44 protein-coding genes (1 of these 44 cut by a window edge) are annotated in these 46,378 nt (G+C 69.7%); 20 read left to right on the top strand and 24 right to left on the bottom strand.

Annotated elements, in window-relative coordinates:
- Both ACFPMG_RS09340 and ACFPMG_RS09335 read left to right on the top strand, forming a co-directional pair.
- Nucleotides 1-586, top strand: a 586-nt coding sequence (locus ACFPMG_RS09340; protein ID WP_376994883.1) for a methyl-accepting chemotaxis protein, incomplete at its 5' end; no start/stop codon positions are given.
- Between the two features lie 101 nt (nt 587-687).
- Nucleotides 688-1,050 carry a hypothetical protein gene (locus ACFPMG_RS09335; RefSeq protein WP_376994882.1) on the top strand — a complete coding sequence of 121 codons (363 nt, stop codon included), beginning with the start codon at nt 688-690 and terminating at the stop codon, nt 1,048-1,050.
- A gap of 194 nt (nt 1,051-1,244) precedes the next feature.
- Here ACFPMG_RS09335 and ACFPMG_RS09330 read toward each other — a convergent pair whose 3' ends face one another.
- Both ACFPMG_RS09330 and ACFPMG_RS09325 read right to left on the bottom strand, forming a co-directional pair.
- Complete coding sequence (locus ACFPMG_RS09330) at nt 1,245-1,802, bottom strand: hypothetical protein (protein ID WP_376994881.1); 558 nt, start codon at nt 1,800-1,802, stop codon at nt 1,245-1,247.
- 67 nt (nt 1,803-1,869) lie between these two features.
- On the bottom strand, nt 1,870-2,865 hold the full coding sequence (locus ACFPMG_RS09325; protein ID WP_376994880.1) for a cation diffusion facilitator family transporter: 996 nt from the start codon (nt 2,863-2,865) through the stop codon (nt 1,870-1,872).
- Between the two features lie 187 nt (nt 2,866-3,052).
- Between ACFPMG_RS09325 and ACFPMG_RS09320 the strand changes: the two genes are divergently transcribed.
- The 5 genes from ACFPMG_RS09320 to accC all read left to right on the top strand — a co-directional run bounded on the left by ACFPMG_RS09320 (nt 3,053) and on the right by accC (nt 7,107).
- On the top strand, nt 3,053-4,516 hold the full coding sequence (locus ACFPMG_RS09320; protein WP_376994879.1) for a dynamin family protein: 1,464 nt from the start codon (nt 3,053-3,055) through the stop codon (nt 4,514-4,516).
- Nucleotides 4,513-4,695 carry a hypothetical protein gene (locus ACFPMG_RS09315; protein ID WP_376994878.1) on the top strand — a complete coding sequence of 61 codons (183 nt, stop codon included), beginning with the start codon at nt 4,513-4,515 and terminating at the stop codon, nt 4,693-4,695. The genes ACFPMG_RS09320 and ACFPMG_RS09315 overlap by 4 nt, the downstream gene beginning before the upstream one ends.
- A gap of 125 nt (nt 4,696-4,820) precedes the next feature.
- Nucleotides 4,821-5,270 (top strand): type II 3-dehydroquinate dehydratase, encoded by a 450-nt coding sequence (gene aroQ, locus ACFPMG_RS09310; RefSeq protein WP_014241158.1) that lies wholly within the window; start codon nt 4,821-4,823, stop codon nt 5,268-5,270.
- A gap of 23 nt (nt 5,271-5,293) precedes the next feature.
- Nucleotides 5,294-5,743 carry an acetyl-CoA carboxylase biotin carboxyl carrier protein gene (accB, locus tag ACFPMG_RS09305; protein WP_376994877.1) on the top strand — a complete coding sequence of 150 codons (450 nt, stop codon included), beginning with the start codon at nt 5,294-5,296 and terminating at the stop codon, nt 5,741-5,743.
- Between the two features lie 20 nt (nt 5,744-5,763).
- Entirely contained in the window at nt 5,764-7,107 is a 1,344-nt protein-coding gene (gene accC, locus ACFPMG_RS09300; RefSeq protein WP_014241156.1) for an acetyl-CoA carboxylase biotin carboxylase subunit, read from the top strand.
- Nucleotides 7,108-7,384: 277 nt separating this feature from the next.
- Here accC and ACFPMG_RS09295 read toward each other — a convergent pair whose 3' ends face one another.
- The gene (locus ACFPMG_RS09295) at nt 7,385-8,038 is read right to left on the bottom strand and encodes a ribonuclease T2 family protein (RefSeq protein ID WP_376994876.1); all 654 of its coding nucleotides are present in this window, start codon (nt 8,036-8,038) and stop codon (nt 7,385-7,387) included.
- 125 nt (nt 8,039-8,163) lie between these two features.
- On the opposite strand from ACFPMG_RS09295, the gene aat reads away from it, so the two are divergent.
- Nucleotides 8,164-8,805, top strand: coding sequence for a leucyl/phenylalanyl-tRNA--protein transferase (gene aat / locus ACFPMG_RS09290; RefSeq protein ID WP_376994875.1), 642 nt, complete (start codon nt 8,164-8,166; stop codon nt 8,803-8,805).
- Between the two features lie 21 nt (nt 8,806-8,826).
- On the opposite strand, the gene ACFPMG_RS09285 is transcribed toward aat, so the two are convergent.
- The 8 genes from ACFPMG_RS09285 to ACFPMG_RS09250 form a co-directional block, all read right to left on the bottom strand.
- Complete coding sequence (locus tag ACFPMG_RS09285; protein WP_376994874.1) at nt 8,827-9,294, bottom strand: DUF2155 domain-containing protein; 468 nt, start codon at nt 9,292-9,294, stop codon at nt 8,827-8,829.
- Between the two features lie 104 nt (nt 9,295-9,398).
- Nucleotides 9,399-9,668, bottom strand: a complete 270-nt coding sequence (locus ACFPMG_RS09280) for a hypothetical protein (RefSeq protein ID WP_376994873.1) — start codon at nt 9,666-9,668, stop codon at nt 9,399-9,401.
- Nucleotides 9,669-9,836: 168 nt separating this feature from the next.
- Nucleotides 9,837-10,322 (bottom strand): outer membrane lipid asymmetry maintenance protein MlaD, encoded by a 486-nt coding sequence (gene mlaD, locus ACFPMG_RS09275; protein ID WP_014241151.1) that lies wholly within the window; start codon nt 10,320-10,322, stop codon nt 9,837-9,839.
- 30 nt (nt 10,323-10,352) lie between these two features.
- Nucleotides 10,353-10,745, bottom strand: coding sequence for an NADH:ubiquinone oxidoreductase subunit NDUFA12 (locus ACFPMG_RS09270; RefSeq protein ID WP_038526645.1), 393 nt, complete (start codon nt 10,743-10,745; stop codon nt 10,353-10,355).
- A 129-nt stretch (nt 10,746-10,874) separates the two neighbouring features.
- Nucleotides 10,875-11,546 (bottom strand): LysE family translocator, encoded by a 672-nt coding sequence (locus ACFPMG_RS09265; protein ID WP_376994872.1) that lies wholly within the window; start codon nt 11,544-11,546, stop codon nt 10,875-10,877.
- A gap of 13 nt (nt 11,547-11,559) precedes the next feature.
- Nucleotides 11,560-12,468: a lipid A biosynthesis lauroyl acyltransferase gene (locus tag ACFPMG_RS09260; protein WP_376994871.1), complete on the bottom strand. Its 909-nt coding sequence runs from the start codon at nt 12,466-12,468 to the stop codon at nt 11,560-11,562.
- A complete protein-coding gene (lpxK, locus tag ACFPMG_RS09255) occupies nt 12,461-13,471 on the bottom strand; it encodes a tetraacyldisaccharide 4'-kinase (RefSeq protein WP_376994870.1) in 1,011 nt (336 codons plus the stop codon). The genes ACFPMG_RS09260 and lpxK overlap by 8 nt, the downstream gene beginning before the upstream one ends.
- Nucleotides 13,468-14,751 carry a 3-deoxy-D-manno-octulosonic acid transferase gene (locus ACFPMG_RS09250; protein WP_376994869.1) on the bottom strand — a complete coding sequence of 428 codons (1,284 nt, stop codon included), beginning with the start codon at nt 14,749-14,751 and terminating at the stop codon, nt 13,468-13,470. Before ACFPMG_RS09250 ends, lpxK begins: the two co-directional genes overlap by 4 nt.
- A 286-nt stretch (nt 14,752-15,037) precedes the next feature.
- On the opposite strand from ACFPMG_RS09250, the gene ACFPMG_RS09245 reads away from it, so the two are divergent.
- Nucleotides 15,038-16,393: a methyl-accepting chemotaxis protein gene (locus ACFPMG_RS09245; RefSeq protein WP_376994868.1), complete on the top strand. Its 1,356-nt coding sequence runs from the start codon at nt 15,038-15,040 to the stop codon at nt 16,391-16,393.
- Nucleotides 16,394-16,442: 49 nt separating this feature from the next.
- On the opposite strand, the gene ACFPMG_RS09240 is transcribed toward ACFPMG_RS09245, so the two are convergent.
- Nucleotides 16,443-17,441: a glycosyltransferase family 4 protein gene (locus ACFPMG_RS09240; RefSeq protein ID WP_376994867.1), complete on the bottom strand. Its 999-nt coding sequence runs from the start codon at nt 17,439-17,441 to the stop codon at nt 16,443-16,445.
- Nucleotides 17,438-18,289 (bottom strand): UDP-2,3-diacylglucosamine diphosphatase, encoded by an 852-nt coding sequence (locus ACFPMG_RS09235; RefSeq protein ID WP_376994866.1) that lies wholly within the window; start codon nt 18,287-18,289, stop codon nt 17,438-17,440. The genes ACFPMG_RS09240 and ACFPMG_RS09235 overlap by 4 nt, the downstream gene beginning before the upstream one ends.
- A gap of 195 nt (nt 18,290-18,484) precedes the next feature.
- On the opposite strand from ACFPMG_RS09235, the gene ACFPMG_RS09230 reads away from it, so the two are divergent.
- From ACFPMG_RS09230 to ACFPMG_RS09220, 3 genes are all read left to right on the top strand, one after another.
- Entirely contained in the window at nt 18,485-19,438 is a 954-nt protein-coding gene (locus tag ACFPMG_RS09230) for a diacylglycerol/lipid kinase family protein (RefSeq protein WP_376994864.1), read from the top strand.
- A 109-nt stretch (nt 19,439-19,547) separates the two neighbouring features.
- Nucleotides 19,548-21,158 (top strand): hypothetical protein, encoded by a 1,611-nt coding sequence (locus ACFPMG_RS09225; RefSeq protein WP_376994862.1) that lies wholly within the window; start codon nt 19,548-19,550, stop codon nt 21,156-21,158.
- 109 nt (nt 21,159-21,267) lie between these two features.
- Nucleotides 21,268-21,735 carry an anti-virulence regulator CigR family protein gene (locus tag ACFPMG_RS09220; RefSeq protein ID WP_376994861.1) on the top strand — a complete coding sequence of 156 codons (468 nt, stop codon included), beginning with the start codon at nt 21,268-21,270 and terminating at the stop codon, nt 21,733-21,735.
- Between the two features lie 55 nt (nt 21,736-21,790).
- On the opposite strand, the gene ACFPMG_RS09215 is transcribed toward ACFPMG_RS09220, so the two are convergent.
- The 6 genes from ACFPMG_RS09215 to ACFPMG_RS09190 form a co-directional block, all read right to left on the bottom strand.
- On the bottom strand, nt 21,791-23,146 hold the full coding sequence (locus ACFPMG_RS09215; protein ID WP_376994860.1) for a TldD/PmbA family protein: 1,356 nt from the start codon (nt 23,144-23,146) through the stop codon (nt 21,791-21,793).
- 161 nt (nt 23,147-23,307) lie between these two features.
- Nucleotides 23,308-23,757 (bottom strand): DoxX family protein, encoded by a 450-nt coding sequence (locus ACFPMG_RS09210; RefSeq protein WP_137103336.1) that lies wholly within the window; start codon nt 23,755-23,757, stop codon nt 23,308-23,310.
- A 133-nt stretch (nt 23,758-23,890) separates the two neighbouring features.
- Nucleotides 23,891-25,003, bottom strand: a complete 1,113-nt coding sequence (locus ACFPMG_RS09205) for a DUF3616 domain-containing protein (RefSeq protein ID WP_376994859.1) — start codon at nt 25,001-25,003, stop codon at nt 23,891-23,893.
- Between the two features lie 41 nt (nt 25,004-25,044).
- Nucleotides 25,045-26,556 (bottom strand): UbiD family decarboxylase, encoded by a 1,512-nt coding sequence (locus tag ACFPMG_RS09200; RefSeq protein ID WP_114859023.1) that lies wholly within the window; start codon nt 26,554-26,556, stop codon nt 25,045-25,047.
- Between the two features lie 108 nt (nt 26,557-26,664).
- Nucleotides 26,665-27,453, bottom strand: coding sequence for a HEAT repeat domain-containing protein (locus ACFPMG_RS09195; protein ID WP_376994858.1), 789 nt, complete (start codon nt 27,451-27,453; stop codon nt 26,665-26,667).
- A 3-nt stretch (nt 27,454-27,456) separates the two neighbouring features.
- Nucleotides 27,457-28,116 (bottom strand): class I SAM-dependent methyltransferase, encoded by a 660-nt coding sequence (locus tag ACFPMG_RS09190; RefSeq protein ID WP_035675222.1) that lies wholly within the window; start codon nt 28,114-28,116, stop codon nt 27,457-27,459.
- A gap of 249 nt (nt 28,117-28,365) precedes the next feature.
- Between ACFPMG_RS09190 and ACFPMG_RS09185 the strand changes: the two genes are divergently transcribed.
- Nucleotides 28,366-29,094, top strand: a complete 729-nt coding sequence (locus tag ACFPMG_RS09185; protein ID WP_376994857.1) for a CHAP domain-containing protein — start codon at nt 28,366-28,368, stop codon at nt 29,092-29,094.
- A 25-nt stretch (nt 29,095-29,119) separates the two neighbouring features.
- Here the strand turns inward: ACFPMG_RS09185 and ubiA are convergent, their stop codons facing one another.
- Entirely contained in the window at nt 29,120-30,046 is a 927-nt protein-coding gene (ubiA, locus tag ACFPMG_RS09180; RefSeq protein ID WP_376994856.1) for a 4-hydroxybenzoate octaprenyltransferase, read from the bottom strand.
- 133 nt (nt 30,047-30,179) lie between these two features.
- On the opposite strand from ubiA, the gene ACFPMG_RS09175 reads away from it, so the two are divergent.
- Nucleotides 30,180-30,974: a 16S rRNA (uracil(1498)-N(3))-methyltransferase gene (locus ACFPMG_RS09175; RefSeq protein ID WP_376994855.1), complete on the top strand. Its 795-nt coding sequence runs from the start codon at nt 30,180-30,182 to the stop codon at nt 30,972-30,974.
- 81 nt (nt 30,975-31,055) lie between these two features.
- A complete protein-coding gene (locus ACFPMG_RS09170; RefSeq protein ID WP_376994854.1) occupies nt 31,056-32,420 on the top strand; it encodes a glutamate--cysteine ligase in 1,365 nt (454 codons plus the stop codon).
- 66 nt (nt 32,421-32,486) lie between these two features.
- Here ACFPMG_RS09170 and ACFPMG_RS09165 read toward each other — a convergent pair whose 3' ends face one another.
- Together ACFPMG_RS09165 and ACFPMG_RS09160 are read right to left on the bottom strand one after the other, a co-directional pair.
- Nucleotides 32,487-33,641, bottom strand: a complete 1,155-nt coding sequence (locus ACFPMG_RS09165) for a pyridoxal phosphate-dependent aminotransferase (RefSeq protein WP_376994853.1) — start codon at nt 33,639-33,641, stop codon at nt 32,487-32,489.
- A 19-nt stretch (nt 33,642-33,660) separates the two neighbouring features.
- On the bottom strand, nt 33,661-35,094 hold the full coding sequence (locus ACFPMG_RS09160) for a gamma-glutamyltransferase (RefSeq protein WP_376994852.1): 1,434 nt from the start codon (nt 35,092-35,094) through the stop codon (nt 33,661-33,663).
- Here ACFPMG_RS09160 and ACFPMG_RS09155 point away from each other — a divergent pair.
- The 3 genes from ACFPMG_RS09155 (at nt 35,063) to ACFPMG_RS09145 (ending at nt 37,925) form a co-directional block, all read left to right on the top strand.
- The gene (locus tag ACFPMG_RS09155) at nt 35,063-36,415 is read left to right on the top strand and encodes a M48 family metalloprotease (RefSeq protein ID WP_376994851.1); all 1,353 of its coding nucleotides are present in this window, start codon (nt 35,063-35,065) and stop codon (nt 36,413-36,415) included. The two genes, ACFPMG_RS09160 and ACFPMG_RS09155, sit on opposite strands and share 32 nt — an antisense overlap.
- Nucleotides 36,416-36,537: 122 nt before the next feature.
- Entirely contained in the window at nt 36,538-37,293 is a 756-nt protein-coding gene (locus ACFPMG_RS09150; RefSeq protein ID WP_109067780.1) for a DsbA family protein, read from the top strand.
- A 17-nt stretch (nt 37,294-37,310) separates the two neighbouring features.
- Nucleotides 37,311-37,925, top strand: a complete 615-nt coding sequence (locus ACFPMG_RS09145) for an HAD family hydrolase (protein WP_376994849.1) — start codon at nt 37,311-37,313, stop codon at nt 37,923-37,925.
- Between the two features lie 12 nt (nt 37,926-37,937).
- On the opposite strand, the gene greB is transcribed toward ACFPMG_RS09145, so the two are convergent.
- Both greB and ACFPMG_RS09135 read right to left on the bottom strand, forming a co-directional pair.
- On the bottom strand, nt 37,938-38,501 hold the full coding sequence (gene greB, locus ACFPMG_RS09140; protein WP_376994848.1) for a transcription elongation factor GreB: 564 nt from the start codon (nt 38,499-38,501) through the stop codon (nt 37,938-37,940).
- 82 nt (nt 38,502-38,583) lie between these two features.
- Entirely contained in the window at nt 38,584-41,760 is a 3,177-nt protein-coding gene (locus ACFPMG_RS09135) for an Rne/Rng family ribonuclease (RefSeq protein WP_376994847.1), read from the bottom strand.
- Nucleotides 41,761-42,343: 583 nt separating this feature from the next.
- Between ACFPMG_RS09135 and ACFPMG_RS09130 the strand changes: the two genes are divergently transcribed.
- Both ACFPMG_RS09130 and ACFPMG_RS09125 read left to right on the top strand, forming a co-directional pair.
- The gene (locus tag ACFPMG_RS09130) at nt 42,344-43,657 is read left to right on the top strand and encodes an N-acetylmuramoyl-L-alanine amidase family protein (protein ID WP_376994846.1); all 1,314 of its coding nucleotides are present in this window, start codon (nt 42,344-42,346) and stop codon (nt 43,655-43,657) included.
- Between the two features lie 260 nt (nt 43,658-43,917).
- Nucleotides 43,918-46,378: the 5' portion of a penicillin-binding protein 1A gene (locus ACFPMG_RS09125; protein WP_376994844.1), read on the top strand. It continues 47 nt past the right edge of the window; 2,461 of the gene's 2,508 nt are visible here — the first part of the coding sequence; it begins with the start codon at nt 43,918-43,920; the stop codon falls past the right edge of the window.

The following is a 46,378-nucleotide window of genomic DNA, read 5'->3' as shown; positions in this document are numbered from 1 at the left end:
CGGGCGCGGCTTCGCCGTGGTGGCCCAGGAGGTGCGCAACCTTGCCCAGCGCTCCGCCCAGGCGTCCAAGGAGATCAAGGGCCTGATCCTGGACAGCGACAGCCAGGTGAAGGACGGGGTGGAGCTTGTCAAGAAGGCCGGCGACGCGCTGGAGGGCATCGTGTCGGGCGTCCAGCAGGTCGCCGGGCTGATCGCCGAGATGGCCTCCGCCTCCTCGGAGCAGGCGGCGGCGCTCGACGAGATCAACGCCACCGTCTCGCAGATGGACGAGATGACCCAGAAGAACGCCGCGCTCGTCGAGGAAACCACCGCCGCCGCCCAGTCGCTCGCCAACCAGGCGACGGACCTGCGCTCGCTGGTCAGCTTCTTCAAGCTGGACGCTGCGGCGTTCGCGGCGGCTCCGGCCGTCCATCATGGCGGGGCATCCCAGGCTCTGCGGCGCAGCATCGCCCCGACCAAGCCGGCCCCCGCCAAGCCGGTCGCGCGCAAGGCAGCGCCGGCGGCCCGTCCGGTGGCGGCGGGCAAGACGGCCTCGGCGACTCTGCAGCGCGCCTCCGCCGACGAGGATGATTGGAAGGAGTTCTGATCGGAGCACGCTAAAAAGCATGCGATGGAAAGGGCGGCGCGGACGTTTGTCAGGGTAGGCCATCACACCGGCCTCATCCATCAACCGGGAGTGACGAACCCATGACCGCGCGCCGCCTCATCCCCGTAAGTCTCGTGGCGCCTCTGTTCCTTGCCGGCGCCCTGTGGACGGTGCCGGCAGGCGCCGACGACACGCCGCCTCCGCCCGGCACCGCGCCATCGACTCCGGGCACGCCCAGCACGCCGGGCGAGCAAGCCCGCCAGGGGGTTGAACTGCTGATGAAGGCTCTGGAGGGCTGGGTGCGGCAGGTGCCGATGTTCGCTCCCCCCGAAGTCACGCCGGAGGGCGACATCGTCATCCGGCGGCTCGACCGGTCCCGTCCGGCACTGCCCAATCCGCCGCCGGTCGAACGGGCGCTGCCGAAGTCCGAGCCGCCTGTGCCGAACGCCCCGACCGACCTCTAGAGCGATGGCAAAGCCCGATACAGACCGTCACGCAGCGCTCCGGCGCGGATTGCCAAGCGTGGCGTAGCCCCCGAACAGCCTTAACGCTTCCTTAATTCATAGTTAATAGCGCGTTAACGACCGTTTGCCGGCCGAACAGAGGCCGTAAGGGCTGGACTGCGTGACGCCCTGTATCGGCCTTCGCGGGCCGCCGCTCAGCCGGGGTACCAGGGACCTCCCGGGCGGGCGAAACCCTCGACCTGATCGCGCAGCTTCTGGATTTGCGACGGGGTGAGAGCAACGCCGAGCCGTGCGGCGAAGGCGGCGGCGAGGGCGCCGCGCGTCGGGCGCTCCCCCCGCTCCGACAGGCTGCGGTACAGCTCGAACGCCGCGGCGTAGCGCCGCAACGCGTCCGGGCGGCGGCGCAACTGGGCCGCCTGCGGGGTGGTGACGGACTCCAGATGGGCTTCCAGGCGGTGCAGGGCGTCCGCCGCCGACAGGGCCGGCAGGGGAACGGGCGGCTCGGGTTGCGGCTCGGGCCGGCCGATGGCCGCCTTGGCGCGGTGCCGCCGCTGGCGCAGCCGGTCTTCGTTGCGCAGCCGCTCCGCATAGGCGGGGTCGCTGCGCCGCCGCTCGGTGCGGGCGCGGTTGGCGCGGGCGTTGCGCTCCTCCCGGTCCGCGCGGCTCTGCGGATCGCTGAGCAGGAAGGAGAGTTCCTCCGCGGTCAGGCGCAGGGAATCGGTGTCGGTGTCAGCGTCGTTTTCGGCAGTCATGCCGAAAGCAACGTTTCAGGCACCGATTCCGATCCAGCCGACCACAGAAGGTCACAGAAGAGGCGCCTCAGGCCGCGTGGTGCATCTCCCGGCCGTCCGGGCAGGGGCCGGTTTCGACCTGGACCGTGGCATGGCCGATGCCGAAGCGTCCGCGCAGGGTCTCGACCAGATCGCGCAGCACTGAGTCGCGGTCGGTTCCCGGAGGCACCACGGCGTGCATGGTCAGCAGCGGCCGTTCCGCCGTCAGGGACCAGACATGGACGTGGTGGATGTCAGTGACCGCCGGTACCGCCTCGTGCAGGGCGCGGCGCAATTCGTCCACGTCGATGCCGACCGGCGTGCCCTCCACCAGGATGTGGGCGCTCTGCCGCACCACCTCCCAGGCGCCGCGCAGGATCAGCAGGGCGACCAGCACCGACAGGATCGGGTCGATGGGTGTCCAGCCGGTCGCCAGGATGATGCCGGCCGCCGCGACCGCCGCCACCGAGCCGAGCAGGTCGCCCAGCACATGCAGGGCGGCGCCGCGGACGTTCAGGTTCTCGCGGTCGCCGCGGTGCAGGATGCAGAAACCGGCGAGGTTGCCCAGCCCGCCCAGCACCGCCACGGCCATCATGGTGCCGCCCAGGACCGGCTGGGGTTCCATCAGCCGCTGCGCCGCCTCCCACAAAATCCAGGCGGAGAGCAGGAACAGGCTGAGGCCGTTGACGAAGGCGGCGAGGACCTGGAGCCGATGGTAGCCGAAGCTGCGCCGCCGGTCGGACGGGCGCCGCCCCAGCCGGAAGGCCAGCCAGGCCAGCGCCAGCGCCGCGGCGTCGGTCAGCATGTGCCCGGCGTCGGCCAGCAGGGCGAGCGACCCGGACAGGACGCCGCCGACCACCTCCACCACCATCAGGCTGGCGGTCATCAGCAGGACCAGCAGGATCCGCCGCTCGCTGTCGGCCGTCACCGTCGCGGTGTGGGCATGTCCGTGGCTGTGGTCATGCCCGTGCTCATGATCATGCCCGTGCTCATGATGCTCGTGATCGTGGTGATGGGCGCCGTGGCCCTGCGGTCCCTGCGTCACTGGCCTGCCCCTTCGCGGTCATGCTTGGAATAGGACGACGGCGTCAGGATAGGACCGATGCTGCGCCGCCGTCACGGCGTTTCCGGTCACGGCGATTTCGCTGTCCATCGCTACGGCGCCTCGTGCTAGAGAATGCCTCCGACACGAGACGTCACCCCAATTCACAGCAGACGGGACCCGGCCGGCCATGACCCCCAGGCAAGCCCTCCAGCAGCGCCTCGCCGCCCTGGACGCGCATCTCCGCGCGGAAAACCCGAACCTCCTCCCGGTCATTCCGACCTTCCGCAATTTCGACCGGGTGCTGGTCCGGCTGGGCCTGCTGGGGCCGCACGAGTCGCTGACCACGCGCATCCCCTGGTGGCCGATGATCGCGGTGCTGGGCACCTTCTCCGCGGGCAAGTCCACCTTCCTCAACGGCTATCTCGGCGCGCCGCTGCAGAACACCGGCAACCAGGCGGTGGACGACAAGTTCACGGTGATCTGCCACGGGCCGGAAACCCGGCGCGAGGCCCTGCCGGGCACCGCGCTGAACGCCGACCCGCGCTTTCCCTTCTACCGGATCGCCGACGAGATCGAGAAGGTTGCGGCGGGCGAGGGCAAGCGCATCGACAACTACCTGCAACTGAAGACGCTGTCCGGTGACCGGGCGCGCGGCAAGATCTTCATCGACTCGCCGGGCTTCGACGCCGACGACCAGCGCCGCTCGGTGCTGCGGCTGGTCGACCACATCGTCGAGCTGTCCGACCTCGTGCTGGTCTTCTTCGATGGACGCCACCCGGAACCGGGGGCGATGCAGGACACGCTGAAGCATCTGGTGGCGAAGACGGTGGACCGCGCCGACGCGCGCAAGGTCTGCTACATCCTGAACCAGATCGACACCACGGCGAAGGAAGACAATCTGGAGGCGGTGTTCGGCGCTTGGCAGCGCGCCATCGCCCAGGCCGGTCTGGTGTCGGGCCGCTTCTACGCGCTCTACGACAGCAAGTCGGCGGTCGCCATCGCCGACGACGCGGTGCGCGCCCGCTACGAGGCGCGACGCGACTCCGACCTCGCCGAACTCCAGGTGCGCATCAACGAGGTGGAGGTCGCCCGCGCCTACCGCATCGTCGGCATGATCGACAGCCTCGTGAAGGAGCTGAAGGGCGAGATCGTCCCGCAGCTCGCCGCGGCGATGAAGCGCTGGCGCAAGCTGGTGCTGATCGGCGACGCGGTGTGGCTGGCCCTGCTCGCCCTGCTGTTCGGCGGGATTGCCAGCCTCGCCGGCGGCGACACGGTGTCGGCCTTCCTGACCTGGCTGACCCAGTCGCAGCCGGTCTGGGCGGGCGGCCTGCCGATCGGCGTGCTGGTCGCGCTGGTGGTGCTGGCCGGTCTGTTCGGCGCCGGCCATTTCTGGCTGCGCTCCTTCCTGGCCCGCCGCGTCGCCCGCAGCCTGCCGGAGCGCTACGGCGACGTCGACCTGAACCTCCAGCAGGGCTTCCTGCGCAACACCCGCTTCTTCCGCTCGATCTTCCGCAGGAAGCCGGTGGGCTGGAGCGGCGGCGCCGAGAAGCGCATCTTCTCCATCCGCGAGGCGGTGGCGGAGCATGTCCAGCGCATCAACGACCTGTTCACCGACCCCGCCGGGCGGCGCAACCGCGCCGCGGCGGAGTGAGCGGGCGCCCGCGGGAGAGGGAAGGGGGCTGGCCCGTCCCCGGGCAGCACCTGATTCTCTCCCGCTCGCTGCCGGAGGCGGCGGCGATCCTGGCCGCCTTCAACGCCGGATTGAAGACGCTGAAGGACGGTGGCGCCATCGAGGAGTTCCTGCGCCGCCATCCGTCCGCCGCGCCGTGAGGCGTTTGGCGCCGAAGGAGGCAGAACACGCCGAATGGGCATAATGTCTGCACCATGCGGCATTGCCAGCGCGACGCAAAGTGCTATAAACGCGCGGACTCGATCTTGGAAAAGGGGCGTGGCCCGTGGCCATCGACGCTTCCGTTCTGGTCCTGAACGGACCGAACCTGAACATGCTGGGCGTGCGCGAACCGCACATTTATGGCTCCATGACGCTCGACGATCTGGAAGGCGCGTGCCAGGAACGCGCCGAACAGCTCGGGCTGGCCATCGACTTCCGGCAGTCGAACCACGAGGGCGAACTTGTTTCCTGGATTCAGCAGGCGCGGACGGAGCATGACGGCATCGTCATCAACGCCGGCGCCTACAGCCACACCTCCGTCGCCATCATGGACGCGCTGATCCTGTCCGAGCTGCCGATCGTCGAGGTGCATCTCTCCAACATCTACAAGCGTGAGGCCATCCGCCACCACTCGCACATTTCCGCGGTGGCCAAGGGGATGATCTGCGGCTTCGGCCCTCACGGGTATCTGCTGGCGCTGGACGCCATGGCGAATATCCTCGAGCGCGACTAAGGAACACGGGAAAAACGAACACCATGGCAAGCTTCGACATCGACGGCGATCTGGTCCGCAAGCTCGCGGATCTCCTGCGTGAGACGGGCTTGAGCGAGATCGAGTTTGCCGAGGGCGAGAAGCGGATCCGCGTCACCCGCCCGACGGCCGCCCAGGCGGTGGCCGTGCACGCTCCGGTCGCCGCTCCCGCCCCCGTTGCGGCTGCGGCCGCCGCCCCGGCGGGCAAGCCCGTCAGCCATCCCGGCGCCATCACCTCGCCGATGGTCGGCACGGCCTACGCCGCGGCCGAGCCGGGCGGCACGCCCTTCGTGCGCGTCGGCGACACGGTGAAGGCCGGCCAGACCGTCCTCATCATCGAGGCGATGAAGGTCATGAACCCCATCAAGGCCCCGCGGGGCGGCACGGTTGTCGAGGTCCTGGTCTCCGACAGCCAGCCGGTGGAGTTCGGCGAAGTCCTTATGATCATCGAGTGAGCGGGGATCATCCCTTGGCGATGTTCGAGAAGGTCCTGATCGCGAACCGCGGTGAGATTGCTCTGCGCATCCACCGCGCCTGCCGCGAGATGGGAATCCAGACCGTGGCGGTGCATTCCACCGCCGACGCCGACGCCATGCACGTCCGCCTCGCGGACGAGAGCGTGTGCATCGGCCCCGCGTCGGCCCGCGAAAGCTACCTGAACATTCCGGCGATCCTGTCGGCGGCGTCGATCACCGGGGCGGACGCGATCCACCCCGGCATCGGCTTCCTGTCGGAGAACGCCCAGTTCGCGGAGATGGTGGAGGAGCACGGCTTCACCTTCATCGGCCCGACCGCGGAGCACATCCGCATCATGGGCGACAAGGTCACCGCGAAGAAGACGGTGATGGAGCAGGGGCTTCCCGTGGTCCCCGGCTCCGACGGCCCGGTGCCGACGCTGGAGGAGGCGGAGAAGATCGGCCGCGAGACCGGCTATCCGATCCTCATCAAGGCGGCGGCGGGCGGCGGCGGCAAGGGCATGAAGGTCGCCCGCAACCCCGACCAGCTCAAGGAAGCCTACCAGCTCGCCCGTGGCGAGGCGCGCGCCGCCTTCGGCAACGACGAGGTCTACATCGAGAAGTATCTCGGCAAGCCCCGGCACATCGAGATCCAGCTTCTCGGCGACGAGCACGGCAACTGCGTGCATTTCGGCGAGCGCGACTGCTCCGTGCAGCGCCGCCACCAGAAGGTCATCGAGGAGGCCCCGTCGCCGGCGCTGAACGCCGAGCAGCGCGCCTTCATCGGCGATCTGGCGGCCAAGACGGCGGCGGCCATCGGCTACCGCGGCGTCGGCACGATGGAGTTCCTGTTCGAGGACGGGCAGTTCTACTTCATCGAGATGAACACCCGCCTGCAGGTCGAGCACACGATCACCGAGATGATCACCGGCATCGATCTGGTGCGCGAGCAGATCCGCGTGGCGACCGGTGCCCCGCTCGGCTACGGCCAGGCGGACATCCGCTTCCAGGGCCATTCGATCGAGTGCCGCGTGAACGCGGAGCATCCGGAGACCTTCATCCCGTCGCCGGGCAAGATCGACGGCTACCACGCGCCGGGCGGCCTGGGCGTGCGCGTCGACTCGGCGCTCTACGACGGCTACCGCATCCCGCCGCACTACGACAGCCTGATCGCCAAGCTGGTCGTCCACGGCACCACCCGCAACGAGTGCCTGATGCGGCTGCGCCGGACGATCGAGGAGTATGTGATCGGCGGCGTCGACACCACGCTGCCCCTGCACCAGCGCATCATCGCGCAGCAGGCCTTCATCGACGGCAACTACGACATCCACTGGCTCGAACAGCTGATGGGCATGAAGAAGTAAGCCGCCGAACGGTTCGCCGAGCGGGTCAATGAAAAGAGCCCTTCTTCCCTGGTGGGGAGGAAGGGCTCTTTCGTTCGTGCGGGTGCCGGATTCTCGGATGACAAGGTCTTCACGGATTTCACGGACCTGGGCACGGATTTCACGGATTTTCATATTTGCACCCAGTACGGCCTGCTCGATCAGCGTGCGCTGAGCAAGCCCAAAGAAATCCGTGTTATCCGTGCTTAAATCCGTGAAATCCGTGGGAACCCTGTTGCCCGCAAGAATCCTCCCCCCGTCACGGCGCCGCGGTCAGCAGGGCGTCGCGGCGGCAGCGGTCGACCACCTTGGCGCCGCAGGGCATGAAGGACAGGTCCTTGTTCAGGCACAGCCGCACCTCGGCCACGTCGCGCTTGGAGCAGACCAGCGCCACCGACTCCGGTTCCAGCCCAGGGTTGGCCTGGACGAACAGGCGTTCCACCTGGGTCGCCGGGACCGACAGGTCGGACTTCGGGGCCTGAAGCGCCTCGGGGATCTTCACCTTGGCGAAGGCCTTGCGGACCTGAGCGAAATAGTCGGTGACGGGCAGGCCGCTGCAGGTGCCGTGCTTCGTCCATTGGTGCACGATCAGCCCGACGCTGGGCATCACCGGCATGGTGGCGTCCACCACGGCGCGGGGGACCGTGCGGTCGCGGGTGCAGGTGGCCGGATAGCCGCCGTTGCTGTACTGCGGCCACAGGCCATGGACGATGAAGCCGAACTTGCGCTCCACCCCGCACTGGTCGGGGTCGGCGTCGCCCTGATTTTTGGCGCAGTGGGTTGGCGACCAGGACAGGCTGAGCACATAGTAGTCGAAGGTGCCGGGCTCCGCCTTGCGCTGCGCCCATGACGCGCCAGTCATCGAGAGAAGCGCAACCACCATGATGGTGATGGCTGACAGAACCGTCTTCATGCTGGAATTCCTTCTAAGAAAACGCCCTCACGTTGCATACCATGGTGGGAGCCGCCTGTCGCGCGGAAGTGGTGCGCTGAGATAACGTTGCGGGGGCGAGGGTGCAAACGGCTATAGTGTCCGCGATGATCGAACTGTCCGCATCGCTGCTTCTGCGCGCCTACGCCGCCGGCATTTTCCCGATGGCGGAGAACGCCGACTCCGAGGAGCTGTACTGGTTCGATCCCGAACGGCGCGGCGTTCTGCCTCTGGAGGGCTTCCACGTCCCGCGCAAGCTGCGCAAGACCGTGCGGCGCGGCCCGTTCGCGCTGCGCTTCGACACGGCCTTCCGCGCGGTGATCGAGGCCTGCGCGGAGCCGACGCCGGACCGTCCGAAGACCTGGATCAACGGCGACATCCTGCGCCTCTACACCGAACTGCACGAGCGCGGCTGCGCCCACAGCGTGGAATGCTGGAGCGGCGGCCGACTCGTCGGCGGCCTCTACGGCGTCGCGCTGGGCGGCGCCTTCTTCGGGGAAAGCATGTTCAGCCGCGTCACCGACGCCAGCAAGGTGGCGCTGGTGCATCTGGTCGCCCGGCTGCGGATGGCGGGCTACACGCTGCTGGACGCGCAATTCGTGACGGAGCATCTGAGCCAGTTCGGCGCCATGGAAATCCCGCGCGCCGAGTACCGCCGCCGGCTGGCCGCCGCCCTGGCGGTGCCGACGGACTTCGGCGGCGTCGACCAGGAGGCGGCCATCACGGCGCTGCTGGGTGCGGAGGGCTGAGGACAGGGCCCCGGGCTGGGCTCAGTCTCCCTCGCAGGACAGGACCCAGACGTCGTAGATCGGGTGCTCCATCGCCGACAGGGCGGGGCTGGAGGCGAACATCCAGCCGCTGAACACCGGCTCGGCCTGCTCGCCGGGCTTGTTTTCGATCACTTCAAGGAAGGCCGCGGTCTCCGGCGGCTCGATCGGCGGGTTCTCCTTGCAGGCGCGCAGCGTGATGCGCAGGCTGCCGAGCGCCTTGGTCTCGCCGACGGCGATGGTGAAGGTGGAGGTGCGGGCGGTGATCTTGTCCAGCCCCTGCAGCTTGGCGGCGGAGCGGCCGACCATCTCCTCCGGCACCGGGGCGGCGGCGGCCGGGCCGGTCAGGCTGGTCAACCCAAGGGCCGGAAGGCAGAGCAGCGCGGCCGCCAGGGCCGCGCCGCGAACGCGTTTGCCACCGATCGGGCCGATGAGGCTTTTCGGAGTCGTCGTCACTGGGATCGTCGTCACTGGGGATCGCTTCCGTGATGTCGAACGGCGTGGGCCGAAACCCGACAGCCTTCTAGCCCGGAAGCGTCTCCCCGTCTACTCCGTGGCCACTTTGTCGGCGCCGCTCACTGGGTGATGCTGCCGCTGGGGCGGGTGCCGCCGTAGGGAGCGTTGGTGGTGGACGGACCGGCGGTGCCCTCCTTCTCCTCGATCTTCTGGGTGGCGGTGCCGCCCGCGGCACCCGCGGCGCCACCGACAACCGCGCCGACCGGCCCGCCGATCACGGCGCCCGCCGCAGCCCCGCCCAGAGCGCCGCTGGCGGCCTTCTCCTCGGTATTGACGCCGCAGGCGGCGGCAAGCAGGGCGAGGCCGAGAACCAGGAAACGGGCTTTCATCGCTGATCTCCTTTGATGAGTCTGGCGTGATGGGTGTGCCGTGTTGGGTCTGCGGAGGGAAACGGCAGCGTGGCCGCGGCTGTTCCGAAGGGGGTTGGGAAAAAGTGGATGAGCAAACGAAAAAAGGGGCCGAGAGGCCCCTTCGTTCGTCGTCTCGTTGTGCAGCTCTTACAGCTTGGGCGGCTCGCCGCCCTCCTGGCCGGGCTTGCTCATGTTCTGCAGCGAGAAGATGACCTGGCCCAGGAGCTGTTCGATGCCAGGGGTGCTCTGCGTGTATTCGACGCGGCCGTCCGGCTTGAGCATGTCCTCCTCGCCGCCCGGCTCCAGCGACAGGAACTTGCCGCCCAGCAGGCTTTCCGAGGCGATGACCGCCGCGGTGTCCTTGGGCAGCTTGATGTCCGGGTGGATCGACATGTGCACGACCGCCTGATAGCTCTTCGGGTCGAGCGTCAGTTCGGTGACCGACCCCACCTTCACGCCGCTGATCCGCACGTCCGCACCGCTCTGCAGGCCGGAGATGCTGGTGAAATTGGCGGTGAGGGCGTAGCCGTTCACTTTGCGCAAATCAGCGCTGGTGTAGGCAAAAGCCAGAAAAAAGCCGGCCACGGCGAGGACGACCCCGCCGAGCACGGTTTCAATCACATTGCGGCGCATGAGGGATTCCTAAGGGACCGCGCGGGCGTCTCAGCCCGGAGTCCAGGGTTCGTAATCGCCGGTGGCGCGCACGCGCTGCCCGCCCGCATACTGGTGCCCGGGCGGCCGGTAGGCCTGGAGCGAGCCGGACAGGTTCGGGAGATGCTCCTTCTGCCACGGCTTGTGGAAGGCGCTGTTGCCTTCCGGCAGCGGCTCCTTGGTGGTGTGGTGCAGCCAGGAATGCCATTCCGGCGGCACCTTGGAGGCATCCGGCTCGCCGGCATAGATCACCCAGCGGCGTTCCTTGACGCCGGCGATCGCGCTCGGGGAGCGGTAATAGGTGTTGCCGAAGCGGTCGGTGCCGACCTTGTTGCCCCGGCGCCAGGTGACAAACCGGATGTGGATGTTCGCCATCCAGGTGATCAGGGAGATCTTCTCGCTCATCGTCGCTCGCGGTCGGTAAGCCATTCGGCCGGACGGGCTGGCCGGTTAAACGCGGGCGGCACTATGACACCCCCGGCCACGCTCGTCCACTGACTCCGCAACGTCTTTTCCCGCCTGACGGATTTGCCGTCAGGCGATGCGCCGGTCGGTCAGCAGCAGGCGCAGCGCGAAGCCCAGGAACAGCACCCCCGCGACGCCGTCCAGAACCGCCCGCACCCGCACGCTGGACAGCGCGCGGCGCGCGGCACCGGCGCTGAGGGCCGCGACCCCCAGGAGGTAGAGGCCGCCGATGACGCCGAGGATCGCGCCGAGCAGGAATATCTGCAGCGCGACGTGGCCGAGCGCCGGTGCGACGAATTGCGGCACGAAGGCGAGATAGAACAGGATGACCTTCGGATTCAGCAGGTTGGTCAGCAGCGCCTGGAGGAAGACGCGGTGCGCCGGGGCCGACTCGGGCTTGGCGGCAATTTCCTCCGCGCCGCCACGCCGGCCGAAGCCGGTCCGCAGGGCGCTCCACAGCGCCCGCCCGCCGATCCAGCCCAGATAGGCCCCGCCGGCGTAGCGCAGCACGTCGAACAGGGCCGGCGAGGCGGCGACCAGCGCCGAGATGCCGGCGGCGGCAAGCAGCGCGTGGATCAGGTTGCCCAGCGTGATGCCGGCGGTGGCGACCACCCCGGCGTTGCGCCCGTCCATCACGCTGCGCGACAGGACGAGCAGGGAGTCCGGTCCCGGCGCCAGCGTCAGGACCAGCGCCGCGACGAGGTAGAGCTGAAGCAGATGCGGGTCGAGCGGCAGGGCCATGGGACTTTCTCCGTCAGTCGGGCCAGCGCCGGTGCAGCCAGAGCCATTCGGCGGGGCGCTCGCGAATCCATTGCTCCAACAGGGTGTTCAGGCGCTCCATCAAAATCCGCACATCAGCGTTGCGGTCGCCGCTGTTCGGCGGTTCGACCGGCGGCAGGACGGTGATGCGGAAGCGCGCGCCGTCCAGACGCTCGGTGCGCGCCGGCACCAGCGGGATGCCCAGCCGCAGGGCGAGCTGTGCCGCTGCCGGGGCGGTCATGGCGTCGCGCCCGAAGAAGGGGACGGGCATGCCGTCGTTCATCTTCTGGTCGATCAGCATGCCGACATGCCCGCCCTTGGTCAGCACCCGGATCAGCGTGCGCGCGCCCTCAGGCCCCTTGGGAATGTGCGTGCCGCCGGCGGCCCCCCGCAGTTCAGTCAGCAGCCGTCCCACATAGGGGTTGTTGGGCGCGCGGTAGACCACCGCCAGTTCCAATCCCATCTTGCGGGAGCAGACGGGCTTCACTTCCCAGTTGGCGAAATGGCCCGAGACAAGGATGCCGGCCTTGCCGTCGTCGCGCAGGGCGTCGATGTGCTCCGCCCCGATCACTTCGGTCCGCCCGCCGGGGCCGTACGCGCCGATGGCGTCGAGATGAGGGTATTCGGCGATGACGCGGCCCAGATTGTCCCACATGCCGAGGATGATCGCGTCGATCTCCGCGGGGGATTTCTCGGGGAAGGCCCGCTCCAGGTTGCGGCGGGCGGTGCGGGTGCCGCGCAGGCGCGGGCCGACCGTCCGCCCGATCCAGCCGCCGAGCGCCGAGGCGCGGTCGACCGGAAGGGCGCGGAACAGGCCGCAGAAACCGTGGACGAGAACGGCCTCCAGCGGGTAGCCGACCCGGCGGGTCAGCCAGGACACCAGGGGGCCGCGCGGCTTAGCCATTGGGAACTCCAGTCGGAAGCCCGCTTAGAAGGGGGGCGAGCAGGCGGTCGAGGGCGGCGGGGTCCCGCCAGACGGCGCGCACCGGCACCGCCCGGACCAGGGCGCGCAGGGGCTCCGGCAGGCGGACGGCGTCCTTCACGGTGGTGACCGGCACGGCGCCCAGCGCGGTGGCGCGGTCGACCAGCGCCATCACCTCCTCGGGGCGGTAGGGATGGTGGTCGGCGAAGGCGGCGCGCTCCACCACGCGGGCGCCCAGCGCCTCCAGCGTCGCGAAGAACTTCTCGGGCCGCCCGATGCCGGCGAAGGCGAGGACCGTTTGTCCGGCCAGCCCGCGGGCGCTTTCCACCGGCTCCAGGCGGGCGTGCAGGACGGGCAGGGCGCCGGCCAAGCGCCGCTCCACCCCGGTGCGGTCCTCGCCCATGACCACGACGGCCCCGGCGCGGGCCAGGCCGCGCTCCACCGGCTCGCGCAGGGGGCCGGCGGGAATGAGACGGCCGTTGCCGAAGCCCACCGCCCCGTCCACCACGATCAGCGACAGATCCTTGGCGAGGCCGGGATTTTGGAAGCCATCATCCATCACCAGGACGGAGGCGCCGGCGGTCACCGCCGCCCGCGCCCCGGCGGCCCGGTCGCGCGCCACCCAGCAGCGGCCGTGGGCGGCCAGCAGCAGCGCCTCGTCGCCCACCGCGGCCGAGTCGTGGATGCCGAGATCGACGGCCAGCGGGCCACGCTCGCGCCCGCCATGACCGCGGGTGAGGAAGGCGGGGGCGATGCCGCGGGCGCGCAGAGCCTCGGCCACGGCGATGCAGACCGGCGTCTTGCCGGCGCCGCCCGCCACCAGATTGCCGACGCAGAGGACCGGGGCCGCGGCCCGCTCCGGGTGACCCGCCGCCATGCGCAGCCGCCCGGCCAGCCCGTAGAGCGCGCCCAGCGGGGCGAGCGCCCAGCCCAGAGCCGCTCCGGCCGCCCCGCCGGACCCGTACCAGAAGCCGGGAGTCCTCATGCCGCGGGCCGGACACGTCCGGCGCCGAGGACGGGAGCGAGCGCCGCGAGCGCGCGGTCGACGATCCGCCGGTTGCCCCCGGTCACCGCGGTCGCCCCGGCGGCGACGCGGGCGCGGGCGGCCTCGTCGGCCAGCAGGCGCCCGACCGCGTCGGGCAGCGCCTCCGCCCCGGCCACCGGCAGGGCGCCGCCGGCGGCTTCGAGCTGGCGGGTGATCTCCGTGAAGTTCCACATGTGCGGGCCGTAGAGGACGGCGCAGCCGAGCAGGGCCGGTTCCACCGGGTTCTGGCCGCCGTGGGGCACGAAGGAACCGCCCATGCAGACCACCGGGGCCAGCCGGTAGAACAGCCCCATCTCCCCCATCGTGTCGGCGATGTGCACGGCGTCCGCGGCGGCGGGCAGGGCGCCTTCGCCGCGGCGCGAGACGGTCAGGCCGCGCCCGCGCAGCAGCGCCGCGATGTCGGCGCCGCGGTGGGCGTGGCGCGGGATCAGCAGGGTCAGCAGGCCGGGCAGGCGGTCGGCCAGCGCCTCGTGCACCGTGGCGGCCAGTTCGTCCTCGCCGGGGTGGGTGCTGGCGAGCAGCCAGACGGGGCGTCCGGCGCAGGCCTCGCGCAGCGCCGCCAGAGCCGCCGGGTCGGCGGGCGGCGGCTCGGCGGAAAATTTCAGGTTGCCGACGCTGACGACGCCCCGCGCACCCAGCCGGCGCAGCCGGTCGGCGTCCTCCTCCGATTGGGCCAGCGTGACCTGGAAGGTGGAGAGCAGCGGCGTGATCAGACCCGAGGCGCAGCGCCAGCGGTTGAAGGAGCGCTCCGACATGCGGGCGTTGACCAGCGCCGCCGGAATGCCGCGCGCCCGCACGGCGCCGAGCAGGTTCGGCCAGATCTCCGATTCCGTCCACAGCACCAGATCGGGGCGCCAATGGTCGAGGAAACGGTCCACCGCCGCCGGCAGGTCCACCGGCACATACTGGTGAAAGGCGCGTTCCGGCAGGCGGCGGGCCATCAGCTCCGCCGAGGTGACCGTGCCGGTGGTCATCAGGACCGTCAGGTCCGGCGTCTCGTCGAGCAGGCGGTCGATGAGGACGAGGACCGAGTTGGCTTCCCCCACGCTGGCCGCGTGAATCCAGGCGAGCCGTCCGGGCGGTCGCGGGCGCGCGGCCGTGCCGAACCGTTCCCCCCGACGGGCGGAGTCCTCCTTGCCGGCGGCCAGCCGCCGGTCGAGATACAGACGAACCGCCGGCCCGGCGAGGGTCGTCAAGCCGCGGTAGAGTGACTGAAGCATGCGGGTCGAAACGCCATCCAACAAAAACCAACGCGGCCAAGTTTCCCGGCCGCGGTCACCACCACTTTAGCACGGGCGGCTGTGGCAGAGGTAAGGCTTTGCGATAAGGCCCGCCGGAAGGCTGATGGCCGGATGGGAGCGGATCGCATACCAGGGTATGACGATTTTGGGACCTCTTATGATAATTTTGAAGCAATCCGCTGCCATCCTGCTGGCGTAGAAACCTTGGCAACTTCGAGGAAGGCGGGCAATGCGTCGGCCTTCAATATTTCAGGGTGATAACATCATGGCGGGCGTACAGGAACGTGACGGCCAGGAAAACCGGCTCCGGGCCTTCAACATCACCGAAGCGGACATCGCGCGTCTGCGCGCCAACCGGGACTTCGCGCAGCACCGCCTGCCTCATCTGCTGGAGCAATGGCATGGCACCTTCGCCGCTTGGCCGGAAATCCGCGACGCCTTGACCCTGCCGGACGTGCATGCCGCGCGTGTCGCCCACTGGACCCGCGTGGTCTCGGGGGACCTTGGTCCGGGTTTTCTTGAGTCCGCTCACCGACTGGCCAAAGCCTTCTACGACCATGGCGTGCCGGGCTATGCGGTGGCCATCTGCCATCACACGGTGTCCAGCGGCATCGTCCGCGAACTGGGGCTCGACGCGGCGGAAGGGCGCGGATCGCTGTTCGGATCGAGAAAGGCGGCGGAGCGGGCAGCCCTGCGCGACACGCTGGGCCGCGTCGCCTGGCTCGACCTCGAGGTGCTGCTGGAGACCTACGCGGCGGCCGAGAAGGAGAGCAAGCGCGCCATCCTGAACCAGCTCGCCGACAGCCTGGAAGGCAGCGTCCGCGGCATCGCCGACAACACGGTGGCTGCGTCGGACGAGATGAAGGGCAACGCCCAGCGCATGGCCCAGATCGCCGCCGCCACCAACCGGCAGTCGCTCGCCGTCGCCGCCGCCGCCGAGCAGGCGTCCGCCAACGTGCAGACGGTCGCCGCCGCGTCCGAACAGCTCACCAGTTCCATCGCCGAGATCAGCCGGCAGGTCGCCCAGTCGTCGCAGGTCGCCCGCGGCGCGGTGGCCGAGGCGGAGCGGACCAACGCCACGGTGAACGGGCTGGTCGACGCCGCCCAGAAGATCGGCGCTGTGCTTCAACTCATCAACAGCATCGCCGGGCAGACCAACCTGCTGGCCCTGAACGCGACCATCGAGGCGGCCCGCGCCGGGGAGGCCGGCAAGGGCTTCGCCGTGGTCGCGCAGGAGGTCAAGAACCTCGCCAACCAGACGGCCAAGGCGACCGAGGACATCTCCATCCAGATCGCCAGCATCCAGGAGGTCGCGCGCGGCTCCGCCGAGGCGCTGAGCGGGATCGGCACCACCATCGGCAGCATCAACGACATCGTCATCACCGTCGCCGCCGCGGTGGAGCAGCAGACCACCGCCACCCAGGAGATCGTCCGCAACGTTCAGGAGGCGGCCCGCGGAACCCGCAGCGTGACCGACACCATCGGTGCAGTGACCCGTGGCGCGTCGGAGACCGGCAGCCTCGCCGAGGAGGTGCTGGGGTCCGCCGGCAATCTGCATCGCGAGTCCGACCGCCTTCGCGAGAGCGTGAACCTATTCATGCAGCGCATCCGCGCCGCGTGATCGGAATGGGCGGGGACCGGCCGCGTGCCAGCCCCGCTCCATGTCGTTCTCAGGTGAATGGGCGCAGGTTCGCCAGGAACTGCTCGGCGGAGCGCCGCCAGGAGAAGTTCAGGGCATAGTCCCGGCACAGGTCCGGCGGGATGGTCAGGGCGCGTTCGACCGCCCCCTTCAGATCCTCGTCCAGGCAGCCGGCGCCGGAGCCGTCGACCACGTCCAGGGGGCCCGGCACCGGGTAGGCGGCCACCGGCACGCCCGAGGCCAGCGCCTCCAGCAGCACCAGACCGAAGGTGTCGGTGCGCGACGGGAAGACGAAGACGTCCGCCGCGGCGTAATGCTGCGCCAACTCCTCGCCATGGCGGGCGCCGGCCCAATGGACGCCCGGGTATTTCTGCTGAAGTTCCGCACGCGCCGGGCCGTCGCCGACCACCAGCTTGCTGCCCGGCAGGTCGAGCCTCAGGAATTCCTCCAGGTTCTTCTCCACCGCCACGCGCCCGACATAGAGGGCGATGGGGCGGGGCAGCGCCAGGAAGCCCTTGGCGCGGGGCCGGAACAGCTCGGTGTCCACGCCGCGGCTCCAGCGCCGGATGTTGGTGAAGCCGCGGGCGGCGAGGTCGTTCTCGATGGACGGCGTCGCCACCATCACCGCCGAGGACGGCTTGTGGAAGCGCCGCACCACCGCGTAGCTGAGGGCCAGCGGCACCGGCGCCCGGTCGCGCACATATTCGGGAAAGCGCGTGTGGTAGGCGGTGGTGAAGGGCCGGCCGTGGTGGAGGCAGTAACGCCGGGCGGCGAAGCCCAGCGGCCCCTCGGTGGCGATGTGGATGCAGTCGGGGCGCAGCGCGTCGATCATCGCGTTCAGCCGCCGTCCCGCACCCAGCGCCAGCCGGATTTCCGGGTAGGTGGGCATGGGCACGGTGCGGAAGCGGTCGGGGCCGATCACCTCGACGCGGTGGCCCATGGCCTCCAGCTCCGAGCGGACGGTGCCGATGGTGCGCACCACGCCGTTGACCTGGGGGAGCCAGGCGTCGGAGACGATCAGGATGTTCACGCCGCAACCGACTCCTTGGCCGCCTTCTCCTTCACATTCTCCGGCCTCTCCTTGGCCGGAATGCGGGCGGGCAGCGTCGTTGCGGCGCGCCGGCGGATGTCCGCCGCCCAATCGATGATCTCCAGCCGGCCGCAGGGATGCTCGACCAAGGCGGTGCAGGACTCGACCCAGTCGCCGTCGTTGCAATAGAGAATTCCTTTCATGTCGCGGATTTCCGCGGTGTGGATGTGGCCGCAGACGACCCCGTCCACCTTGCGGCGCCGGGCCTCGTCGCCCAGCGCGGTCTCGTAGTTGCCGATGAACTCGACCGCCGTCTTCGTCTTGTGCTTCAGGAAGGCGGACAGCGACCAGTAGGGGAAGCCCAGCTTGCGGCGGGCCCAGTTGAACAGCGTGTTGACCTGGAGCAGGACCACGTAGGCGTTGTCGCCGATGAAGGCCAGCCAGCGGGCGTATTTCACCACCACGTCGAAGCGATCGCCGTGGGTGACCAGAAGCTGCCTCCCATCGGCGGTGACATGGATCATCTCCTCGACCACCTGGACGCCGCCGAACTGCAGGCCGGCGTAATCGCGGGCGGCCTCGTCGTGGTTGCCGGGAATGTAATAGACCTGCACGCCCTTGCGCGCCCGGCGCAGGATCTTCTGCACCACGTCGTTGTGCGCCTGCGGCCAGTACCACGTCTTGCGCAGACGCCAGCCGTCCACGATGTCGCCGACGAGATAGAGGTGGTCGGACTCGTTGTGCTTCAGGAAATCGAGAAGATACTCCGCCTTGCATCCCCGCGTTCCCAGATGGATGTCGGAGATCCAGATGCTGCGGTATCGCTTGACGTCGCGTGATGCGCTCATGCCCCGCTCCATCGCCGTTCCGGCAAGGTTTCGGTGAAACGCTTTCCCTATATCCGCGGGTCATTGCCTTGACAATGTTTTCGAGTGTTCGCATTTGTTGAGGCCGATGATTTTAATAAGACTTCTTATCAGTGCAACAAAGGCGATAAATGACTTTATCAAAACTGAAACAGGATGGTCATATTGGGGGGCGGTATGGCTGACGTGGGCGAATCGGTGCCTGAGGCGTCCGGGCCGGCCGCGGCGACCCGGCGGCGTCTTCTGGTCATCCACAACCCGGTGGCCGGCGCACGCCGGGCGCGCCGTCTGGGTGCGGTGCTGGACCTGCTGGAGCAGCGCCATGGGGCCACGGTGACGCTTCGGGCCACCAGCGGGCGCGGCGACGCGGAGGCGATGGCCCGCGCGGTGGCGCCCGGCGCTTTCGACGCGGTGGTCGCGGCGGGTGGCGACGGCACCATCAACGAGGTGGTCAACGGGCTGGGGGCGCGCGGAGGCGGGGAGACGACGATTCCCTTGGGCATCGTGCCGCTGGGCACCGCCAACGTGCTGGCCCATGAACTGGACCTGCCCCTGGATGCGGAGGGCGTGGCGCGGGTGCTGGCGGAAGGGTGCACGCTGCCCGTGCATCTGGGTGTGGCGAATGGCCGCGCCTTCGCCATGATGGCCGGCGCCGGCCTGGACGCCCGCGTGGTCGAGCGGGTGGACACGCGGCTGAAGCGGCTGATCGGCAAGGGCGCCTATGCGGTGGAAACGCTGGCCCGGATCGCCGCGGGCGGCGGCGGCCCCTACCGCGTGGCGGTGGACGGCGCGGAGCCGGTGGAGGTCGCCTCCGTCATCGTCGCCAAGGGGCATTTCTACGGGGGGCGCTTCGTCTGCGCGCCCGACGCCCGGCTGACCGACCCGCGGCTGCATGTCTGCCTGTTCCCGCGGGCAGGGCGGGGAAACGCCCTGCGCTACCTCTGGGGTGTCACCGCCGGGCGGCTGCCGTGGTTCCCCGATTACCGCGTCCTGCCGGCCCGCCGGGTGGTCATCGACGGGCCGGCGGGGGAGCCCGTGCAGGGCGACGGCGACGTGATCGCCCGTCTGCCGGTGGAGATCGCGCTGGCGCCGTGGGGTCTGCCGGTGCTGGCGCGCTGGGCAGTGTTTTAAGAGTCCGTTAAGGGGTCTCTTGGGAAAATTACTTGGGAACATTCAATAATTACTTCGATCTCTAAGGATCAAGGCCCCGCGGCTCAGGCGGGACCGCAAGGGGGAAGCCATGTCCACGTCGATCAACGCCCTGTTTTCAGCCACCACGGCCAGCAGCACCGCGACCGCCACCAAATGGAAGCCCGCCGTGGGTGCCGCGGAGGCGGAGGGGACCTGGAAGGCGGCCTCCGACGCCGGGTCCTCCGCGGGCTCCGCCGCCCTGGCCGCCCTGAAGGGCGAGGACAGCGTGGAACTCAGCGGTCTGGCGAAGTCGCTGACCGGCGTGGCGGGGAAGGTCTTCGCGTCCATCGGCTCCAAGGGCCGCGCGATGCTGGAGGACTTCGTCAAGTCCGGCAAGATGACCGAGAAGGACGTGGCGCTGGGGCTGCGTCAGATGGCGACCAACGCCGTGAAGGACCGCTTCATCAAGGAGCGGCCCGAGGATGAGGAGGACAAGGCCTGGGCGGAGAAGGTCGGGGTGGCCGAGAAGGCCTTCAAGACCAAGACGGAGCGCATGGACAAGGCCATGTCGGCCCTGAACGAGGCGCGGGCCGCCGCTTATGACGCCTTCGGGAAGGACGAGGACACCGAGGCGTTCCAGGCGGCAATGGCGCCGGCCAATGCCCTCTTCCGCGCGGAGTCGGCGGACATCCAACGCGAGATGATCGAGACCGCCGGTGGCGACCCGAACAAGATCAAGGTGAGCGCCTTCAAGTATTCCCTGACGAAGGGAGAGGACGCGTTCGAAAAGCTGGATTTCGGCGCGGAAGCGGAAGGCGGCGAGGGTGGGCTGCTGTCACCGGACAATGAGAAGGGAAAGGCCGCCGCCAAGCTTATGTATGACCTGGGCTTCGAGGGGAAGCTCTGGGCGAATGGTCTCGCGCAGTACGCCGCGGACGTGGACATTCCCGGCATCGGGCGCGGTGAGGTCGACAATAGTTTGCCAAGGGGCAAAGGCTACGAGCCCTCCGCCAAGGAGGAGGCGGAGGCTGCCGGCCTGCCGCCGCCGCCCACCACGGTGCTGACCACCAGCCAGACGCCGGGTCTCCAGGGCTTCGCGAAGGTCATCCAGGACGCCCGCGATTCGCTGGACGCCACCTACACGGCCATGGCGAAGGAAGGCAAGGGGGTAAACTACTCCGACCCGACTGGAAAAGACGTGGAACGGCTGTTCGGCGGCTTCGACCGGCGCAGTCTCCACGCCATCGCCAGCAACAAGGACGGGACCTTCTCCAAGAACGAGCAGGAGGCGGCGCAGTCCGTCATGGCCCGCCAGCAGAAGCAGGCGATGGACGCCGCCGACCCTCTCGGCACCGACAAGGCGGCCGCCTACCGCGCCGGGGTGAAGTTCCTCGACGAGGCCAGCCAGGAGGAGAAGGAGTCGGTCAACTGGTCGGTCCAGCGCGCCGCGCTCCAGTACAGCTACGAGAAGACGATGAAGGAGACCGGCGCGCCGATGGAGCGGCTGGGCAACGGCAGCGCGCTCGCCTCGGTGCTGAAGGACGCGCTGGAGGCCCAGGACGCGAAGACCGCCGACGTGATGAAGAGCGTCGGCGGGAAGGTGATGGGCGGGGAGGGCACGGGCTATGTGTCCGACCTGAAGAGCCTGTCGCTGTTCCGCGACTTCCTGCCCAACCTGTCGGTGCGCGGCGCCGGCGGTCCGATGAGCGTGACGGTCTGATATCCCGTCCTTGCCACAGGCCGGCGGTGACGCCAGCGGCTAATCCGATGGGGGTAGGGTCGCGGGTTGCGCTGGCGGCCCACCTTCGGCAGGCAGGGGAATGCGGATCATGAGCAGGGATCGGATACAGCACCGGGATGGGCGTGCCGCGCTGGCGCTTCTGGCGGTGCTGTGCATCACCGGCCCGGCGCTGGCGGACAAGCCCGACTGGGCCGGTGGTCCCGGTGGAGGGCACGGCAAGCCGCAGGGTGGGCCGTCTTATGAATCCCAAGGGCGCGACTCAAAAGGGCGCGCCTCCGGAGGGTCGGTGTCCCGCGGCGAGGTGACGATCATCCGCGATTATTTCGTCGCCCATCCGGTCGGGACGACGGCCCTGCCGCCGGGGATCGCGAAGAAGCTGGCGCGCGGCCAGCCGTTGCCGCCGGGTATTGCCAAGAAAATGGCGCCCGTCGAGTTGCGCCAACGGGTGCCGGTGTGCATGAACGGCTGGGAGTGCATCCTGGCCGGCGCGGACATGCTGATCCTGGACGCGGTGCACGGCACCATCGCCGACATTATCCGCGGCGTGGTTCGTTAACAGGGGGGTCCGCTGACATGAAGAAGGGGGCGCCTTGCGGCGCCTCCCGTTGCGCTCACAGCCCGGCGATGGTCAGCCCGTCGATGCGGATGGTCGGGGCGTCCATGCCGAAGCGCAGCTCCAGGTCGCTGGCCGGTTCCAGGTTCAGGAACATCTCTTTCAGGTTGCCGGCGATGGTCAGCTCGGTGACCGGGTAGGCGATCTGCCCGTTCTCGATCCAGTAGCCGGCCGCACCCCGGCTGTAGTCGCCGGTCACCCCGTTGACGCCGGTGCCCATCAGCTCCGTCACGTAGAAGCCGTTGGGGATTTCGGCCAGCAGCTCGTCGCGGCTCTTGGCGCCCGGGGCCATGTAGACGTTGGCCGGAGCCGGGCCCGGCGGGCCAGAGGTGCCGCGCGCCGCGTGGCCGGTCGTCGACAGGGCGAGCTGGCGGGCCGAGCGCAGGTCGAGCAGCCAGGTGGTCAGGTGCCCGTCCTCGATCAGGTTGCGGCGGGTGGTGGCGATGCCCTCCGCGTCGAAGGGGCGGGAGCGCAGGCCGCGCTTCACATGCGGGTCGTCAACGATGGTGATGCCGGCGGCGAAGATCCGCTGCCCCATCTTGTCCTTGAGGAAGCTGGTGCCCCGCGCGATGCTCGGCCCGCTGATCGAGCCGGTGAGGTGGCCGAGCAGCCCGCGGGAGACGCGGGGGTCGAACACCACCGGCACCTTGCAGCTCTTGACCCGGCGCGGGTTCAGGCGGCGGATGGCGCGCTCGCCGGCCTCGCGCCCGATCGACGCCGGGTCGCGCAGGTCGGAACCGTAGACCTTGCTGTCGTAATCATAGTCGCGCTCCATCCCCGTGCCCGTCCCGGCGAGCACCGAGGCCGAGAGCGACTGCCGCGACACGCCATAGCGGCCGGTGAAGCCGTTGGACGCGGCGATGGCGATGGTGGAGCGGCTCCACCCGGCGTCGGCGCCTTCGGAGTTGGTGACGCCTTCGACCGCCAGCGCGGCCTCCTCGGCGATGCGGGCGCGTTCGATCAGCAGTTCCGCCGAGGGCTCCGACGGGTCGCACACGTCGAGGTCGGGGAGGGTGGTGTAGATCTGCTCCGGGTCGGCGAGGCCGCAGAAGGGGTCCTCCGGCACCACGCGGGCCATGGCGACGGCGCGCTCCACCAGCTCGTCCAGCGCCTTGGCGCTGCGGTCGGTGGAGGAGACGATGGCCTGCCGCTTGCCGATGAAGACGCGCAGCCCCAGGTCGCCCGACTCGGACCGCTCCAGCTTCTCCGTCTTGCCGAAACGCTGGCTCAGCGACAGGGAGGCGCTGTCGAACAGCACGGCGTCGGCGGAGTCGGCCCCGGCGCCCTTCGCCTTGCGGATCAGATCGTCCAGCAGGTTCAGAACGTCGGGCTGCGAGGTGGTCGAAACGGGCATTACGGTCTCCGCTAGGTCTCCGGCTTGTCTAGCAAATGGGAGCCCGGAGAAGAAGAGGAAGGGGCATATCGCCTCAGGTCCGGATTGCCCGCCGCGCAAATGCGGCGGCGCGCGGGGGGCTGGTGCCCGCCCGCGCGCTGCTCGTCATGCTCGCTTCAGGGTCAGGCCAGCCGGTTCTGAAGGGCGCTGCGGCCGGCGGTCGGCAGCTTCAGGGCGAAGGCGCCGTCGCCCAGCAGGGCCTGCACGCCGAGCAGCACCGTCCAGAACACCGGGAACTCCCAGCCGCCGCCCTGCGCCGAGAAGACCCAGCCGTTGCCGGTATGCTGGAGCGTCGCGCCGATCAGGATCGGCAGCAGGGCCAGCGAAATCCAGCGGGTGAAGACGCCGGCCACCAGCAGCAGGCCGCCGCCGATCTCGCCGAGGATGACCAGATAGGCGAAGAGGCCGGGGTAGCCGAGGCTCTCGAAGTAACCGACCGTGCCGGCGATGCCGAAGGTGAAGACCTTCAGGATCAGGCCGTGGGCGATGAACAGAAGGCCCAGGCTGACGCGCAGCAGGAAGGCGGCGTAGGGGGCGGTGCGGGTGTCGATGGCGGCGGTGTTGGCGGTCATGGCGTGGTCTCCTTGTCTCAGCGTGGCGCCCCGCGTCGGGGCCGTTGTCGTCTGAGGTGAAGAATAGCGATGTCCACGTTTGGGATAATCCGCTTAGTCGTGCACTGATTGTTGCATCGACGAGAACGACGACTCACGCCCGGAAGGCGTTGGCCGGATCGTAGCGGGAGGGCAGGGCGAACAGGTCGGCGGTGGTTCCGGCACCATGCCGGCGCGCCTTGGACGGGCTGTCATAGACCACCAGAAGGGCGGGCGGGGCGCCGTCGCGGCGGACGCAGGCGATGCCCTCCGCGTGGTCGTCGCCCTTGCCGTAGGGCAGGTTCAGCAGGGGAACCAGCCGGTCGCGCGGGATGACGGTCTCCTGGGTGACGGACAGGGCGTCGGTCCAGCGCCACACGGCGACGGGACCGTCGAGGTCCATGGTCGGTCCGGCCAGGATGACCAGATCCTCGCCGTCGAAGGTCAGTTCGCGGATGCCCAGACCGTCCAGATCGACGAAATGCTTGCGGTACTTCTCGCCGTTCGGCCCGATGGGGCGCAGCCGCAGGCGTTCCTCGACGTCCGGGTGATTCTCCACCGCCAGTTCCAGAATACAGGCCCAGCCGCGCAGCACCGGGCCGCGCAGCCCCAGCCAGACCCGGTCGCCGCGGGCGGCCATGCCCTCCACGTCGAAGCCGTTCTCCTTTGCGGGAACCGCGACGAAGCGGGCCAGATGCTCGTCCTCCGCCAGCGCCTTGGTCAGCGCGTTGCCACCCTTGCGGAATTTCAGGCAGCCGGCCACACGCGTTCCGTCGCGGCGGACCGGGGTGAGCCGCCCGTCCGCCTCGGTGACCAGCGGGATGCGGCCGAGCAGGAAGCGGTTGGGGTCGCAGCGCACCTCGGTCAGCCGCTCCAGCGCCTTTTCGGTGCCGTTCTCCGCGCGCTCCGGCTTCTTGCGGGCCAGCGCGTGCGAGCCGGTGACCCACAGCCAGCCGCCGGCGATGGCCATGCCTTCGATATCCGCCTCGTCCTCCCCTGGGATCGTCACCGGCAGGGTGAAGACGTCCGCCAGGGGAAAGGCGGCGTCCTGGCGGTAGAGGGTGCCGCCCTCCTCGGCCATCATGCGGACGACCCGCGCCCCCTCATCCGACGCCACGAACAGAGTGTCTCCCGACCGCTCGGCCACCGACAGGTCCCCGGCGGTCTCGCCGCCGTCGCGGAAGACCAGACGGACGGTGGCGATGGGGCGGGCGATCTCGCTGGGCATGGCGGGGGTTCCCTGGAGGGTGCGGACCGTCCCTTAACGCCTCACTTCCAGATCGGGGTCCCGCTGCCCGGAAGACCGTAGGACGCCCATTTGCGCGACACCTCGTCGACCACGCCCTGGTCCATGCGGATCTTCTGGCCCCATTCGCGCTTGGTCTCCGGCGGCCACTTGTTGGTGGCGTCCAGCCCGACCTTGCCGCCCAGGCCCGACTCGGGGCTGGCGAAGTCCAGATAGTCGATGGGGGTGCCCTCGATCACCGTGATGTCGCGGGCCGGGTCCATGCGGGTGCTCATCGCCCACATCACGTCCTTCCAGTTCCGCGCGTCGATGTCGTCGTCCACGACGATCACCCATTTCGTGTACATGAACTGGCGCAGGAAGGACCAGACGCCCATCATCACCCGCTTGGCGTGGCCGGGATAGGCCTTCTTCATGCTGACCACGGCGATCCGGTAGGAACAGCCTTCCGGCGGCAGCCAGAAATCCACGATCTCCGGGAATTGCTGGGTCAGCAGGGGGATGAAGACCTCGTTCAGCGCCTCGCCCAGCACCGACGGTTCGTCGGGCGGGCGGCCGGTGAAGGTGGAGAGGTAGATCGGGTTGCGCCGCATGGTCATCGCCGTGACGGTGAAGACCGGAAAGGGCTCGACCGAGTTGTAATAGCCGGTGTGGTCGCCGTAGGGCCCCTCGTCGGCGTATTCGTCCAGGCTGACATGGCCTTCCAGGATGATCTCGGCCTGGGCGGGCACCTTCAGCGGCACCGTCTTGCAATCCACCAGCTCGACCTTCTTGCCGCGCAGCAGCCCGGCGAACTGGTATTCCGACAGCGTGTCCGGCACCGGCGTGACGGCGGCCAGGATGGTGCCGGGATCGGCGCCCAGAACCACTGCGCAGGGCAGCGGCTCGCGCTTGCCGCTCGCCTGCCAGCGGTGGTGGTGCTGCGCACCGCCGCGGTGCTTCAGCCAGCGCATGATCGTCTTGTTCTTCCCCAGCACCTGCATCCGGTAGATGCCGAGGTTGAAGTCGTCCTCGCGCTTGCCGGTCGGCCCCTTGGTGACGACCAGCGGCCAGGTGATCAGCGGCGCCGGCTCGCCCGGCCAGCAGCTCTGCACCGGCAGGCGGCCGAGGTCGATCTGGTCGCCGGTCAGCACCACCTCCTGGCAGGGGGCGGAGCCGACCGTCTTCGGCTTCATTGACAGGACGGTCTTGGCGAGCGGGATCAGCTCCATCGCCTCACGGAAGCCGCCCGGCGGCTCCGGCTGCTTGAGGAAGGCCAGCGTCTCGCCGACGCCGCGCAACTCGTGAGGCTCGCGGTCCATGCCCCAGGCGACACGCTCCACCGTGCCGAACAGGTTGACCAGCACCGGCATTTCCGAGCGGGTGCCATCGGCCTTGATGACGTTCTCGAACAGCACCGCCGGGCCGCCTTCGGCGAGCAGGCGGGTCTGGATCTCGGTCATCTCCAGCGCCGTGGACACCGGCTCCCGGACCACCACCAGCCGCCCAGCCTTCTCCAGCCGGTCGATGAAGTCGCGCAACGAGGTGTAGGGCATGGTCGAGGGTCCGTTCGGATGCGATGGGGTCGGATCGAGAGAGGGCGCTTAGCATCGGCCTGGAGGGCGCCGCGTCAAGGGGTGAGGTGCCGCCTCACGCGGGTTCCTTCACACGGCGCAGGGCACGCTGCGCAGGGCGCGGCGGACGATGCGGCGGGTGGCGTCCGGGTCGGGGCTGTCCGTTTCCCAGCGGGCGCAGAGGCCCTGCACCCAGCCGGGCTGGCTCTTCGCCGCGTCGTTCAGCCAGTTGGCGACCGAATCCTGGACGTAGCGCGCGCCGTCCGCCCGCAGCGGGGCGAGCACCGGCAAACCGCGCGCCGGGTCGGTCTTCAGCGCGCCGATGTGGCTGCACCAGACGCCGCGGGGCCGGGTGGCCTCGCTGGCGAAGCGGCGCAGCCGCTCCGACGGCTCGGCGGTCCACGGCGTGAGGAGGGCCAGCGCCTCGTCGATGGCGGCGGCGATGTGCGGGCGCAGGGCCAGCCACGCCCATTCGCGCACGCCGAAATGCGGGTCGTCGGCGAGAGGGCGGATGCGCTCCAGCCGCTCCGCCAGAGTCAGGCCGGGGGCCGCCGCCAGCGCATAGCAGGCCCAGCCGCGCACCGTGTCGGACGGGTGGTTGGCCAGCCGCTCCACGGCACCCAGACCCAGGCGCTCGACGGCCGCGCTCCCCGCCGCCGCCATGCGCCGGGTCACACCCTCCTTCGGGTTGAAGGACACGGCGCCCGCAGCCTCCGGAACGGCGACGGCCAGCAGGGCGGCGAAGTCGATGGCGAGGGACTCGGCCAGGGTGGCGGTCTCGCGCCGGCCCGCGTTCAGGTCGGCGAGCACCTCCGGCGGGATGTCGGCCATCCGGGTGGCGCCCTTGCGTGGGGCGGCCTTGGTCTTGGTCGTGGTCATGACTCAGGCCTCCGGCAGCAGGCGCCAGATCACCGTCTCGCGCATCTCGCGGTCTTCCAACTCCAGGGAGGTCGGGACGCTGTACTGCGCGACCCGCTCGATCCCGCTGAGCGGGACATAGGCGCGGCCCGGATCGCCCAGCAGCACCAGCGTGCCGGTTGCGGCTATTCCGCGCAGCCAGGCGGTCACCCGGTCGGCCATCGGCTTCTCGTAGCAGACGTCGCCGGCCAGGACGACGTCGATGCCGGGCAGGGGACGGTCCACCAGATCGGCGCTGACCGCCTTCACGTCGACTCCGTTGGACTCGGCGTTCAGGGCAATGGCGGACAGGGCGAAGCGGTCGATGTCGCAGGACTGCACGCGCGCCGCGCCGGCCATCATCGCGGCGATGCCGACCAGCCCGGTGCCGGCGGCGAAATCCAGCACCGACTTGCCCGCCACCAGCTCCGGCCGGTCGAGCACGAGCCGCGCCACCGCCTGACCGCCCGGCCAAGCAAAGGCCCAATAGGGCGGCGGTACATTGGACTCTTTCAAAGAATCCTCCGTAGCCTCCCACAACGGCGTGATTTCCGTCGCCAGATGCAGCGCGATTTCGGGCAGCAAAGGAGTCCGCGTTACGACCGTGTTGGAGCGGATGAAGTCGATTTGAGAAAAGTTGTTCATAACTGGACTCTCACCGGAGCTGCGCGGGGATGGATGATCTATCCACAACCGGTTTTGGTTACATAATTCAAACGGAGTAGACACACCTGCTGTCCCGTGTTACCCGTTCGAAAGGAGAAAAACAAAGGTCATGGGGCTGATATGCGGTCGAAAGGGATTGCACTCTGCGCATCGTTCGCGGCGTTCATCGCTCTCAGCCCGTTCACCATATCCCAAGCCCAGGCCCAGGACGGGGATTGCGTCCGCACGGTGCGCTCCATATCGGATTTCGACATCCGGGGCGATGCCTGGACGTGGTGGAACACCGCCGCCAACCAACAATATGAGCGCGACCAGCGTCCGACGCTCGGCTCGGTCCTCGTCTTCAAGCGGTCGCAGCGGCTGGGCCGCGGCCACGTTTCCCTGGTCAGCCACATCGTCGACCGCCGCACCATCGAGGTCGACCACTCCTGGCTCGACGGCCGTGGCCTGCGCCGCAACATGCGCGTGGTCGACGTGTCGCCGCGCAACGACTGGTCGGCCGTCCGCGTCTGGCACGAGCCGTCGGACCAGCTCGGGCTGCGCGTCTACACCACCTACGGCTTCATCCTGCCGGAGGGCGAGGAGGCGGAGATCCGTCAGGCCGATGCCCGGGGTGACGGCATTGGCAGCACCTTCGCCGTGGCTCCGCAGGGCCGCGCCGCGCCCAAGCCCGCCGCCGGGCCGCGCCTGATGGAAGCCTCCCTGAAGGGCCACGCCGTCGCCGTTCCGGGCCGCAAGCCGCAGGTGCTGACCGCGTCCCTCACCCTCTCCGGCAAGGGCACCGCTGCGAAGATGGCTCCGCCGGTGGTGACCGCCGTGCTGCCGGCCCGCAAGCCGACCCAGCCGGCTTCCCAGAAGGGCGTCGAGATGGTGGCCTCCACCGAGGGCATCCGCGCGGTGCTGCCGCCGCGCAAGCCGGGCTCCGGCGACAGCACCGTCGCCGAGCTGACGCGCTGAAACCTCCCCCCAAGTCCCCTGCCGCCTAGATCTTTCCGGCCAGGAAGGCGGCCAGCACCAGCCAGCCGAACCAGCGGTTCGACTTGAATTTCTTCAGGCAATCCGTCTGATCGTCGGGGTTCCAGGTCGCCACCTGCCAGGACAGCTGCAGCGCGGCCAGCGAGAGCAGCGGCAGGAACAGCCCGCCCAGCCCGGCCAGACGCCCGGCGATGCCGATCCCCACGAAGGTCAGCGTGTAGAAGCCGTAGATCCAGATCTTGCTCTGGTCGCCCAGCCGCAGGGCGGTGGACTTCACGCCGATTCGCGCGTCGTCCTCCTTGTCCTGGTGGGCGTAGATGGTGTCGTAGCCCAGCGTCCAGACGATCCCCGCGGCGTAGAGCGCCAGCGCCGGCCATTCCAGCTCGCCGCGCACCGCCGTCCAGCCCATCAGCGCGCCCCAGTTGAAGGTCAGCCCCAGGAAGGCCTGCGGCCACCAGGTGATGCGCTTCATCAGCGGGTAGGTGAAGACCAGCGCCAGCGACAGCACGCCCAGCCCGATGGTGAGCGGGTTGAACTGCACCAGCACCGCCAACCCGATCAGAAGCTGGGCGGCGAGGAAGGCCAGCGCCTGCTTCACCGACACCTGCCCGGAGGGGATCGGCCGCGTCCGCGTGCGCTCCACCATGGCGTCGAAGTCGCGGTCGAGGATGTCGTTGACCGTGCAGCCGGCCCCGCGCATCACCACCGCGCCGATCGCGAACAGCGCCATCAGCCAGAGGTCGGGCAGCGGCCCCGACCCGGCCAGCGCGATGCTCCACCAGCCGGGAAACAGCAGAAGCCACGTGCCGATGGGCCGGTCCAGCCGCGCCAGCCGCAGATAGGGCCGGACCGCCGCCGGGGCGAAGCGGTCGATCCAGTCGCCGCGCCGGATGTCGGTGAAGTCGCCGGGAGCGGGGGAGGCGGGGCTGGTCATGGCGGACTCGGGAAGAGAAGTGGAAGAAGCCGGGGGCAAGGTAGCGGCGGGGGTGGGTCCCCGCAAGGCTGGGCCGTTTCCGCCCCGCAGTGTTATCGCTATAGTCGGCGCCGCACACCGGAGACCTCGCGCCATGTCAAACCAACCGAAGACCCGCCTCTATGTGGACAGCCCCCTCGGCGAGGGGCAGGCGGTGGGGCTCGACCCCGAGCGGGCGCATTTCCTGCGCCATGTCCTGCGGCTCGACAAGGGCGACGTCGTGGCCGTCTTCAACGGGCGGGACGGCGAATGGCTGGCCGCCATCGACGGCTTCGGTAAGGGCTGGTGCTCACTCACCGTGACCGCGCAGCGGCGTCTTCAGGCGGCCGGGCCGGACCTCTGGCTGCTGTTCGCGCCGATCAAGCGCGGGCGCATCGATTTCGTGGCGGAGAAGGCCAGCGAACTGGGCGTGTCGCGGCTGTGGCCGGTCTTCACCCGCCGCACCGACCCCAACCGCGTCAACACCGACCGCCTGCGCGCCAACGCCATCGAGGCCGCCGAGCAGTCGGAGCGGCTGACCGTGCCGGAAATGGCCGACCCGCTGCCGCTGGACAAGGCGCTGGCCGGCTGGCCGGCCGAACGTACGCTGTACCTGTGCGCCGAGGCCGGGAACGTACGCCCCATCGCGGAGGCCGTCCGCGCCCGGCCGCGCGGCCCCGCCGCCTTCCTGATCGGGCCGGAGGGCGGCTTTGCGCAGACCGAACTTGACGAAATTTGCAAACTCCCCTTTGTTGTTCCCGTCGGTCTGGGGCCCCGCATTCTCCGGGCCGACACGGCGGTGGTCGCGGCGCTCGCCTGCTGGCAGGCCCTTGCGGGGGACTGGACGGCGGACGGGGGCGACACCCGACCGCCCTTCCGCGCGCCGGCCGACCCCACCGTCGGGGAGTAAGGGCCGCTCGACGCGCCGCTGTTCCGAGGCGGGCCATTTGACTCGTTGGCCAATTCAGACTTTTTGAAAGCGGGAGCTTCCATGTCCGCACCTCCGCAGACGCGTGGTGAACCGATCACCGACCGCCGCCAGCTGGCGGCCTATCTGGAATCCGGCAACAAGCCGGCCGACCAGTGGCGCATCGGGACCGAACACGAGAAATTCGCCTACCGCGTCTCCGACCACCGGCCGCTGCCCTACGAGGGGCCGGACGGGATCCGCGAACTGCTGACCCGCCTGCAGCGCTTCGGCTGGGACCCGGTGGAGGAGAAGGGCAACCTGATCGCCCTGACCCAGGGCATGGCGAACATCACGCTGGAACCGGGCGGGCAGGTGGAGCTGTCCGGCGCCCCGCTGGAGTCCCTGCACCAGACCTGCGCCGAGGTGCACCGTCACCTCGATCAGGTGAAGGAGATCGGCGGGGAGCTGGGCATCGCCATGATGGGTCTCGGCTTCCAGCCGAAATGGCGGCGCGACGAGATCCCCTGGATGCCCAAGGGCCGCTACAAGATCATGGGCGACTACATGCCCAAGCGCGGCCAGCTCGGCCTGGACATGATGATGCGCACCTGCACCGTGCAGGTGAACCTGGACTTCGCGTCGGAAGCCGACATGGTGAAGAAGTTCCGGGTCAGCCTAGCGCTTCAGCCCATCGCCACGGCCCTGTTCGCCAACTCGCCCTTCACCGAAGGCAAGCCGAACGGCTTCCAGAGCTTCCGCAGCCACATCTGGACCGACACCGACCCCGACCGCACCGGCGACCTGCCTTTCGTGTTCGAGGACGGATTCGGGTTCGAGCGGTACGTGGACTACCTGCTCGACGTGCCGATGTACTTCGTCTACCGCGACGGCACCTACATCGACGCCTCCGGCCAGTCCTTCCGTGACTTCATGCAGGGCCGCCTGCCGGCGTTGCCGGGCGAGGTCCCGCTGATCACCGACTGGGCCGACCACATGACCACCTCCTTCCCCGAGGTGCGTCTGAAGAAGTATCTGGAGATGCGCGGCGCCGACGGCGGCCCGTGGCGCCGCCTGTGCGCCCTGCCGGCCCTGTGGGTCGGTCTGCTCTACGACAGCCAGGCGCTCGACGCCGCCTGGGACCTCGTGAAGGGCTGGACGACGGAGGAGCGCGCCCATCTGCGTGCCGAGGTGCCGCGCCACGCCCTGCGCACCCCCTTCCGCGGCCGCACGGTGCGGGAGGTCGCGCTTGAGGTTCTGGAGATCGCCCGCGGCGGTCTGGCGCGCCGCGCCCGCAACGACAACTGGGGCGACGACGAGGCGCATTTCCTGAACACGCTGCTCGACATCGCCGAGTCCGGCCAGACGCCGGCCGACGAGCTTCTGGCGAAGTTCAACGGCCCCTGGGGCGGCAGCGTGGACCCGGTGTTCAAGGAATACGCGTACTGACGACGCCAAAAGAAAAAGCCCTCCTCCGGCATCCCGGAGGAGGGCTTTTTCTTTTGGAAGGCCGGCTTATTTCTTCCAGGCGATCAACCGCCGGGCCGCCTCGGCGATGGTCTCCTCCGAGCCGGCGAAGCTGAAGCGCACGAAGCGGAGGCCGCGGGCCGGGTCGAAGTCGACGCCGGGGGTGCAGGCGATGCCCGTCTCCGCCAGGATGCGCTTGCAGAAGGCCTCGCTGTCGTCGGTCATCTCAGTCACATCGGCGTAGATGTAGAAGGCGCCGTCGGCCGGAGCCAGCTTGTCGAAGCCGGCCTTCGGCAGCTCCCTCAGCAGAAGCTCGCGGTTGCGGGCGTAGCGGGCGACATGGCCGTCCAGCTCCTCGGTGCAACTGAACGCGGCGACCGCGGCGGCCTGCGACAGGCTGGGAGCCGAGATGAACAGGTTCTGGGCGAGGCATTCGACCGAGCGGATCAGGTCGTCCGGCACGATCATCCAGCCCAGCCGCCAGCCGGTCATCGAGAAGTATTTGGAGAAGCTGTTCACCACCAGCGCGCTCTCGCTGACCTCAGCGGCGGTGACGGCCTCCGGCCCGTAGGTCAGGCCGTGGTAGATCTCGTCGGAGACGAGGCGCACGCCCTTGGCGTCGCACCAGTTGGCGAGCGCGGTCAGTTCCTCGCGGCTCAGCATCGTGCCGGTCGGGTTGGCCGGGCTGGCGACGATCAGCCCCTGGATGGGCGGATCGAGCTGTTCCAGAAGCTCAATGGTCGGTTGGAAGCGGTGCTCCGGACCGGTCGGCAGCTCCACCGGCTCGACCCCGATGGCGGTCAGCGTGTGGCGGTAGGCCGGGTAGCTGGGCGAGGCCATGGCCACCCGGTCGCCGGGATCGAAGGCCGCCAGGAAGCCGAGCTGGAAGGCGCCCGAGGAGCCGGTGGTGACCACCACGCGCCGCTCCGGCACATCGATCCCGTAGCGGTCGCGGTACCAGCCGGCGATGGCCGCGCGCAGCGCCGGGATGCCCAGCGCCCCGGTGTAGCCCAGCACGTCGGCGTCGAGCATGCGGTGGGCGCCGTCCAGCACGCCCTTCGGCGCGCCGGTCGAGGGCTGCCCGACCTCCATGTGCAGGACCTCCAGGCCGGCGGCCTCGCGCTCGGCGGCGGCGCGCATCACTTCCATGACGAAGAAGGGCGGGATGGCGCCCCGTTTGGAGACTTTGGGTGCTTTGCTCATGATTCCAGACTTCTGAACATCAACGCTCGGTTTCGACCAGGATGCCCAGTGCGTGGGCGCGCGGGTCGGCGGCGATCTGGCATTCCTTCCAGCCGCTCTCCATCGAGGTCTGGCAGGTGACGAAGGTGGCCCGGCCAAGCCCGTTCGCGGCGCGGCTGACCCGGACGGCGGCGCCCGGCTCCTTGTCGAGCGCGGCGGGCAGGGCGGCGGTCAGCAGGGCGGCGGGCGCGGCGGCGGGGCCGTCGTTGCCGGCGGCGCTGGCCGCCCCGGCGAACTGGGTGCGGCCGACGATGGCGTTGGTGAGCAGGCCGGGCGCGCCGAAGCCGGCGCCGTCCACCCCGCGGGCGGCGAGCAGGCCGGTGCCCGGCACCATGCGGCCGCTGCCGAAGGGCGCCCCCATGGTGAAGGAGCAGGCGACCCCGTTCTCCTCATGGTCGATCACGACGAGGCCGGCGCCGGGCGCGGAGGCGCCGTTGGAGACGCCGTTGGAGGCGCCATTACCGGTGGCGCCCAGCGCCTGGGCCACGCGGGCGGCGCGCTGGTCGGACGGCAGGTCGGCGGCGGCGTTCCAGGCGGCGGTCAGGGCGGCGCCGTTGTTGGTCTCGGGGAGCTGGGCGAAATGCATCGACACGATGCCCAGCGGAATGGCCGCGGTGCCGGTCCAGCGCGGCTGGAAGCCGCGCACCGCGGCGGGGTCGATGGCGGCGGCCTGGGCCACGGCGCCGCCCAGCGGCCCGCCATACATCGCGGCGATGCCGCTGCGGCGCACCTGCGACAGGGAGGCGGCCAGCTCCGGCTGGCTCAGCGGCGCGCCCTCGGCCAGCGGCGCGCCGGTGGGCAGGAAGACGCGGCGCGCCTCCGGGTCGGCGGACAGGCGGGCGGCGGAGTCGGCGAGGTCGCGGGCCAGCGCCCGGCTGACCGGGACCGAGCGGGCGAGCTGCTCGGCCGGGACCACCGCCTGTTCCCAGCGCATCACCCCGGTGGCGGCCTGGAGCGCGTAGACGCCGCGCAGGAAGCCGGGCAGGGCCGCCCCGCCGGCGCCGGCGGGGCGGGGGAGGAAGTCGAGCGTTCGGGTTTCCTTCTTCGCCGCGTCGAACACCACGCAGACGCCGCCGCCGGTCATCCCGACGCGCGAGGGCAGGGTGACGGCCATCGCCATCGCCATCGCGGTGGCGGCGTCGCCGGCCTTGCCGCCCTGGGCGATGATGTCGCGCCCGATCTCCGCCGCGCGCGGCTCGTCCGCCGCGACGTAATTCTGGGCCGGGGCGCCCGTGCGGTATTTCGTGTTGACGCAGCCGCCCACCAGCGATGCGGCTATGGCAATCGCGCCCAACCCTTGCCAGATTCGGCGGGTGGAATGGGGCGCCCGGACCGGCATCTTGACCGGCTGCCCGGTGCCCCGGTGTGCGGAGGAAGTAACGGTGCGCAAGCCCAGCAGGCTGGTTTCGGTCATCGCCATGGTTGCCGTGATGGTTCTGTCGTGGTCGCCGCCCGCGGGCGCGCAGCGGCGCCAGGAGATGCAATTCCTGAGCGACGCCGAGACGGAACATATCATCCGCGACATGGCGCGGCCAATCTTCCAGGCCGCCGGCATCGATCCGGACGCGGTGAACATCGTCCTGGTCAACGACAACACCATGAACGCCTTCGTCGCCGGCGGACAGAACATCTTCCTGCACACAGGCCTGCTGCTGGGGCTGGAGGACGCCGGGCAGCTGATCGGCGTGATCGCCCACGAAACCGGCCACATCGCCGGCGGCCATCTGGTCCGCGGGTCGGAGGCGATGGAGAACGCCTTCCTGTCCTCGCTGATCGGCATGGGCATCGGCATCGTCGGCGGCATCGCCGCGGGCAACGCCGGGGCCGGTGCGGCGGGCGTCATGCTGGGCCAGCATCTGGCGGAGCGCAACTTCCTGTCCTTCTCGCGCAGCCAGGAATCCTCGGCCGACCAGGCGGGCCTGTCCTACATGGAGCAGTCGGGCATCTCGGCGGAGGGGCTGGTCACCTTCCTGGAGAAGCTGGGCGCCGCCGACGACCCGCTGCTGGTGGACCGCGACGCCGGCTACCGCCGCACCCACCCGCTGACCCGCGAGCGCATCGAGACGGTGCGCAATTTCGTGGAGCGGTCGCGGGCCGGCAGGAAGCCGGTCCCGGCGCAGTGGAACGAGGAGTTCCGCCGCATCCAGGCCAAGCTCTACGCCTATCTCGACCCCAACGGGGCGCTGCGCCGCTACAAGGCGGACGACCCGTCCTTCGTGGCGCGCTACGGCCGGGCCTACGCCTATTTCCGGCGCGGCGAGGTCCGGCAGGCCTTGCCGCTGGTCGACGCGCTGATCGCCCAGGAGCCGAAGAACGCCTTCCTCTACGAGATGAAGGGCGACCTGATGCTGCAGAACGGGCGGGCGGTGGACGCCGCCGCCCCCTACCGCAAGGCGATCGAGCTGGAGCCGGACGCCGGCAGCATCCGCGTCTCGCTGGCCCATTCGCTGATGGAGCAGAACGACAGCCGGCTGGCCGACGAGGCGCTGCGCAACCTCCAGGTCGCCTCCAAGACCCAGGCGCAGTCCGCCTTCCTGTGGCGGCTGATGGCCCAAGCCTGGAGCATGAAGGGCAACGCCGGCATGGTCGCCTACGCCACCGCGGAGGAGGCCTTCGCCCGCGGCGACAAGCCGATGGCCCGCTTCCAGGCGGAGCGGGCGGAGAAGCTGCTGCCCGCCGGTTCCCCCGGCTGGTTGCGCGCCCAGGACATCCGCGGGCAGGCGGGCGGCAAGTGAGCCTTCTCCGTTCGCGCGCCCTCCGTTTGCGCGGTGCACAGCCGTCTTGCCTGACCCCGCCGTCCCGGTCCACAGTATCGCCCCGATTCGCGCCGTTTTGGCTCCCCACGAGAGAGTTCGACATGACCCGCTTCCGCCCCGCCGCCCTGGCGCTCGCCGCCGCGCTGGCCCTTCCGACGGGGCTGCTGGCCCCCGCCCTCCAGGCGCAGAGCCCGATGGACGACGCGCAGCGCAAGGCCGTCGAGGAGGTCGTGCGCGACTACATCCTGAAGAACCCGGAAATCATCCTGGAGGCCGTGGATTCGCTCCAGAAGCGACAGAAGATGGCCGAGGAGCAGAAGGCCAAGGCGGCGCTGGCCGACAACAAGGCCGCGCTGTTCCAGAACCCAGCCGATCCGGTGGCCGGCAACCCCAAGGGCGACGTGACGGTGGTCGAGTTCTTCGACTATCAGTGCGGCTACTGCAAGGCCGTGCAGGCCGACACCGAGCGCCTGATCAAGGACGACGGCAAGCTGCGCTTCGTCTTCAAGGAGTTCCCGATCCTCAGCCCGGCCTCGCTGACGGCGGCCAAGGCGGCCCTGGCGTCGCGCGGGCAGGGCAAGTATCTGGAATTCCACAACGCCCTGATGGCCCACCGCGGCCAGCTCGACGACGACGTGATCCAGCGGCTGGCCAAGTCGGTTGGGCTGGACACCGACAAGCTGAAGAAAGACATGAACAGCCCCGAGGTGCTGAAGGTCATCGCCGCCAACCAGGCGCTGGCCGAGGAGCTGGGCATCCGCGGCACCCCGGCCTTCGTCATCGGCGACGAGCTGGTTCCCGGCGCGATCAAGCTGGACCAGATGAAGGACCTCGTCGCCGCGGCCCGCAAGGGCTGAGGCTGGGGCGAGGATCGATGATGACCAAGCCGACCACCGTCGTCTTCGACATCGGCCAAGTGCTCATCGAATGGGACCCGCGGCATCTCTACCGCGAGCTGTTCGACGGGTACGAGGACCTGATGGAGGACTTCCTCGACAACGTCTGCACCACCGCCTGGAACCTGGAGCAGGACCGCGGGCGCGCCTGGGACGAGGCGGTCGCCGTCCTGACCGCCGAGTTTCCCGATTGCCGCGAGCTGATCCGCGCCTACCACGAGCGGTGGGAGGAGATGGTGCCCGGCCCCATGGCCGGGACCCCGGAGATCCTGATGGAGCTGAAGCAGCGCGGGACGCCGCTCTACTCCATCACCAACTTCTCGTCGGAGAAGCTGGCGCTGACCCGCAGGCGCTTCGACTTCCTGAACGTCTTCGACGGGATCATCGTGTCCGGCGACGAGAAGCTGGTGAAGCCGGACCCGGCGATCTTCCAGCTCCTGCTGGACCGCTACGGCTTGTCGGCGGCGGACTGCTACTTCATCGACGACAGCCCGGCCAACGTCGAGGCCGCCCGCCTCGTCGGCATGACGGCGCACCGTTTTTCCGGCGCCGCCAGCCTGCGCGCCGAAATGGAGGAGCTGGGGCTTCTGTAGCCCCAGCCTTCCTTACGCCGTATCGCCCGGGTAGCGGATGGCGATGACCTCGATCTGCTCCAGCCCGGCGGGGGTGCGCAGGTCCACCACGTCGCCCTCCTGCGCCTTCAGCAGGGCGCGGGCGATCGGCGAAATCCAGCTCACATGGGCGCGGTCCATGTCCACCTCGTCGGCGCCGACGATGGTGATGGTGTTCTCCGTCCCGTCCCCTCGCGTGTAGGTGACGGTGGCGCCGAAGAACACGCGGTCGCGGTTCTTCTGGAGTGTGGGATCGACCACCTCCGCCGATTCCAGGCGCTTGGTCAGGAAGCGGATGCGCCGGTCGATCTCGCGCAGGCGCTTCTTGCCATAGATGTAGTCGCCGTTTTCCGAACGGTCGCCGTTGCCGGCTGCCCAGGACACCACCTCGACCACCTTCGGGCGCTCGACGCGCAGCAGGGAGCGCAACTCCTCCTGCATGCGCTGGAAGCCTTCGGGCGTCATGTAGTTCTTCACGCCCTTGGGCAAGGGCTTGGGATCGTCGGCCTCGTCGTCGTCGGGGGCGGAGTCGTTCTCCCGGGTGAAGGCCTTGCTCATGGTCGGGACCCTTCGCGGTTCTCAGGAAAAGGAAAAGGCGCCGCGAGGCGCCTTTTCCAGTCTTTACGGTGATGAAACGCGCTTAGCGGCTCCACCAACCCCGGCGCGGCTTGGCCCCCGGAGCGGCGCTGGCGCTGGCCGGCTCATTAGCCGGCGCGTCGGCCGGGGCCGCCGGCGCCTCGCTGACCGCCGGAGCGGGCGCCGCCTCGGCGGGAGCATCCGCCATGGTCTTGCGCTTGCGCACCGGGCGCTTCTTCGCCTCCTCGGCGACCGGGTCCGCAACCGGGGCCGGGGCGGGTGCCGCCTCGGCAGGGGCTTCCGCCGCGGTCTTGCGCTTGCGCGCCGGGCGCTTCTTCGCCTCCTCGGCGACCGGGGCCGCAACCGGCGCCGGGGCGGGTGCCGCCTCGGCAAGGGCGGTCTTCGCCTTGCGGCTGCGCGACGGCTTGGCCGGCGGCGGAGCGGTTTCCTCCGGAGCGGCGGCCTTCGCGGCAGCCTTAGTGCCCTTCGCGGCGCGCTTCGGCTTGGCAGGGGCCGCTTCCGGCTCCGCGGTCACCACTTCGGCGGCCTCGGCGGCGGTCGCCTTGGCGCGGCCACGGCGCGGCTTGCGGGCCGGAGCCTCCTCGGCCACCGGGGCGGCCTCCTCGGCGGACGGACCCTCCGCGGCGGTGTCCGCCGCGGTTTCCGGAGCGGCCTCGGCGGCGTTGTCTTCGGCCACCGCGCTGGTCAGGACCCAGTCGAACTCGACCGGCTCCATGTCCGCTGGCAGTTCCGGCGGGTTGACGGCGCGGCCGGCCTCGGCGGCGGTCGGGAAGGACTCGGCTTCCGCCTCGCCCTCGACGCCATCTTCCGATTCGGCGGCGGGCAGACCCTCGCCGGCCTCCAGGCCCTCACGCTGGCGGGACCGCCGGCGACCACCGCGCTTGCCGCGGCGGCGCTTCTTGCGCTCGCCATTGGCGTCGCCGTTCGTCTCGAACGCATCGGCGCCGTCGTCCGCTTCGGAGGCGGCCAAGTCGGCGTCCTCGTCCTCGTCGTCCTCGATGTGGGCGGGGCCGACATCGACGTCGTTGATGACAAACTCCGGAGCGTCGATCTGGGCACGCTCGATCGCTTCCTCGTCGACCGCCGTCTCGTCGGCGTCGGTGTCGGCGGCCTCGGCTTCGACCTCGTCGCCCTCGGTCGTCTCGTCGGAGGCTTCGGCGGACTCGCCGAACGGCGCGCGGCCATCCTCGCGGTCACGCCCGCGGCCACGGCGGCGGCGGCGGCGGCGGCGGCGGTCGCCCTCGCTCTCCCCGGCGGCGTCGGCGCGTTCCGTGACCTCGGCCCCGGCGACCTCGGCGGCCTCGACGACGGGCGCCTCTTCCTCGGCCTCCTCGGCCTCGGCGGCCAGGATGCGGTCGGTCTCGGCCAGGACGCGCTCGGCGCTGACCAGCGGCACGTCGTCTTCCGGCGTGCGGGCCTTCACGCGCTCAAGCCGCAGGTCCGGCGCGATCAGCGTGTCGTCGGCCTGGACCATGACGCGGAACCGGTAGCGGTCCTCGATCTTGGTCAGCTCGCCGCGCTTCTGGTTGAGGATGTAGAGCGCGATGCGGGTCGGCACGAAGACGGTGATCTCCGACGACCGCTTGCGGATGCCCTCCTCCTCGATGGCGCGCAGCACGTGCAGCGAGGCGGATTCCACCGAGCGGATGACGCCGGTGCCGGAGCAGTGCGGGCAGCGCTCGAAGTTGGTTTCCAGCAGCGACGGGCGCAGACGCTGGCGCGACAGCTCCAAGAGGCCGAAGGCGGAGATGCGGCCGAGCTGGATGCGCGCCCGGTCGTTCTTCATCGCCTCCTTCAGGCGGCGCTCCACCGCGGCGTTGTTGCGGGGCTCCTCCATGTCGATGAAATCGATCACGATGAGGCCCGCGAGGTCGCGCAGGCGCAGCTGGCGCGCCACCTCGTCCGCGGCTTCGAGGTTGGTCTTGTAGGCCGTTTCCTCGATGTTGCGCTCGCGCGTCGACTTGCCCGAGTTGACGTCGATGGAGACCAGCGCCTCGGTCGGGTTGATGACGATGTAGCCGCCGGAGCGGAGCTGCACGACCGGGCTGTGGATCGCGTCGATCTGCGTTTCCACCTGATAGCGGTGGAACAGCGGAATCGTGTCGTCCTGGTACTGCATGACGCGCTTGGTGTGGCTCGGCATCATCATGCGCATGAAGTCGCGCGCGGTGTTGAAGCCGGCGCTGCCCTCCACCCAGATCTCGTCGATGTCGTCGGTGTAGAGATCGCGGATCGAGCGCTTGATGAGGTTCGCCTCCTCATAGATGAGGCAGGGCGCGGACGACTTCAGCGTCTGGACGCGGATGTCGTCCCACAGGCGCAGCAGATATTCGAGGTCGCGCTTGATTTCCTGCTTGGAACGTTCCAGCCCCGCGGTGCGCAGGATGACCGCCATGCCTTCCGGAATATCGAGGTCCGAGAGGATCTCCTTCAGGCGCTTGCGGTCGGCGGGGTTGGTGATCTTGCGGGAGATCCCGCCGCCGCGGCCCGTGTTGGGCATCAGCACGCAGTAGCGGCCCGGCAGCGACAGGTAGGTGGTCAGCGCCGCGCCCTTGTTGCCGCGCTCCTCCTTGGTCACCTGGACCAGCATGACCTGCCGGCGCTTGATGACCTCCTGGATCTTGTAGCTGCGCAGCGGGCGGGCGCGGCGGCGGTGGGCCTCCTCGACCTCGTCCCCGCCGATGACGTCCGGGCTTTCCGCCGGAGCAGCGCCTTCCGGAGCCTCGTCCGACTCCGCGGCCTCGTCCGAACCGCCGTCCGAACCGGCATCGGTGGCGAAGGCCGGGATGTCGCCCTCGAAACCGTCGCCCTCGGCCTCGGCGTAGGAGCCGGGCATCGGGGAGATTTCCTCCTCCACCTGCTCCGGGCGGATCGGCTCGGCCATCACCGCGCCATCGGCGGCGGCCTCGGCGCGGGCCTCGGCCTGCTCCTCCAACCGGCGCTCCTCGGCCAGCAGGGCCTCACGGTCGGCGATCGGGATGCGGTAATAGTCGGGATGGATTTCCGAGAAGGCCAGGAAGCCGTGGCGGTTCCCGCCATATTCCACGAAGGCCGCCTGCAGCGACGGCTCGACCCGGGTCACCTTGGCAAGATAGATGTTGCCCTTGAGTTGCTTCCGGGTGGCGATTTCGAAGTCGAGGTCTTCGAGTCTGTTCCCATTGACCACGGCAACCCGGGTTTCCTCCGGGTGCGTGGCGTCCACCAGCATGCGCTTGGCCATACAAGATCCCCATGACGCCCCAGGCCGCCCGCGCGACGGTCAAGCCGCCGGGGCGCGTCATCGTTGTGAGCGAAGCCTGCGGAACCGGCCCCTAACCCGTCGAACGGCGCTGACGAAGCAGCCAGGACGGGTCGGGCTTCGGCCTCCGGGTTACGGCCTTGCGGCCGGCACCAGCTTCGAGGTTTCGTCCCAATCCACCGGCAACCCAGAAGCGTCACGCCCCGGACCGCGCCCGATGATGTAAATTTCGGCCGTGGGGGTCCGTGGGCGACGCCCACAGTCACCCCGGAGAGAAACCTCTCGGAAGAGTGGGCTGGTGGGTCGCGGTATGTCGCAGGGCTACCATAGACAAGCACGAAACCATGCACAACGTGGAATTCGGCGAAAGTTGCGGTCCACCATATCCGGTTCGGCGGCATTCCACCGGGATGGGGCCGTGCCGGGGCACTGTTGCACGAACGGCACCCTCGCCGACAATTCCGCCACGCCCCCGGAAACCACCGTTGAGCGCCTTGATTTCACTGCGCTATAGCTGACCGCTGGCTTTGCCGGTTTGTGCTTTCTGGTGGAACGGATGCCCCGATTGCTCGCGATTGTCGCTGCGCTGGGCGCCCTTCTGGGGGCGGCCGCCCTGCCGTGCGTCCCGGCGCAGGCCCAGACCACCGCGGCGCTGCCCTTTCCGCCGCCGGTGCAGGAGCGGGTGTCCGTCCTGAACGCGCGGCTCGGCCTGCATCCCGACAAGACGCGGTTGGTTCTGGAACTCACCGACTCGGTTCCCTTCACCGTGTCGGTGCACGGCTCGCCCTACCGCGTCGTCGTCGATCTGCCGGACGTGAGCTGGCCGGGCGGCAACACGGTGATGGCGGGCAAGGGCGTGGTCGCCCGCTACCGCTTCGAAGGGCGCGACGGCGGGGGACGCGACGGCGGGGCCTCCCGCCTGGTGGTGGAGACCGACGGGCCGGCGCGGGTGGTCGAGTCCTACCTCATCCCGCCGCGCGACGGCTTCAAGCCGCGCTTCGTCCTCGACATCGCCCGCACCACCCCGGCGCAGTTCGCCGCCTCCGCCCCGGTCGCCGTAACCACCGGGATCGCGCCGGTCAGCCGCGAGGCGGTCCGCCCGCCGGCGAAGAAGGACCCCATCGTGCCGGTCGCCGCGGCTCTGCCGCCGCCGGTCCCGCCGCGGGCGGCGCCGGTTCCGGAAAAGCCGATGGTCGTGGTCGATCCTGGCCATGGCGGCGTCGATCCCGGCGCGGTCGGGGTCGGCGGGGTCTATGAGAAGGACATCACGCTGGCGATGGCGCGCGAGCTGAAGCGCCAGTTGGAGGGCAGCGGCCGCTACCGGGTGCGGCTGACCCGCGACAAGGACGTGTTCATCCGCCTGCGTGACCGCGTCGCCATCGCGCGGGAGGTCAACGCCGACCTGTTCCTGTCGCTGCACGCCGACAGCATCGGCTCCGCCAACATGCGCGGCCTGTCCATCTACACCCTGTCGGACCGGGCGTCCGACCGCGAGGCGGAGATGCTGGCCGCCAAGGAGAACCGGGCCGACGCGCTGGCCGGCATGGACCTGTCCTCCGAGAACGATCTGGTGGCCTCGATCCTGATCGACCTCGCCCAGCGCGACACGATGAACCACTCCAAGCGCTTCGCCAACATGGCGCTGGAGCATCTCGGCCGCGAGGTCAAGCTGATCCCCAACAAGCCGCACCGGCAGGCCGGTTTCGCCGTGCTGACCGCGCCGGACATGCCGTCCGCCCTGGTCGAGATGGGCTATCTGTCGAGTCCCCAGGACGTCAGCCTGCTGAGCAAGTCGGCCCACCGCGAGAAGCTCGGCCGCGGCATGGTCCGCACCATCGACGCCTATTTCAAATGGCTGACCGGGGCGCAGAAGAGCTGAGGCCCAGGGAACCGGGGTCGGCGAACACCACCGAGTGGCGTCAGCCATGCGGGCGGAGGCGGGCGGGCATACGCGCCTCCCGGTCACCACTTTCTTGCATGCGCCTTGTGGCCGTCACATTTTCCTGACATGGCTGCGAGGGAGTCGGACTGCCGCCCCTCGCGGTGTAGGATGCCGCCCATCGGATGGTTCCGCGTCTTCCCGGTCTCTGTCCCGGACGAAGGCGGCGGGACCGCCGCCATGCCTGTCTGGGAACCGTCATGCGCTTTATTCTGTCCGCCCTGATGGCCGTCGTGATCCTCGCCCTGGCCGGGGCGGGGGGGCTGGTCTACATGCTGGACCATTACGATCACGAACTGCCGGACTACACCAAGCTCGCCAACTACGAACCGCCGGTGACCACCCGCGTCCATGCGGGCGACGGACGCCTGCTGGCGGAGTTCGCGTCGGAAAAGCGCGTGTTCGTCCCCATCGACGCCATGCCGAAGCGCGTGACCAACGCCTTCCTGTCCGCCGAGGACAAGAACTTCTACGACCACAAGGGCATCGACCCCGTCGGCATCGCCCGCGCCATCCTGACCAACGTGGAGAATCTCGGCCGCGACCGCCGGCCGATGGGCGCCTCGACGATCACGCAGCAGGTCGCCAAGAACATGCTGCTGACCAACGAGGTGTCCTTCTCGCGCAAGATCAAGGAGGCGATCCTGGCGGTCCGCATCGAGCGGGCCTTCAGCAAGGACCGCATCCTCGAGCTGTACCTGAACGAGATCTTCCTGGGATACCGCTCCTACGGCGTGGCGGCGGCGGCGCTGAACTACTTCAACAAGGCGCTGGACGAGCTGGACATCGAGGAGGCCGCCTATCTGGCCGCCCTGCCCAAGGCGCCCAGCAACTACCACCCGGAGCGTCAGCGCGACGCCGCCATCGCGCGGCGCAACTGGGTGATCGGCCGCATGGCCGAGGACGGGCACATCACCCCGGAAGAGGCCAAGATCGCCCAGTCCAAGCCGCTGACCGTGCGCAAGCGCGACGAGCAGGAGTATGTGACGTCGGAGTATTTCGCCGAGGAGGTCCGGCGCGAGCTGGTGAAGCTCTATGGCGAGCAGGCGCTCTACGAGGGCGGCCTGTCGGTCCGCGCCTCCATGGACCCGGTGCTCCAGCAGGCGGCGACCAAGGCGCTGCGCACCGGGCTGGTCCAGTACGACCGCCGCCACGGCTACCGCGGGCCGGTCGGCAAGATGGAGAATTTCGACAACTGGGCGAAGAAGCTCGCCTCCATGGCGCCGCCCGCCGGGTCGGAGGGCTGGCATCTGGCGGTGGTGCTGAAGGACGACGAGGCCGGGGCGCTCGACATCGGCCTGCCGGACGGCTCGCGCGGCCGCGTGCCGCTGGCCGAACTGCGCTGGGCGCGGGCGCAGCGCGACGACAACCGGCTCGGCCCGGAAATCCGCCGCCCCTCCGACGTCGCCAAGCTGGGCGACCTGATCCTGGTCGAGGCCGCCGGCAAGGACGAGAAGGGCAAGGAGCCGCCGGCGGGTACCTACGCGCTGCGGCAGGTCCCGGCGGTGCAGGGCGGTCTGGTCGCGCTCGACCCGCACACCGGCCGCGTGCTCGCCATGGTCGGCGGCTTCTCGCCGCACATGAGTTCCTTCAACCGCGCCACCCAGGCGATGCGCCAGCCGGGCTCCTCCTTCAAGCCCTTCGTCTATCTGACGGCGCTGAACCAGGGCTTCACCCCGTCCTCTCTGGTGATGGACGCGCCGTTCGAGTATGACCCCGGCCACGGTCAGCCGATCTGGCGGCCGGAGAACTTCAGCCACGAGTTCTACGGCCCGACGCCCCTGCGCGCCGGCATCGAGAAGTCGCGGAACGTCATGACCGTCCGTCTGGCCCAGGCCGTCGGCATGGACAAGGTGAAGGCGCTGGCGGAGAATTTCGGCATCACCGATAACCTCCAGCCCTACCTGCCGATGTCGCTCGGCGCGGGCGAGACGACGGTGCTGCGCCTCGCCACCGCCTACGCCATGCTGGCCAACGGCGGCAAGCGGGTGAGCCCGACCTTCATCGACCGGGTGCAGGACCGCAACGGCAAGACCGTCTTCCGCCACGACACGCGCCCCTGCGCCTCCTGCAACCAGGTCACCTGGAGCGACGGGCTGGCCGTTCCCGCCGTCGCCGACACGCGGGAGCAGGTGAACGACCCGCGCACCGTCTATCAGATGGTCTCCATGCTGGAGGGCGTGGTGCAGCGCGGCACGGCGACGAAGCTGCTGTCACTGGGCAAGCCGCTGGCCGGCAAGACCGGCACGACCAACGACAGCCATGACGCCTGGTTCATGGGGTTCTCGCCCGACCTCGTCGTCGGCACCTACATCGGCTTCGACCAGCCGCGCTCGCTGGGCGCCCGCGAGACCGGCGGCTCGGCGGCGGTTCCGGTGTTCAAGGATGTGATGGAGGTGGCGCTGAAGGACCAGCCGGCCACGCCGTTCCGCGTGCCGCGCGGCCTGCGCCTCGTCCGCGTCAACCCGGAGAACGGCCGTCTCGCCCAGCCCGGCGAGCGCAAGGCGATCTGGGAGGCCTTCATCCCCGGCACCGAGCCGAACCCCGACCAGCCGCAGATGGTGCTGGACGGCTCGGCCCACGCCGCGGACGGCGGCTGGACCGGTGGGGTGCCCGGCGGCGACCCGGCGGCCCAGCAGCCGGGTGGCTGGGGCGCTCCGG

The sequence above is a fragment of the Azospirillum himalayense genome (assembly GCF_042657465.1).
Taxonomy (GTDB): domain Bacteria; phylum Pseudomonadota; class Alphaproteobacteria; order Azospirillales; family Azospirillaceae; genus Azospirillum; species Azospirillum himalayense.
The sequence above is the reverse complement of the archived record's forward strand: the minus strand, read 5'-3'. Positions and strand labels throughout refer to the sequence as shown.

Coding starts and splice junctions, on each gene's coding strand:
- accB (WP_376994877.1), top strand. CDS start 5,294: ATGGCAAGCTTCGACATCGACGGCGATCTGGTCCGCAAGCTCGCGGAT.
- ACFPMG_RS09175 (WP_376994855.1), top strand. CDS start 30,180: ATGTCAAACCAACCGAAGACCCGCCTCTATGTGGACAGCCCCCTCGGC.
- ACFPMG_RS09245 (WP_376994868.1), top strand. CDS start 15,038: ATGGCGGGCGTACAGGAACGTGACGGCCAGGAAAACCGGCTCCGGGCC.
- ubiA (WP_376994856.1), bottom strand. CDS start 30,046: ATGACCAGCCCCGCCTCCCCCGCTCCCGGCGACTTCACCGACATCCGG.
- ACFPMG_RS09260 (WP_376994871.1), bottom strand. CDS start 12,468: ATGGCTAAGCCGCGCGGCCCCCTGGTGTCCTGGCTGACCCGCCGGGTC.
- ACFPMG_RS09230 (WP_376994864.1), top strand. CDS start 18,485: ATGGCTGACGTGGGCGAATCGGTGCCTGAGGCGTCCGGGCCGGCCGCG.
- greB (WP_376994848.1), bottom strand. CDS start 38,501: ATGAGCAAGGCCTTCACCCGGGAGAACGACTCCGCCCCCGACGACGAC.
- ACFPMG_RS09225 (WP_376994862.1), top strand. CDS start 19,548: ATGTCCACGTCGATCAACGCCCTGTTTTCAGCCACCACGGCCAGCAGC.
- ACFPMG_RS09150 (WP_109067780.1), top strand. CDS start 36,538: ATGACCCGCTTCCGCCCCGCCGCCCTGGCGCTCGCCGCCGCGCTGGCC.
- ACFPMG_RS09205 (WP_376994859.1), bottom strand. CDS start 25,003: ATGCCCAGCGAGATCGCCCGCCCCATCGCCACCGTCCGTCTGGTCTTC.
- ACFPMG_RS09210 (WP_137103336.1), bottom strand. CDS start 23,757: ATGACCGCCAACACCGCCGCCATCGACACCCGCACCGCCCCCTACGCC.
- ACFPMG_RS09265 (WP_376994872.1), bottom strand. CDS start 11,546: ATGGCCCTGCCGCTCGACCCGCATCTGCTTCAGCTCTACCTCGTCGCG.
- ACFPMG_RS09270 (WP_038526645.1), bottom strand. CDS start 10,745: ATGAGCGAGAAGATCTCCCTGATCACCTGGATGGCGAACATCCACATC.
- ACFPMG_RS09135 (WP_376994847.1), bottom strand. CDS start 41,760: ATGGCCAAGCGCATGCTGGTGGACGCCACGCACCCGGAGGAAACCCGG.
- ACFPMG_RS09220 (WP_376994861.1), top strand. CDS start 21,268: ATGAGCAGGGATCGGATACAGCACCGGGATGGGCGTGCCGCGCTGGCG.
- aat (WP_376994875.1), top strand. CDS start 8,164: ATGATCGAACTGTCCGCATCGCTGCTTCTGCGCGCCTACGCCGCCGGC.
- ACFPMG_RS09195 (WP_376994858.1), bottom strand. CDS start 27,453: ATGACCACGACCAAGACCAAGGCCGCCCCACGCAAGGGCGCCACCCGG.
- ACFPMG_RS09165 (WP_376994853.1), bottom strand. CDS start 33,641: ATGAGCAAAGCACCCAAAGTCTCCAAACGGGGCGCCATCCCGCCCTTC.
- ACFPMG_RS09330 (WP_376994881.1), bottom strand. CDS start 1,802: ATGACTGCCGAAAACGACGCTGACACCGACACCGATTCCCTGCGCCTG.
- ACFPMG_RS09250 (WP_376994869.1), bottom strand. CDS start 14,751: ATGCTTCAGTCACTCTACCGCGGCTTGACGACCCTCGCCGGGCCGGCG.
- ACFPMG_RS09335 (WP_376994882.1), top strand. CDS start 688: ATGACCGCGCGCCGCCTCATCCCCGTAAGTCTCGTGGCGCCTCTGTTC.
- ACFPMG_RS09320 (WP_376994879.1), top strand. CDS start 3,053: ATGACCCCCAGGCAAGCCCTCCAGCAGCGCCTCGCCGCCCTGGACGCG.
- ACFPMG_RS09200 (WP_114859023.1), bottom strand. CDS start 26,556: ATGCCCTACACCTCGTTGCGCGACTTCATCGACCGGCTGGAGAAGGCT.
- lpxK (WP_376994870.1), bottom strand. CDS start 13,471: ATGAGGACTCCCGGCTTCTGGTACGGGTCCGGCGGGGCGGCCGGAGCG.
- ACFPMG_RS09215 (WP_376994860.1), bottom strand. CDS start 23,146: ATGCCCGTTTCGACCACCTCGCAGCCCGACGTTCTGAACCTGCTGGAC.
- ACFPMG_RS09190 (WP_035675222.1), bottom strand. CDS start 28,116: ATGAACAACTTTTCTCAAATCGACTTCATCCGCTCCAACACGGTCGTA.
- ACFPMG_RS09235 (WP_376994866.1), bottom strand. CDS start 18,289: ATGAGCGCATCACGCGACGTCAAGCGATACCGCAGCATCTGGATCTCC.
- ACFPMG_RS09295 (WP_376994876.1), bottom strand. CDS start 8,038: ATGAAGACGGTTCTGTCAGCCATCACCATCATGGTGGTTGCGCTTCTC.
- ACFPMG_RS09160 (WP_376994852.1), bottom strand. CDS start 35,094: ATGACCGAAACCAGCCTGCTGGGCTTGCGCACCGTTACTTCCTCCGCA.
- ACFPMG_RS09145 (WP_376994849.1), top strand. CDS start 37,311: ATGATGACCAAGCCGACCACCGTCGTCTTCGACATCGGCCAAGTGCTC.
- ACFPMG_RS09280 (WP_376994873.1), bottom strand. CDS start 9,668: ATGAAAGCCCGTTTCCTGGTTCTCGGCCTCGCCCTGCTTGCCGCCGCC.
- mlaD (WP_014241151.1), bottom strand. CDS start 10,322: ATGCGCCGCAATGTGATTGAAACCGTGCTCGGCGGGGTCGTCCTCGCC.
- ACFPMG_RS09170 (WP_376994854.1), top strand. CDS start 31,056: ATGTCCGCACCTCCGCAGACGCGTGGTGAACCGATCACCGACCGCCGC.
- accC (WP_014241156.1), top strand. CDS start 5,764: ATGTTCGAGAAGGTCCTGATCGCGAACCGCGGTGAGATTGCTCTGCGC.